Origin of the sequence: Selenomonas sp. ND2010 (assembly GCF_000702005.1) — a bacterium.
GTDB lineage: Bacteria > Bacillota > Negativicutes > Selenomonadales > Selenomonadaceae > Selenomonas_A.
The window spans coordinates 1-56,891 of the sequence record NZ_JNKI01000020.1 but is presented as its reverse complement, the minus strand read 5'-3'; the positions used below and the strand labels follow the sequence as shown (position 1 = coordinate 56,891).

The 56,891-nt window shown below is 46.3% G+C and carries 51 protein-coding genes and 1 other annotated feature; of the genes, 37 read left to right on the top strand and 14 right to left on the bottom strand.

Annotated features, from left to right (window positions below):
* Positions 1-203: 203 nt before the first annotated feature.
* Positions 204-1,424: a hypothetical protein gene (locus T504_RS0108750; protein WP_156033509.1), complete on the bottom strand. Its 1,221-nt coding sequence runs from the start codon at positions 1,422-1,424 to the stop codon at positions 204-206.
* 760 nt (positions 1,425-2,184) lie between these two features.
* On the opposite strand from T504_RS0108750, the gene T504_RS0108745 reads away from it, so the two are divergent.
* The 5 genes from T504_RS0108745 to amrA all read left to right on the top strand — a co-directional run bounded on the left by T504_RS0108745 (position 2,185) and on the right by amrA (position 7,360).
* Positions 2,185-3,111 (top strand): bile acid:sodium symporter family protein, encoded by a 927-nt coding sequence (locus tag T504_RS0108745; protein ID WP_033170702.1) that lies wholly within the window; start codon positions 2,185-2,187, stop codon positions 3,109-3,111.
* 22 nt (positions 3,112-3,133) lie between these two features.
* Positions 3,134-3,991, top strand: coding sequence for a pantoate--beta-alanine ligase (gene panC, locus T504_RS0108740; RefSeq protein ID WP_033170692.1), 858 nt, complete (start codon positions 3,134-3,136; stop codon positions 3,989-3,991).
* A 1-nt stretch (position 3,992) separates the two neighbouring features.
* Positions 3,993-4,376: an aspartate 1-decarboxylase gene (gene panD / locus T504_RS0108735; protein WP_033170691.1), complete on the top strand. Its 384-nt coding sequence runs from the start codon at positions 3,993-3,995 to the stop codon at positions 4,374-4,376.
* 353 nt (positions 4,377-4,729) lie between these two features.
* On the top strand, positions 4,730-5,920 hold the full coding sequence (locus tag T504_RS0108730; protein WP_197018701.1) for a multidrug effflux MFS transporter: 1,191 nt from the start codon (positions 4,730-4,732) through the stop codon (positions 5,918-5,920).
* A 54-nt stretch (positions 5,921-5,974) separates the two neighbouring features.
* Positions 5,975-7,360: an AmmeMemoRadiSam system protein A gene (gene amrA / locus T504_RS0108725; RefSeq protein ID WP_033170689.1), complete on the top strand. Its 1,386-nt coding sequence runs from the start codon at positions 5,975-5,977 to the stop codon at positions 7,358-7,360.
* Positions 7,361-7,453: 93 nt separating this feature from the next.
* On the opposite strand, the gene T504_RS0108720 is transcribed toward amrA, so the two are convergent.
* Entirely contained in the window at positions 7,454-8,767 is a 1,314-nt protein-coding gene (locus T504_RS0108720) for a dicarboxylate/amino acid:cation symporter (RefSeq protein WP_033170688.1), read from the bottom strand.
* Positions 8,768-9,049: 282 nt separating this feature from the next.
* On the opposite strand from T504_RS0108720, the gene T504_RS0108715 reads away from it, so the two are divergent.
* Both T504_RS0108715 and T504_RS0108710 read left to right on the top strand, forming a co-directional pair.
* The gene (locus T504_RS0108715) at positions 9,050-10,762 is read left to right on the top strand and encodes a methyl-accepting chemotaxis protein (RefSeq protein WP_051635296.1); all 1,713 of its coding nucleotides are present in this window, start codon (positions 9,050-9,052) and stop codon (positions 10,760-10,762) included.
* Positions 10,763-10,950: 188 nt separating this feature from the next.
* Positions 10,951-11,415, top strand: coding sequence for an Hsp20/alpha crystallin family protein (locus T504_RS0108710; RefSeq protein ID WP_033170687.1), 465 nt, complete (start codon positions 10,951-10,953; stop codon positions 11,413-11,415).
* Positions 11,416-11,495: 80 nt separating this feature from the next.
* Here the strand turns inward: T504_RS0108710 and cobT are convergent, their stop codons facing one another.
* Together cobT and T504_RS0108700 are read right to left on the bottom strand one after the other, a co-directional pair.
* On the bottom strand, positions 11,496-13,415 hold the full coding sequence (gene cobT / locus T504_RS0108705; protein ID WP_033170686.1) for a nicotinate-nucleotide--dimethylbenzimidazole phosphoribosyltransferase: 1,920 nt from the start codon (positions 13,413-13,415) through the stop codon (positions 11,496-11,498).
* The gene (locus T504_RS0108700; RefSeq protein WP_033170685.1) at positions 13,412-15,607 is read right to left on the bottom strand and encodes a Tex family protein; all 2,196 of its coding nucleotides are present in this window, start codon (positions 15,605-15,607) and stop codon (positions 13,412-13,414) included. Before T504_RS0108700 ends, cobT begins: the two co-directional genes overlap by 4 nt.
* A 174-nt stretch (positions 15,608-15,781) precedes the next feature.
* On the opposite strand from T504_RS0108700, the gene T504_RS0108695 reads away from it, so the two are divergent.
* The 6 genes from T504_RS0108695 to T504_RS0108670 all read left to right on the top strand — a co-directional run bounded on the left by T504_RS0108695 (position 15,782) and on the right by T504_RS0108670 (position 21,781).
* The gene (locus T504_RS0108695; protein WP_033170684.1) at positions 15,782-16,129 is read left to right on the top strand and encodes a hypothetical protein; all 348 of its coding nucleotides are present in this window, start codon (positions 15,782-15,784) and stop codon (positions 16,127-16,129) included.
* 80 nt (positions 16,130-16,209) lie between these two features.
* Positions 16,210-16,668 carry a low molecular weight protein-tyrosine-phosphatase gene (locus tag T504_RS0108690; protein ID WP_033170683.1) on the top strand — a complete coding sequence of 153 codons (459 nt, stop codon included), beginning with the start codon at positions 16,210-16,212 and terminating at the stop codon, positions 16,666-16,668.
* Between the two features lie 96 nt (positions 16,669-16,764).
* Positions 16,765-18,141: a sodium-dependent transporter gene (locus T504_RS0108685; protein ID WP_033170682.1), complete on the top strand. Its 1,377-nt coding sequence runs from the start codon at positions 16,765-16,767 to the stop codon at positions 18,139-18,141.
* A 184-nt stretch (positions 18,142-18,325) separates the two neighbouring features.
* Complete coding sequence (locus T504_RS13910; RefSeq protein WP_051635295.1) at positions 18,326-19,189, top strand: hypothetical protein; 864 nt, start codon at positions 18,326-18,328, stop codon at positions 19,187-19,189.
* Between the two features lie 12 nt (positions 19,190-19,201).
* Positions 19,202-20,344: a glycoside hydrolase family 3 protein gene (locus T504_RS0108675; RefSeq protein WP_033170681.1), complete on the top strand. Its 1,143-nt coding sequence runs from the start codon at positions 19,202-19,204 to the stop codon at positions 20,342-20,344.
* Positions 20,345-20,347: 3 nt separating this feature from the next.
* The gene (locus tag T504_RS0108670) at positions 20,348-21,781 is read left to right on the top strand and encodes a hypothetical protein (RefSeq protein WP_033170680.1); all 1,434 of its coding nucleotides are present in this window, start codon (positions 20,348-20,350) and stop codon (positions 21,779-21,781) included.
* Between the two features lie 68 nt (positions 21,782-21,849).
* Here T504_RS0108670 and T504_RS0108665 read toward each other — a convergent pair whose 3' ends face one another.
* From T504_RS0108665 to T504_RS0108655, 3 genes are read right to left on the bottom strand one after another with little or no spacing between them, the layout of a single operon-like run.
* A complete protein-coding gene (locus T504_RS0108665) occupies positions 21,850-22,692 on the bottom strand; it encodes a MetQ/NlpA family ABC transporter substrate-binding protein (protein ID WP_033170679.1) in 843 nt (280 codons plus the stop codon).
* A 28-nt stretch (positions 22,693-22,720) separates the two neighbouring features.
* The gene (locus T504_RS0108660) at positions 22,721-23,374 is read right to left on the bottom strand and encodes a methionine ABC transporter permease (protein WP_033170678.1); all 654 of its coding nucleotides are present in this window, start codon (positions 23,372-23,374) and stop codon (positions 22,721-22,723) included.
* Positions 23,343-24,404 (bottom strand): methionine ABC transporter ATP-binding protein, encoded by a 1,062-nt coding sequence (locus T504_RS0108655; RefSeq protein ID WP_033170677.1) that lies wholly within the window; start codon positions 24,402-24,404, stop codon positions 23,343-23,345. The genes T504_RS0108660 and T504_RS0108655 overlap by 32 nt, the downstream gene beginning before the upstream one ends.
* Positions 24,405-24,650: 246 nt before the next feature.
* Here T504_RS0108655 and T504_RS0108650 point away from each other — a divergent pair, with 246 nt between their 5' ends.
* From T504_RS0108650 to T504_RS14235, 5 genes are all read left to right on the top strand, one after another.
* Positions 24,651-26,705, top strand: a complete 2,055-nt coding sequence (locus T504_RS0108650) for a methyl-accepting chemotaxis protein (protein WP_033170676.1) — start codon at positions 24,651-24,653, stop codon at positions 26,703-26,705.
* A gap of 157 nt (positions 26,706-26,862) precedes the next feature.
* Positions 26,863-27,158: a binding site (T-box leader), on the top strand.
* 63 nt (positions 27,159-27,221) lie between these two features.
* Positions 27,222-28,550, top strand: a complete 1,329-nt coding sequence (locus T504_RS0108645) for an MFS transporter (RefSeq protein WP_033170675.1) — start codon at positions 27,222-27,224, stop codon at positions 28,548-28,550.
* Positions 28,551-29,026: 476 nt separating this feature from the next.
* On the top strand, positions 29,027-29,245 hold the full coding sequence (locus tag T504_RS0108640; protein ID WP_033170674.1) for a DUF1659 domain-containing protein: 219 nt from the start codon (positions 29,027-29,029) through the stop codon (positions 29,243-29,245).
* Between the two features lie 27 nt (positions 29,246-29,272).
* The gene (locus T504_RS0108635) at positions 29,273-29,488 is read left to right on the top strand and encodes a DUF2922 family protein (protein ID WP_033170673.1); all 216 of its coding nucleotides are present in this window, start codon (positions 29,273-29,275) and stop codon (positions 29,486-29,488) included.
* Positions 29,485-29,637 (top strand): YvrJ family protein, encoded by a 153-nt coding sequence (locus T504_RS14235; protein ID WP_231473885.1) that lies wholly within the window; start codon positions 29,485-29,487, stop codon positions 29,635-29,637. Before T504_RS0108635 ends, T504_RS14235 begins: the two co-directional genes overlap by 4 nt.
* A 113-nt stretch (positions 29,638-29,750) precedes the next feature.
* Here the strand turns inward: T504_RS14235 and T504_RS14590 are convergent, their stop codons facing one another.
* Entirely contained in the window at positions 29,751-30,428 is a 678-nt protein-coding gene (locus tag T504_RS14590; RefSeq protein ID WP_156033508.1) for a hypothetical protein, read from the bottom strand.
* A gap of 88 nt (positions 30,429-30,516) precedes the next feature.
* Between T504_RS14590 and T504_RS0108625 the strand changes: the two genes are divergently transcribed.
* The 14 genes from T504_RS0108625 (at position 30,517) to T504_RS0108560 (ending at position 46,823) form a co-directional block, all read left to right on the top strand.
* A complete protein-coding gene (locus T504_RS0108625) occupies positions 30,517-31,866 on the top strand; it encodes a GumC family protein (protein WP_033170671.1) in 1,350 nt (449 codons plus the stop codon).
* Between the two features lie 5 nt (positions 31,867-31,871).
* Complete coding sequence (locus T504_RS0108620) at positions 31,872-33,110, top strand: glycosyltransferase family 4 protein (RefSeq protein ID WP_051635294.1); 1,239 nt, start codon at positions 31,872-31,874, stop codon at positions 33,108-33,110.
* Positions 33,111-33,791: 681 nt separating this feature from the next.
* On the top strand, positions 33,792-34,748 hold the full coding sequence (locus tag T504_RS0108615; RefSeq protein WP_051635293.1) for a glycosyltransferase family 2 protein: 957 nt from the start codon (positions 33,792-33,794) through the stop codon (positions 34,746-34,748).
* The gene (locus T504_RS0108610) at positions 34,730-35,689 is read left to right on the top strand and encodes a DUF6625 family protein (RefSeq protein WP_033170697.1); all 960 of its coding nucleotides are present in this window, start codon (positions 34,730-34,732) and stop codon (positions 35,687-35,689) included. Before T504_RS0108615 ends, T504_RS0108610 begins: the two co-directional genes overlap by 19 nt.
* Positions 35,690-35,716: 27 nt before the next feature.
* Complete coding sequence (locus tag T504_RS0108605) at positions 35,717-36,760, top strand: EpsG family protein (RefSeq protein ID WP_033170670.1); 1,044 nt, start codon at positions 35,717-35,719, stop codon at positions 36,758-36,760.
* A gap of 11 nt (positions 36,761-36,771) precedes the next feature.
* Positions 36,772-37,518 (top strand): PIG-L deacetylase family protein, encoded by a 747-nt coding sequence (locus T504_RS0108600; protein ID WP_033170669.1) that lies wholly within the window; start codon positions 36,772-36,774, stop codon positions 37,516-37,518.
* Complete coding sequence (locus T504_RS0108595) at positions 37,505-39,025, top strand: MATE family efflux transporter (RefSeq protein WP_033170668.1); 1,521 nt, start codon at positions 37,505-37,507, stop codon at positions 39,023-39,025. The genes T504_RS0108600 and T504_RS0108595 overlap by 14 nt, the downstream gene beginning before the upstream one ends.
* Positions 39,025-40,242 carry a Coenzyme F420 hydrogenase/dehydrogenase, beta subunit C-terminal domain gene (locus T504_RS0108590; protein ID WP_051635291.1) on the top strand — a complete coding sequence of 406 codons (1,218 nt, stop codon included), beginning with the start codon at positions 39,025-39,027 and terminating at the stop codon, positions 40,240-40,242. Before T504_RS0108595 ends, T504_RS0108590 begins: the two co-directional genes overlap by 1 nt.
* Positions 40,242-41,348, top strand: coding sequence for a polysaccharide pyruvyl transferase family protein (locus T504_RS0108585; protein WP_033170667.1), 1,107 nt, complete (start codon positions 40,242-40,244; stop codon positions 41,346-41,348). Before T504_RS0108590 ends, T504_RS0108585 begins: the two co-directional genes overlap by 1 nt.
* 49 nt (positions 41,349-41,397) lie before the next feature.
* Complete coding sequence (locus T504_RS0108580; protein WP_033170666.1) at positions 41,398-42,561, top strand: glycosyltransferase; 1,164 nt, start codon at positions 41,398-41,400, stop codon at positions 42,559-42,561.
* Between the two features lie 3 nt (positions 42,562-42,564).
* Positions 42,565-43,725 (top strand): hypothetical protein, encoded by a 1,161-nt coding sequence (locus T504_RS0108575; protein ID WP_033170665.1) that lies wholly within the window; start codon positions 42,565-42,567, stop codon positions 43,723-43,725.
* A gap of 38 nt (positions 43,726-43,763) precedes the next feature.
* Positions 43,764-44,711, top strand: coding sequence for a GNAT family N-acetyltransferase (locus T504_RS0108570; protein WP_197018700.1), 948 nt, complete (start codon positions 43,764-43,766; stop codon positions 44,709-44,711).
* 13 nt (positions 44,712-44,724) lie between these two features.
* Positions 44,725-45,759, top strand: a complete 1,035-nt coding sequence (locus T504_RS0108565; RefSeq protein WP_033170663.1) for a GHMP family kinase ATP-binding protein — start codon at positions 44,725-44,727, stop codon at positions 45,757-45,759.
* A 131-nt stretch (positions 45,760-45,890) separates the two neighbouring features.
* Positions 45,891-46,823: an NAD-dependent epimerase/dehydratase family protein gene (locus tag T504_RS0108560; protein ID WP_033170662.1), complete on the top strand. Its 933-nt coding sequence runs from the start codon at positions 45,891-45,893 to the stop codon at positions 46,821-46,823.
* 722 nt (positions 46,824-47,545) lie between these two features.
* Here T504_RS0108560 and T504_RS14230 read toward each other — a convergent pair.
* The 4 genes from T504_RS14230 to T504_RS13905 all read right to left on the bottom strand — a co-directional run bounded on the left by T504_RS14230 (position 47,546) and on the right by T504_RS13905 (position 51,003).
* Positions 47,546-48,148: an RNA polymerase sigma factor gene (locus T504_RS14230; RefSeq protein WP_072022723.1), complete on the bottom strand. Its 603-nt coding sequence runs from the start codon at positions 48,146-48,148 to the stop codon at positions 47,546-47,548.
* A gap of 291 nt (positions 48,149-48,439) precedes the next feature.
* Complete coding sequence (locus T504_RS0108550) at positions 48,440-49,315, bottom strand: Rpn family recombination-promoting nuclease/putative transposase (RefSeq protein WP_051635290.1); 876 nt, start codon at positions 49,313-49,315, stop codon at positions 48,440-48,442.
* 307 nt (positions 49,316-49,622) lie between these two features.
* Positions 49,623-50,450 carry an Rpn family recombination-promoting nuclease/putative transposase gene (locus tag T504_RS0108545; protein ID WP_033170660.1) on the bottom strand — a complete coding sequence of 276 codons (828 nt, stop codon included), beginning with the start codon at positions 50,448-50,450 and terminating at the stop codon, positions 49,623-49,625.
* Positions 50,451-50,670: 220 nt separating this feature from the next.
* Complete coding sequence (locus T504_RS13905; RefSeq protein WP_051635289.1) at positions 50,671-51,003, bottom strand: helix-turn-helix domain-containing protein; 333 nt, start codon at positions 51,001-51,003, stop codon at positions 50,671-50,673.
* 149 nt (positions 51,004-51,152) lie between these two features.
* Between T504_RS13905 and T504_RS13900 the strand changes: the two genes are divergently transcribed.
* Positions 51,153-51,569 (top strand): hypothetical protein, encoded by a 417-nt coding sequence (locus T504_RS13900; protein WP_156033506.1) that lies wholly within the window; start codon positions 51,153-51,155, stop codon positions 51,567-51,569.
* A 101-nt stretch (positions 51,570-51,670) separates the two neighbouring features.
* On the opposite strand, the gene T504_RS0108530 is transcribed toward T504_RS13900, so the two are convergent.
* Positions 51,671-52,534 (bottom strand): Rpn family recombination-promoting nuclease/putative transposase, encoded by an 864-nt coding sequence (locus T504_RS0108530; protein WP_033170659.1) that lies wholly within the window; start codon positions 52,532-52,534, stop codon positions 51,671-51,673.
* 298 nt (positions 52,535-52,832) lie between these two features.
* Between T504_RS0108530 and rpiB the strand changes: the two genes are divergently transcribed.
* The 4 genes from rpiB to ychF all read left to right on the top strand — a co-directional run bounded on the left by rpiB (position 52,833) and on the right by ychF (position 56,403).
* A complete protein-coding gene (gene rpiB / locus T504_RS0108525) occupies positions 52,833-53,276 on the top strand; it encodes a ribose 5-phosphate isomerase B (RefSeq protein WP_033170658.1) in 444 nt (147 codons plus the stop codon).
* Between the two features lie 80 nt (positions 53,277-53,356).
* Entirely contained in the window at positions 53,357-54,604 is a 1,248-nt protein-coding gene (glyA, locus tag T504_RS0108520; RefSeq protein ID WP_033170657.1) for a serine hydroxymethyltransferase, read from the top strand.
* A gap of 31 nt (positions 54,605-54,635) precedes the next feature.
* Positions 54,636-55,274 carry a uracil phosphoribosyltransferase gene (gene upp, locus T504_RS0108515; protein WP_033170656.1) on the top strand — a complete coding sequence of 213 codons (639 nt, stop codon included), beginning with the start codon at positions 54,636-54,638 and terminating at the stop codon, positions 55,272-55,274.
* Between the two features lie 22 nt (positions 55,275-55,296).
* Positions 55,297-56,403, top strand: coding sequence for a redox-regulated ATPase YchF (ychF, locus tag T504_RS0108510; RefSeq protein ID WP_033170655.1), 1,107 nt, complete (start codon positions 55,297-55,299; stop codon positions 56,401-56,403).
* A gap of 228 nt (positions 56,404-56,631) precedes the next feature.
* Here the strand turns inward: ychF and T504_RS0108505 are convergent.
* Positions 56,632-56,891 (bottom strand): IS3 family transposase (locus T504_RS0108505; protein ID WP_033170654.1); only part of this gene is annotated, 260 nt, incomplete at its 5' end.

The window sequence follows — 56,891 nt, the reverse complement described above, 5'->3', positions numbered from 1 at the left end:
AAAACATCTCCCGCGTAGTGTTGGCACTGCCCCTAGCGGCGGCGAAGAGCTGCTTCGAATGAGGCTCTGCTAACCGATAAACTGTAATTTGTAAAAATTACGAGGATAAATCCGAAAACGCCTCCATAAGTTAGATTAATCAATCTAACTTATGGAGGCGTTTATATTTTATGTCAATAAAAAGCGATTTTCACAGTCCCTTTTTATTTTGCGATTAATTTTCCGCCACCAGGGAGTTTATAGGTTTTTCCGCCGAGATTTGGATTGGCTTTTTTGTCGTAATAGATTTTGTGACCGTTGCTGTTAATGTTGCTGAAGGTCGTATCGGCGTCGCTAATGGTGGTGAGGTAGGAATTGTCCGTAACATCCCAGGAGGCGTCCTTGGCAAGATTTAAATTGGCCTTATCGGCGGTGTAGTCCTCGTTGAAGGAGCCGGTCCAGTGACTGCCGCTTTGGAGGTTCAGGGTAACCTGGCTGATGCTATTGGCGAGGATTTTCCCTTTCAGTTTCTGATGCGTGGCGTTCATGGTGAAGCTGCCGCCGTTTTTCCCGTCGCTGCCCCAGCGGTCGCTGGCGGCCTGGATCAGTACATCGCCATCCTGTATGAGCTGTGTGCTGTCAAGATTAGCAGTAGCCGTTGTGTTGGTGATATAGAACATTGGCCCATCCGATTTGTTCGTGAGAATGGAATTCTTGGCCGTGAATTTGGCTTCGCCAATGCCGGCATCCCCAGAAAAACTCTGGTAGAGCATGATCCCGTGTTTTACATGCCCGGTGAGATGAGCGTTGTTGAGAGCAATCGAGTTTTTGCCTTCGACGACAGCAATTTCACTGCCCATGGCTTCACCGGTGCTATTGGTGAGCTGGATATTGCCCGTTGAGTAGATGCAGGGGCTGCCTTCGCCAGCGGTGACGATTTTCGCATTTTCGACGATGACATTGCCTTCGCCGCGGTCCGTGGCCAGAGCACCGCAATGGGCGCCTTCGGTGGTGATTTCCACATCTTTGGCATGGATGGTGCCGCCATAGGTGGCATCCAGTCCGCGGGAGGAGTTGTTTTTGGTGTGGATAACTACGTGATTTACATGGACCACACTCTTTTCGCCCGTAGAAAAGATGGCATTAGCGCCATCGGCGTTGGACTCTAGTTTGAGATTCGACAGCGTGGCGATGCTGTTACTCGATAGGAAGACGGCATTCTGTCCGGAGAAGTTGCTGGCATCTACGTCGCTGGAATCACCAGTTTTGCTAAGGGTGGAGTTCGTAAGGGTGACCGTGGCGCCATTGCGGGCCAGGAAGGCATTTTCATCGGAGGTAGATGCGGTAAGGTTCTGATTGTCATAGGTTCCCGCTTCATGATCACTGATGAGCTGGGCTGTGAGTTTGGAGGCATCTTGCTGCTCCTTGACTGGGGGTGGCGGCATTCCAGGACCTTGTGGTGGCACATCCATTGGCCTTGCTTCCGCAGGGGCATCTGGTATCGTGCCATCTAGATTGACGGAGAGGGGCTGATTGGCAATATCCTGGGCTGAGCCGATGGTGGCGATACCCACGTTGGCAGTTAGCGTGAGCGCTAGTATTGCCGCTAGTTTGCGATAGTTTTTGACATAATTCCCTTTCATGTATAATCACTCCTTCGATGCAATCCCTGCTTGATAATCTGGAGTAATTATAAAGGAAAGGAATTAAACTGTGCTGTGTCATTTATTAGAGAAAAATTAACCTTTTCCTAAGGTTATCCACAGAAAAGCGGGGATTAATCCCCGCTTTTGGTGCATAAACTAGCCGTTACTAGGGGAAAATAGCAAGGTTATCCACAATATCCACAGGATTGTGGAAATAATATGTGGATAAATGGTGATGGTACGGATTTGAGTTTTTGGGCTGGTTGTGCTAGCATAAGGAATGTGGCAAGAGATGACATCACGATGGTGAGTTATACTTTTCCCGGTTAAAATCGAATACGCTTCGGTTGTGAACTGCTTAGATCCTAAGGACTGAGACAGAGAGGACATCCGTGCGACTTCCCGATAATTTTGTTTTGATTATGGGTTTTTTGGCGCGCCTTTCAGGTCTCTCTGATAGGCGCGTTTTTGATTTTCGGGACCATTTGCTTATGCGTTCTTTTGCCTCGGAAAATTTTATATTTTTAAGGGGGTTTTTCTTTTGAAGAAAATCATCAAAATGCTGGTGGATAACTTGGCCCTGCTGGTTATCGCTGTTGGTGTGCTGGGAGTAGTGGCACCGGGGACGCTTACCTGGGTGGGGCCGTATGTCTCCTGGATGCTCGGTGTGGTCATGTTCGGGATGGGGATGACGCTTCGGGTGGAAGATTTCCGCAATGTGCTCATGCATCCTTGGCAAGTCGGCCTTGGTGTGGCGGCCCAGTTCATCATCATGCCATTGGTCGCCTATGGACTCGTGAAGGTTTTCCAGCTGCCGCCGGAATTAGCGGTAGGTGTCATTCTAGTGGGGACCTGTCCCGGTGGAACGGCATCGAATGTTATTGCCTATCTGGCGAAAGGGGATGTAGCGCTTTCGGTATCCATGACGATGACGACGACGCTGTTAGCGCCGATTGTCACGCCGGCATTGACCTGGTTTTTGGCGGATGCCTGGGTAAATGTTTCGTTTACGGCTATGATGATTTCCATTGCTGAGATGGTTTTGGCGCCGGTGCTGTTAGGTCTGGCCATCCATCACTTCGCGGAGCAGCAGGCAGCGCGCATCATGCCCGTCATGCCGTTGGTATCGGTGGTCTGCATCGTACTGCTGGTGGGCTGTGTGGTGGCACTGTCGGCGGATAAACTGATGGAAGTTGGGCTCTTAATGTTCGGGCTGGTCATCCTGCACAACAGTTTTGGCCTGCTTTTGGGGTATGTTATGGCGCATGCCTGCCATTTGGATTCGCGGAAGGCGCGGACGGTGGCCATCGAAGTCGGGATGCAGAATTCGGGGATGGCAGCCAGCTTGGCCATCTTGTACTTTAATCCGGCGGCGGCTATCCCAGGGGCTATTTTCAGTGTCTGGCATAATGTGTCGGGTTCCCTGGTGGCAAATTATTTTGTCCGCAAGGAGGAAAAGGAAGAATTAAAGGCAGTTAATGCTTAAGCGTGCAAAGAGGAGAGAAGTCATGAAAATTCTACGTACGGTCAAAGAAATTCAAGCTTATGCGAAGGAAATGAAAGCAGCAGGAAAAAAAATCGGTCTGGTGCCGACGATGGGCGCTTTGCATGAGGGGCATTTAACGCTGATGCGGAAGGCGCGGGAAACCTGCGATATTGTCATCGCCTCGGTTTTTGTCAATCCGGTCCAGTTTGGACCCAATGAGGATTATGAGGCGTATCCGCGTCGGTTCGAAGCCGATTGTGAAAAGCTGGCTTCGGTACCGGTGGATGCGGTGTTCCATCCGGAGCCAGAGGAGATGTATCCGAATGGTTTTTCCACCTATGTAACCGTGGAGGGAGAGATTACCAATAAACTCTGCGGCGCGCAGCGTCCCGGTCATTTTCGCGGGGTGGCAACTGTCGTGACGAAGCTTATAAATTTAGCGCGGGCCGATGAGGCGTTCTTTGGGCAGAAAGATGCTCAGCAGGTAGTGGTTATCCGCCGCTTTGTGGAGGATCTCAATCTCAACGTTCACATCAATATGGTTCCGATTGTCCGTGAGGCAAGCGGCCTTGCCCGCAGTTCGCGTAACCAGTATTTATCCGCCGAGGAGAAGGAAGCGGCGCTGGTGCTCTCCCGCAGTTTGAAGCGGGCGGAGGAAGCCTATGAGCATGGGGAACGCAATGTGGAGCAGTTGAAGCGGGTCGTAAAGAATACCCTCAGGGATGAACCCATGGCAGCGGTGGATTATGTCGATCTGTACTCATTCCCTGGACTTACGCCGATGAATACGGTGGCAGAACCGGCTCTCTTGGCTATTGCCGTGAAGATTGGCAAGACCCGTTTGATTGACAATACTATTCTGGGGAAGGAGAGAGCGTAATATGATGTTGAATCTGTTAAAGGGGAAAATTCACTGCGCGACGGTGACGGAGGCAAATCTCCAGTATATGGGAAGCATCACGATTGATGAAGAGCTCATGGAAAAAGCCGGCATCATTCCGAATGAACGCGTGCAGGTGGTGGACAACAACAACGGCGCGCGGCTGGAGACTTATACGATACCGGGGCCGCGCGGTTCCGGCGTCGTTTGCCTGAATGGGGCAGCAGCGCGCTGTGCGCAGGTGGGCGATGTGGTCATCATCATGGCCTATGCGCTCTTTGAGGAAGCAGAGGCCAAGGCACACAAGCCCAAGGTCGTTATGGTAAATGAAAAGAACCAAATAAAAGAGGTCCGCCGCGTGGAGTACCACGGGCAGACCGAATAAGAGAAAGAAAGCTCCACTGGTTTGATTTGATGCCAGTGGAGCTTTTTTCTCTTAATAGGTTGGTAGATTCGGCACGAAATTTTGCCGTTGCTTTAGTATCCGGTTTTCGTTATAGAGGAAGAATAGGGTGAGCAGCAGGGCGGCGAGGTCTGCTGCGGCAGTATATCAAGGAACATGGTTGTTCGATTGGTGACTTTTCCTATGAGGAAAGCATTCTGGAAAACATGAGCATGAGCGATTCGCGTGGTTTTATCACGCGGATTGCCGTGCAAAAATTAATTTGATTTTAATATAATATTTAAGAAAATCCTGTTAAAATGGCTCCATTACGCTTATCAGAAAGGGAAGAGATTATGCAAATGACAAATAAAACGCGATTGTGGCTGACGGTATTTTTAGGCATTATGTCGGCCATGGCACCTTTATCGACCGACATGTACTTGCCGGCACTGCCGACTGTGCAGCTGGATTTGGGGATTTCGGCCTCCTTGGCCCAGCTGACTTTGACGATGACGATTATCGGCATGGCGTTGGGGCAGATTTTTACGGGGCCTTTGAGTGACCGCTATGGACGCAAAGGTCCGCTGTTTCTCGGCATGCTGTTGTTCATCATATCGACTGCAGGCTGTGTTTATGCTAAGGATATCGAACTGTTTTTGTTCTTCCGCTTCCTGGCCGGTTTTGCCGGGGCCAGTGGAATCGTCATCGCACGGGCGATTGCGCGCGATGTCTGTGAGGGCGCAGAGCTTACGCGCTTCTTTGCCTTGCTCATGATGGTCAATGGTTTGGCACCCATCCTCGCCCCGGTACTCGGCGGCCAAATCCTGCTGTTTACAAGCTGGCGCGGCGTCTTTGTGGTGCTGGTATTTATCGGCATTTTGCAGGCTCTTGCGACGCTCGTTTATAAGGAAACTTTGCCGCAGGATCAGCGGCTGCAAAATCTTGGGGAATCCTTTAAAAAATATCCGCAGCTTTTGAAGGATCGTTATTTTCTGGGGCATTGCCTGTTGCAGTGCTTTATCTTCGGTGCTTTTTTTGCCTATTTGGCCGGTTCCTCCTTTGTCTTCCAGAATATCTATCAGGTATCGCCCCAGATGTTCAGCTTGATTTTTGGCTTTATCGGAATGGGGCTGATGCTGGCTGGCATGCTGCCGGCACGGCTGGCAGGAAGAGTATCGGATGTGCTCCTGCTGAAATGGTCGATTCTGATTCCGCTGGCCGGTGCGATTTTCCTGCTGGCCGGTTTCTGGTGGGAGGCACCGATTGCCTATACGGTGGCGGTGCTGTTTTTCACGGTCGTTCCGCTGTCGGTCATGGGGGCGGCGAGCTTCTCGCTGGCGCTTTCGCGGCAGGGGCATAATGCGGGCAGTGCCAGTGCCCTTGTCGGCTTCTTCTCCATGATTCTCGGTGCTTGTATGATGCCAGTGGTAGGCATCATGGGCGACCATACGGCGATTCCGATGGCAGTGATCATGGTCATCGGCTACGCGCTCGGCGTTGTTTGTTTCTACACGATGATTGCTCCGGAACATCGAGCGGAGTAAAATAGAGACGAGGAACTTGTCGACGAATGTCTCAGATGATGGGAGGAGATTCTGATGGCAATTTTGGCAGCGATGGCGGTGCCGCATCCGCCACTTATCGTTCCGGAAGTCGGTCATGGCGCGGAACAGCAAATAGCTCCAACGATTGCGGCCTATCAGCGGGTCATGGAACGGGCGGCGGCCCTGCGGCCGGATACAGTGGTGATTCTCAGCCCGCATACGGTTATGTATGCCGATTACTTTCACGTGTCACCGGGAGCTGGAGCATCCGGTTCCTTTGCGGCCTTTCGGGCACCGCAGGTTCAGGTAGCAACTGCGTACGATAGCGGTTTTTGCGAGGCCTTGGTGAAACGCTGCCGGGAGGAGGATTTTCCCGCGGGGACGCTGGGGGAAAAGAATGCGGAGTTAGACCATGGCACGATGATTCCGCTGTATTTCCTGCAACAGCATCTGCGTGGTGTTCCTGTCGTGCGAATCGGCCTTTCGGGTCTGCCGGCGCGGGCGCATTACCGTCTTGGCCAGCATATTGCCGCGGTGGCTGAGGAACTGGGGCGCCGGGTACTCATCATCGCCAGCGGCGACCTGTCGCATAAGCTAAAGGCAGATGGTCCCTATGGATTTACGTCAGAGGGCCCTGTGTTCGATGCGCGGATGCAGGCGGTTTTCCGCAGTGGGGATTTTTTGCGGCTGCTTTTGACGCCGGTGGATCTTGCAAGTGGGGCGGCGGAATGCGGCTTGCGTTCCTTTTGGATTATGGCAGGGACGCTGGATGGGCGGCAGGTAAAATCCGAATTGCTGTCGTATCAAGGAACATTTGGCGTCGGGTATGGCGTGGGCTGGTTCCTGCCAGGGGGGCTTGACGATTCACGGGATATCGGCGTACAGCTGGCACGGTGCGAAGCCGAGGCAATGCGGGCCATTAGGGATCGGGAAGACTCGCTGGTAAAACTGGCGCGGCTCAGCTTGGAAACCTTCGTGCGTACCCATCAACTGGCGGTTATTCCGGAAGATATGCGGAAGTCTTTCGCCGATAAAAGGCGGGGGGCATTCGTCTCCCTCAAGAAAGATGGCCAGTTGCGTGGCTGCATTGGCACCATCCAGCCGGTCCGTCAGGATTTGGCCGAGGAAATCCTCTACAATGCCGTTTCGGCTGGGACGAGAGACCCGCGGTTTTCGCCGGTGACGCCGGAGGAACTTGCCCAGTTGGTTTACGATGTCGATGTACTCACGGAGCCAGAACCTATCGATTCCCCGGATCAGCTGGATGTCAAACGCTATGGCGTCATCGTTCAATGCGGTGACCGCCGTGGGCTGCTGTTGCCGGATTTACCCGGCGTGGATAGCGTTGAGGAGCAGATCTCGATTGCGCGCCGCAAGGGCAGTATTGGCGAGCAGGAACCGTATCAGCTGTGGCGGTTTGAAGTCGAGCGTCATGTTTAAATAAATAACGGAATAGCTGGCAGGAAATAGCTGCTCGTAACACGAAATAAAAAGGACCTGGAATAATCCAGGTCCTTTGTTATGGAAATAGGTTTAGGAGAGCGATGTTATTGGGGTTGTTTTTTCCGCAAGCTTGCCCTTCAGGTCATGGTCGGTCATCGCGCATACCGATGCGTCAGACCAGACATTTTCGGCCGTTTCAATCATATCAATGATGGTGTAAATCGGTAGGATGATGCCCATGAGACCGATGGGAGCGCCGATGGAACTCATCAGCGACAGCGTCAGAAAGTAGCAGCCCATGGGGACACCGGCATTGCCGACAGCGGCGAGCACTGCGATGAAGAGCCAGGAAATCATCGTGCCCAGCGTCAATTCAAAGCCAGCATTCTGCATGACAAAGAGTGACGTGACAAGGATAAAGGCAGCGCAGCCGTTCATGTTGATGGTGGTGCAGATGGGCAGGACAAAGCGGGAGATGCGCGTATCTGCCTTGAGATTCTGCTCGGCCGAAGCCAGGGTGACTGGCAATGTGCCTGCGGAGCTCTTGGTAAAGAGAGCCACGGCTACGGCAGGGCTCATCTTCTTGAAGACATCAAGCGGATTAAGACCGCGCAACAGCAGGAAGAGTGGCAGGATCACAAAGAACTGGATGGCATTGCCGCCAAGGACAACGGCAACATACTTGCCCAGTGCGCCGACGATGACACCTGCCTGAATCTGGGCGGCCAGCTGGCCGGCAAAAGCCAGGATGCCAAGGGGCAGTGCCCAAAGAATGGCTTTGATAAGCGTAAACAGTAATTCCTGGACGCCGTAAAGCCCTTTGATGAGAACGGCGCGATTCTCGGTTTTGGGCATAAAGGCAAGAGCCAGGCCAACCGAAGCCGCAATCAGCATAACCGACAGTACATTGCCAGCCAGGAACGGCTGCAACAGATTGTTCGGAATGACGGAAATGATATGGTCATAGTAGGATAGGGAACCGACTTTATCCAATGGTACAGAGGCGGCACCAGCGCCGACCACCTCAGCAGGAAGATTGCCCGGGGCAATCCAGAGATAGAGCAGCAGGCCAACCGCTGCGGCCGAAAATGTCGTGAGCAGGGTATAGGTCACGGCATGAGCGAAAATCGTCTTGGTCTCTTTTTTCCCGCCCAGGGACGAAAGAGTCGTGATAACCGCGAGGGCAATGGTTGGGACGGCAATAAATTGGAAAAGCCGCGTGAATACCGTCGCGATAAAGTTGAATAGCTCATTTAGGGCGGTGATACCGAAAGAGCCGAGTATGCCACCGAGAATCAGTGCACTGAACCAGAGAAGCATCTGCTGGCGGCTGGCACCAGGATTATGCTGGCGCAAAGCTTCGTCACGTGCTGTTTTGACGCGGTCATGTTTTGAATCGGTCATAAAAATACCTTCTTTCTTGCTTGTGGGATAGTAGAGTTTATAAACAATAAATCATACATGTTTAATATGTTTACATTATAGCGGCAGAAATGAGGTGTGTCAATAGCATAATGTAAAAAAAAGAATAAGTACGACGGAAAAAAGGGTCAGAAGTCCGATTTCCATAAGAAAAACTTATGGATGATATAGGAAAAAATAATTAGTATACAATCTTGGGTAATGGTAAAATCTTAGAGGTGTGTAGATGTAATGTTAGGGATGTGTAATTAGGAGGAGTCGATTATGGGTTTTGATCAACTAAAAGTGGCCTATAAGCTAATGTTGATTGTCGCGGTAGCGGCAATAGCTATGATTGGAATCAGCGTTACCGGTTATCGCTCGCTTAGCAATGCCGATAATGAGATGAAGAGCATGTATGAACACGAGATGCAGGGCGTACAGAAACTCGGAACGGCAGTAGAGTTCAGCCGCGTCATGATGGTAAAGACGCTGCAGGCAGTGACTCTGCAAGACAATCCAGAGCGTCTTAATAAGGTATTAGGACAGAAAAAAGAAGCTGAGGACAATGTCGAGAAGTCCATCGCGGAATACAAAACAGCCGTCAAAGGCATGCCGATTGAGGATACTTCCGATATCGATGCGCAGTGGGCCAATTACAAAAAGATTATGAATCAAACGGTTGAGCTCGCGAAACAGGGGAAAAATGCCGAAGCTTTGACTTACTATGAAAAGGAAGGTTCGCCGGCAACCCGTGGTCTGCGTGATGCGTTCCACAACCAGCAGCAGAAAGTAAACGAACAGGCTGAGGCCCATGAGCAGGCCAGCCGCGATGCCAACAGCGCTGCTGCTACGCTGATTATGGTAGTTACGCTGGTAGCACTGCTGGTACAGGCAGGCGCCAGCCTTTTGACGGCGCGCAATATCACCAATGCCCTTGATGCTATGCGGGCGGTATGCGAAAAACTCCGTGATGGTGACTTCCGTGGTACGGCACTGTCCCTTAACCGTGGCGATGAGTTCGGGCATTTGTCCCGCGTGCTCGCCGATATGCAGCAGAAACTCGGTACCTATATGAAAGGAATCAGCAATGCCATCAAGGATATCAGCTCTTCGTCGGGCAATCTGAAAGAGGCGTCCATGCAGTCGGCACAGGCATCGGTCCAGTCGGCGGAGTCCGTTGGTGAAGCGGCGCATCTGGTCATCGAACAGGAAAACAAGATTAAGGAAAGCCAGGACCTCCTGATGAAGGTCAATGCTTCGATTCAGACCATGCGTGCCCATGCCAATGCGGTAACGACGAATTCCATGACGGCTGCCGATGAGGCAAAACAGGGCAATAAGGCACTGGAGACCTCCGTCCGCGAAATCCGCGATGTGGAGGCAACGGTCAGCAGCACGGCCGAAATGGTAGGCCGTTTGGGCAACCGCTCGGAAGAAATCGGTGCAATCGTTGATACGATTTCGGAGATTGCCAGCCAGACGAATCTGTTGGCGCTCAATGCCGCCATCGAGGCGGCTCGTGCCGGCGAACAGGGCCGTGGCTTCTCGGTCGTTGCGGAGGAAGTCCGCAAACTGGCAGAGCAGTCCGAGGAAGCAGCCCAGAAGATTGCCGAGCTCATCAACGCGATGCAGCAGGATACCTCTGAGGCCGTTGAATCCATGAAACAGGGCTGTGATGCTGTTGTGTCTGGGGCGAAATCCGTTGAGGAGCTTCAGGCCGTATTCAACCGCATCCATGACCTGGTACAGGATGGTGCGGAGAAGACGAAAGAAATGGATGAGGCCATCCGCATGGTAAACGAGGATGCTCAGAATATCTCCGATTCGGTCACCGAAGTCAGCAGCAAAGGTCAGGAAGTGTCCGAACATATGGAATCCGTATCGGCGGCAACCGAAGAGCAGTCTGCTTCTTCGGAGGAAATTGCCTCTGCCAGCGATACCCTTTCCCATATGGCAGCGGAGCAGGAGCAGGCACTCAAGCAGTTTAAGTTCTGATAACGTTCATATATATACCTCAATAAGGGCATGCCAAGCTGGCATGTCCTTATTATTTTTTTCTTTGACCTATTGACTTTTTGTCTATTTGATTTATAATAAGAAATGAAAAGAGGGAAACCTCCAGAGATAAATCAATACCATGAGCTGTTGAAACTTATGGCGCAGTTTTGAAAGGGGCGACAGTTATGTTTGGTTTAGTTCCGTTTGGTGCAAGAAACAATCTCGCAAAGAGCAGTGAGCGTCCACAGTCGATTTGGGATGTATTCGATGAACCATTTTTCAAAGATGATTTCTTCCCGGCTATGGACCGTTGGAATAGCGCGGGCGGCATGCGCGTCGATGTCAAAGACAACGGAAGTAGCTATGAGCTTACGGCCGACTTGCCGGGGATGACAAAGGAAGATATTCATCTGAGCTATCAGAACAGCTATCTGACCATATCGGCCCAGAAGGATGAGTCGAAGGAAGAAAAAGATGAGGCCGGAAACTATATCCGGCGGGAACGCCGTTCCGGTTCTATGAGCCGCTCGTTCTACATCGACAATATCGACGAAAATCGCGTCACAGCAGAATTCAAAGATGGAGTTTTGCATGTGAATATGCCGAAAGCGGCGGAAGTTCAGCGCTCGACTGAGATCGAGATAAAATAAGCCTTCTAAATAATTCCCTAAACATAAATTCACAGCAAAAATCCGGCTGACAGAATGTCAGCCGGATTTTTGTATTCGGGTTATGGAATTTGTTTGCTGGTTCCTGGACCATCCTGGGAGACGGATACTTTGGTATCGGCGAAGGTGCGCATGTCGTTTAGCATGTGCAGAGCGGCTTCGGTGATGTTCAGGCCGAGGGCGGCGATAATGCCACCGGGGAGAGTAATATCGGCCTGCAGTAATGCCGGCTGGACATGAAGAATATAGGGCCGGACTTCTGGACATAAAAGCTCGGTGTAGCGCGCGATGATTTCCGTGGCTTCGTCATCGAGCAGGATGAAACTGCTGTTATGGGCTGCGGCGATAATCGCCCCGATAATGGCCCCAATAGCGCCCTGGTAGGCCTCGGGGGCCTTTTGCAAGAACTCATCCGCCGGGTAGCGAAGACTGCCGTCTGGATTCAGCAGGGTGGTTTGGAACTCTATAGCCGCCGTTCCAAAGGGCGCATCTTCATCGAGTTCCGTCAGTGCCAGTCCCAAAAGTGGGTAGGTCAGTGACAGGTATTCAGCCTGTTCGCGGCCAAAGTCGAACGCGGCTGTTGGCGGCAGGCCGTCTCGCAGGTGGGCAAGCGTAACATCGGCGCCGGCATGCTGAGCAAAGGCCGCCGTAAGCTGAGCCTGCAGGGAATTGGTCTGACGGCCGGTAAAGACCAAAAGCGCCCGCTCCATGCCGCATTCAGGCTGGTCATTGCCGATGATGCCGGCGACCTCGGCGGCAATCTGTTCCAGATACCCGAGACTGTCGAGCGGCTTGGCCAGATTGTTGATGCGGTGCTGGCAGTTATGCAGGGCTTCATAATCGAGATCCTGCATCGTGTGCAGGTAGAAATCAAAGGTTTTGTCGGTAATCTTGGGGATGGTATAGCGCATGAACTCCTGATGAAAGGGCGTTTCGACAGGTTCCTGGGGGAGCTTGTCGATTACATCCCATGCGGAGAGTACCGCTTCCAGCATCGTGACGAGAAGACTGGAGCCGCAGGCTTCGCCCAGTTTTAAATCCAGATCCATCAGAGGAATCAGGCCGAGTTTATCGAGGGCGAACTGGTGGGATTTTTCGGCACTGCGGTGGGAGGCAATCACATAGTCGATGGAATTTGGGGCGATGGCCTGGGCAATCAAAGCGGCGGCGCTGGTGTTGGCACCATCGAGGATTACCGTGCCGTGACGGGCGGCAGCTCCGAGGATAATGCCGGCAATCGTGCCAAATTCGAAGCCGCCGACTTTTGTTAGAATATCGATGCCGTCGTTGCTGTCGGGCTGGTTGCGGTCAAGCGCCTGTTGGACAATTCCAATCTTCTTTTGCAGGCGTTCATCGGAAATATTGGTTCCCCGGCCCGTGGTTTCTACGGCTCGACGCCCACAGCAGGCGGCAGTGATAGCTGCGCTGACGGTGGTGTTGGCAATGCCCATTTCCCCAGGCAGGATACAGTCAAAGCCTTTGTCCATGACCTGATTGGCAATGTCGATGCCCGTTTCGAGGGCCAGGATGGCCTGCTTTCGTGTCATGGCGGGGCCTTGGGCGATATTGGCAGTGCCATTGGCGATATGGCAGTCGATGAGGCCTGGAATGTCCTGCGCATCGGCGGCGATGCCGACATCGACGACCAGCAGTTCAGAATCGCAGTATTTCGCGAAGGCATTAGCGGCTGCCCCCTGACTGATGAGGTAATTGCGAGTCATCTGCAGGGTCGTTTCGGGGGGATAGGCACTGACGCCTTCTTCGGCCACGCCGTGATCCGCGCAGCAGATGATGGTGCATTTTTCTGGGGCCTGGGGATGGCGCTTTCCGGTTATGGAAAGATAGCGTAGTAAGAGGCCGCGGAGGCCGCCGAGGCTCAGGTCATCATCTTCCATTACCTGATTGATGCGCTTGGCGGCCGCTTGAGGAATTTCCTGGTTGGGCGGTTCGATGATGGCGATGGTTTGTTCCAGCAGGCTCATCCGATTTGCGCCTCCTTTGGCACTTGTTTTAGCGACAGACCGATGCGGTTGCGCTTTTCGTCAATGCTGATGACCATGACGTTCAGGACGTCACCGATAGACAGAACATCAAGCGGATGCTTGACGCGTTTTTTGGACAGTTCGGAAATGTGGATGAGGCCGTCCTGATGCAGGCCGATGTCGACAAAGGCGCCAAAGTCCGTGATATTGCGCACGGTGCCGCGCATGATGGTGCCCGGTTTGATATCGGACAGCTTGACAATCGCTTGACGGGTCAGCGGTGCGGGCAGATCCTCACGTGGGTCGCGGCCAGGTTTAACCAGTGCATCGAGAATATCCTTGACCGTTGGTTCACCGGCATCCAGTTCTTTGGCGAGTTTGGTGATATCGACCAGTTTGCTTTTGGCGGCCAGCATAGCCAGCTGATCCTTGTCGGACAGATCCTGCAGGTCAAAGCCGAGTTTTTCGAGGATGGCTTCCGCCAGTTTATAGGATTCCGGATGGACCGGCGTGTTATCCAGCGGCGATTTTGCGCCGGCAATGCGCAGAAAACCGGCACACTGGGTAAAGGCAGCGGGGCCAAGACGAGGAACTTTGAGCAGTTGGCGGCGGCTCATAAACGTGCCGTTTTCGTTACGGTAGGCAACGATGTTATTGGCAATGGTGCTGTTGATGCCGGCGATATGCTTTAAAAGTGCGGCAGAAGCCGTGTTGAGGTCGACGCCGACATGGTTGACGGCACTTTCGATGGTAGCGTCAAGCGTCTGGGAAAGTTCCTTCTGATTGACATCGTGCTGGTACTGGCCAACGCCGATAGCCTTCGGGTCGATTTTTACGAGTTCGGCCAGCGGGTCCTGTACCCGGCGGGCAATGGAGACAGCACCGCGGATGACGACATCGTATTCCGGCAGTTCCTCCTTGGCAAGAGCCGAGGCCGAGTAAACGGAGGCACCAGCCTCGTTGGCAATGATGTAGTGCACATCGGTGAGGTCGTTTTCCCGGATGAGTTCTGCGGTGAACTGCTCCGTCTCATAAGAGGCCGTGCCGTTGCCGATAGAAATCAGCGTAACGTGATTTTTCTTGATGGATGCCAGTACTGTCTTGGCGGCTGCTTCCTTGGCGCGGTCGCTTTGGGTAACCTGCAGGACACCGTGGTCCAAAACCTGCCCGGTGGCATCGACAACGGCCATCTTGCAGCCATTGCGGTAGCCTGGGTCAAGCCCCATGACCGTATGGCCGGCCAGTGGCGCCTGCAGCAGCAGCTGGCGCAGATTTACGCCGAAAACCTTGATGGCCTGTGCTTCGGCTTCTTCGGTGAGCTGGGCGCGGATTTCGCGCTCGAGAGCCGGCAGCAGCAGGCGTTTGTAGCCGTCCTCGATGGCAGCGCGCAGGCAGTCATCAAAGATGGATGGCTGGCGGTGGATTTCGTTATAGATACGGCGGCAGTTCTCCTCGTGGTCGATTTCAAGTTTCACTTTGAGGGCGCCTTTTTTCTCGCCGCGATTAATGGCCAGGATGCGGTGAGAGGGGAGCGTGTGAACGGGCTCCCGGTATTCGGCATACATTTCGAGTACCTGTTTATCCTCTTCGGCGGCATCCTCGCAAAGGCTCGTAGTGAGGATGGCCATGTTCCAGAGGCGGTTGCGCATTTTCTTGCGCAGGGCAGCATCCTCCATGGTGGTTTCGGCCACGATATCCCTGGCACCGGCGAGGGCGTCTTCGGCGGTTTTGACGCCTTTTTCTTCATCCACAAAGGCGGCGGCTTCCGCAAGCGCCGAGCCCTTGGTCTTGGCCTGCAGCATCATGGCATTGGCAAGGGGCTCCAATCCCCGCTCCCGGGCCATCATCGCGCGGGTGCGTTTTTTCTGCTTATAGGGGAGGTAAAGGTCCTCCAGTTCCTGCAGTTTAGTGGTTTTCTCAATAGCCGTACGCAGTTCGTCGGTGAGCTTGCCCTGTTCCGCAATCTTGCCGAGGATTTCTTCCTGGCGCTTGGCCAGATTGCGCAGATAGGAAAGGCGCTCCTCTAACTGGCGCAGCTGCTCATCTTCGAGAGAGCCAGTGGCTTCCTTGCGGTAGCGGGCGATGAACGGAACCGTATTGCCATCGTCAAGCAGTTCGATAGCTGCCGCCACCTGTTTCGGGCGTACCTTGAGCTCCTTGGCGATAATTGTTTCGATATCTTTTGTAAGCATAAAATATGCACCATCTTTCTTGCAGTTTCGTTTTTCATTATACCACAGATATTCGTCTCATTACCGTTTCAGTGGTGATGCCATTTTGCGTTTTGTTTTTATAAAAAAGAGGAAAAATACGATATAATAGAAAAGAGTCTATTACCTTGGTTATTGGTAAAGGAGGAATTTCTTATGAAAAAGGTTTTAGCAGGTATCTTGTTGGGGGGCGTTTTGGCTGCGGCACCGTTGATGGCGCCGGCTCCCTTTGCAGTTTCCGTAGCAGAAGCTGGTACGGTGAAGACCTACGACGGTGCGTGGTTGGTAGAAATTGATGACTCTTCGGTCGCCATGGTAGGAACCAATCATGCGCATGTTGGAATTCGGTGCAAGAATCTGATTCCGGGCCGCAAAAACTATGACCCGTATACGGTGGTAGACGTCCGCTGGGGAAAGGGCGTGGATTGCCGCTATTTAAGCGGTGGTACGGTGAACAATAACATCGCCCTAGCAATTGCGAATTATATGAGTGAAAATTACTGATTGCCTCGCTCGTTAGGCTGTGACGGAAAAGGGAAGGCAGTGAAGCCTCATAAATCAAGGAAGGAAGAAAAGTTTTGAGTATGAAAAAAGTATTATTTGTTTGCCACGGCAATATCTGCCGGTCGACGATGGCGGAGTTTGTGATGAAGGATATGGTGGCAAAGGCTGGGCTTACGGAGGAGATTCTTGTCGAATCGAAGGCCTGCCGGACCGATGAAATCGGCAGTGATACGCATCCAGGAACGAAGCGGGTGCTGACGGCTCATGGCATTTCCTTTACGCCGCGGCAAGCACGGCAGATTCGGCGCAGTGATTACGAGGAATATGACTTGATTATCGCCATGGATGATGAAAATATGTGCGATTTATCGCGCTTGACAGGCGGCGATCCGCAGGGAAAGTGCCACTTGCTGCTGGAATATGCCGGGGAAGCCCGTGAGGTGGCCGATCCCTGGTATACGGGGAATTTTGAAGTCACCTATGCAGACGTTACGAAGGGATGTCGATTCCTGCTGGACAAAATTAAGCCGATGCGGTAATATAGATAGGTAATTGTGTATAGGAGTGTATCATTGTAAACCTAAAAGAGATACATTTCCGGCCGCAACGGAATTTTAATTAGAGAAGGTGCTTTATTGGAATCAAGAGGAAGTTTTTCGACCCGTCTGGGCTTTATCCTGGTTTCCGCTGGCTGTGCGATCGGCCTCGGCAATGTCTGGCGTTTCCCCTATATTACGGGAGAATACGGTGGCGCGGCATTCGTGCTGATTTATTTGGTGTTCTTGGCCATCCTGGGACTCCCCATCATGGTAGCGGAGTTTGCCGTTGGCCGTGCGAGTATCCGCAGCGCGGCCATGTCTTTCGATGCGCTCGAACCGAAAGGGACGAAGTGGCATCTTTATAAGTATGGAGCCATTGCGGGCAATTTGCTCTTGATGATGTTCTACACGACAGTATCGGGCTGGATGCTCTACTATCTTTATAAGATGGCTTCGGGCGGCATGGAAGGTCTGGATGCTGCTGGCGTTGGGGCTGTCTTTGGTGCTCTGCTGCAGGATCCGCTTACCATGGCTGGGTATATGATAGCCATCGTACTGCTCTGTGGCGGCGTCTGCTATCTGGGCGTACAGGCTGGTGTCGAGCGGATTACCAAATCCATGATGTCCTGTCTGCTGGTGCTTATGGTGGTCCTCGCGGTCAACAGTGTTCTGTTGCCGGGCGGCGGGGAGGGCTTGCACTACTACTTGTATCCGGATTTCGGACGGCTGATGGAATTCGGGATTAAGGAAGTCATCTTTGCGGCGATGGGCCAGGCTTTCTTTACGTTGTCCATCGGCATTGGCGCCTTAGCGATTTTCGGCAGTTACATCGGCAAGACCAAACGCCTCACCGGCGAAGCCATCTGGGTGGTCCTGCTGGATACTTTCGTCGCAATCATGGCAGGCCTCATCATTTTCCCGGCTTGCTTTGCCTATGGCGTCAATCCGGCCAGCGGCCCGAATCTGCTGTTTGTATCTTTGCCAAACGTATTCAATGCGATGCCCTTCGGCCGCCTTTGGGGAACGCTGTTCTTCCTGTTCATGACGTTTGCTTCGATGTCGACGGTCATTGCGGTTTTTGAAAACCTCATCGTCTGCTTCTTCGAGCTTTTGCATAAGAACCGCAAGACGATTATTCGTTGGGGAATTCCGGTCATCATTATCCTGTCGATGCCCTGTGTGCTTGGCTTCAATGTATGGAGCGGGTTTCAGCCGCTGGGGCCAGGGTCGGGGGTTCTCGATCTGGAGGACTTCTTTGTCAGCAATAATTTGTTGCCGTTGGGATCGCTGGTCTATCTGGCGTTCTGCACAAGCCGTTATGGTTGGGGCTGGGATAACTTCATCAAGGAGGCCAATACCGGTAAAGGCACGGCCTTCCCAACCTGTGTGCGCTTCTATGTGACCTGGATCCTGCCGCTCATCGTACTCGTTATTTTCATTAATGGGTATCATGCGCTGTTCTTCAGCAAATAAAAGTGATTTGAGAAAAAGTTTTGGGAAGATACCCCCGCTGACTTGTTTGGAGTCAGCGGGGGTTTTGTGATTGGCTGTAGGATATTTTGTTCTTGGCAAACTTTGAATAATAGCGTTATAATTATTTTTAGACTTATTAAATATACATTAAAGCCAGTAGACATTGGTGTTAGGAGGTTTATTCATGGAGAATAGGGAAACTGCGACTGCTGAATGGCGTTGCAGTTGCGGACAGTCTGGCAACAAGGGCAATTTCTGTGTGAAATGTGGAAAGCCACGTCCGGTGGTAAGTCAGCCACAAGCGCCGCAGCAGCCACAGCAGCCGCCTATGCAGCAGATTCCGCCGCAAAACCAGCAGCCTTACGGGCAGCCTTACGGGCAGCAATACGGACAGCCAAACTATCAGCAGCCGATGTATGGACAGCCGGTTTATCAGCAGCCATATCAGCAGCCGGAGGATAAGAATAAAAACCTCAAGATCGGTTTGGGGATTGCCGCCCTGATTTTGGTGCTGGGGCTGGTATTTTTTGCGATGAGGGAAGGCGTTTTTGGGAATGAGCCTGCGCCGAGCAACTACAGCACGGTCTCGAAAAACGGGGAAAAGGCAGCGCCGAATCAGACGGCGGACAAGAAGCAGGATGGCAGCCGCGAGATGAAGACGGATCTTTCGCTGGGCGGAATGGACCTGGGGATGACGGTCGCGCAGATGCACGAGACGTTGGGGCAGGAAATATCCACCAAGCAGAAGGATGGCATGGTATTTTACAAGTATCCGACGGTTGAGGTCGGTACCCGTGGCGATATGGTCACTTCACTGGTATCGGAGACCGATAGTGCCGTGACAAAACGCGGTCTTCATCAGGGCTCGTTGCTGAGCGAGGTGAAAAATACCTATGGTACGGACTACATGAAGTCGGAATATGGCGGCAAAGACCTTTACGAATACCGCTATACGGATCTTCAAGGACAGACGGGTATCTTGCGTTTTGCGGTAGTTCAGGGAACGGATACGGTCAACTACATCAGTATTCGCCGTACGACCGAGTAAAGCAGGAGAATCATGATGATCAAGAAAAAATGGGCAATCGCCCTGAGTCTTATGATGGGAGCCTTGGCACTCTGCGCTGGTTGCCTGTCGACAGCTGATACGGGGAAGGCGCTCGCGGACAAACCTGCTCAGACACTGGATGAGCAGGTCGATACCATCGTGGAATCCATGACGCTTCCGGAAAAAGTTGGGCAGATGGTCATGATTGGTATCTATGGTACGGATGTAAATGATGATAGTTTATTTATGTTGCATCAGTATCATATCGGCAATATCATTTTGTTTGACCGCAATCTCGAATCGGCGGAGCAGACAAAGGCGCTTACGGACCATCTTCGTGAGCAGGCCGAGCAGAAAGTACCGCTATTCATTGGGATTGATGAAGAGGGCGGTGCCGTGGTTCGTGGCAAAGCATTCATCACGCCACCACCGTCCCAGCAGGAAATCGGTGCATCGGGCGATGTCACCAAGGCTGAGGGCTGGGCGGATAGAACCGCGCAGCAGTTAAAAAACTTGGGGATTAATGTAAATTTTGCGCCCGTGGCTGATTTGGGCGGCACGCGCGGCCGCTCCTATGGACAGGACCCCGAATCGGTAACCAAATTCTTAGCGGCTGCGGCCCAAGGGTATGAAAAGAACCGCGTGATGTATGCGCTCAAACATTTCCCGGGGATTGGCCGAGGAACAGTGGACACGCATCTCGATGTTTCCACGGTCATGGCCAGCCGGGAAGAACTCATGCAGAACGATGTAGTGCCATTTAAGGGAATAATCAGCAGCCGCTCGGAGGAAGATTACTTCATTTTGGTGGGACATCTGAAATATCTGGCCTTTGACCCTGAGCGGCCGGCCAGCCAATCCCCCGCGATTGTGACAGATCTTTTGCGCAAAGAACTCGGCTATGATGGTATCATCATTACCGATGACTTGAACATGGGGGCTGTGGCGAAATACAGCAGCCCACGTGAGCGCGGCATTCAGTCGGTCAAGGCTGGAGTGGATATGATTATGATGTGTCATGAATATTCCTATGCAACGGACGCTTATCTGGGCATCCTGGAGGCCGTGGAAAACGGTGAGATATCCCAGCAGCGAATCGATGAATCAGTAAAAAGGATTGTAAAGGCAAAATTATTGCACCAAGGGAAGGAGTAACCAATGGAAGAAAAGCAAGAATGGACCTGTGCCTGTGGCCAGAAGAATTCCGGCAATTTTTGTGAGATGTGCGGAAAGCCCCGGCCGGAAGCGCAGCCCGCTGACGGATCGAATCATGAGGCGATGGAGAATACCCAGCCGCAGCCGCCAGTTACCACGGCGATGGAGACACAAGCACAGCCGACGGCGCAGCCCGCTGATTCGGTAGTGACTCCCGAACAGGCCGCTGAGGCCGAGAAGGCTGCGCAGGCCGCCATGGAGCTGCAGCAGCAGGCACAGCAAATGCCGCCACTTGATGCCACGCAGAGCATGCCGCCTGTGCGGGAACTTGCTCCTATGCCACAGCAGCAGCCTTGGCAGCAGGGGATGCCGCAGCAGCCGATGGTACAGCCCCAGCAGCCACCATACATGGCACCGCCGCCACCGCCGGGTTACGGCTATGGACCAATGCCGCCGAAAAAGAAACATACGACGCAGATTCTTATCGGCATCGTAGTAGCGCTCCTCATCGTTGCCGTAGGTGCCTTTGCCTATGTCCGCGGAGCGGAAGACCGCTATGTAGCCAAATGTGTCAAGGGCGAGGAAGTCGTCACCGAGGTGCAGAATCTCCTGAAGGAGACGAAAGACCTCAATGGCGATCCCGATGCGGATGCGACCAAGGACTTTGTTGTCCGCTTGGATAAAGCGGGCGAGAACCTGGATAAACTGGCCCGCGACCTCAAGTCTTCGCGTACTGGCAGCAAGTACAAGGATGCCAATCAGAAACTGGTTGAGGCCGTTCAGCTGGAGCGAAGCCTCATCGATGACACCAAAACAGTCGTCAATCAGCCTCTCGATAAGGGGACAGACGAGGTGGTAAAACGCGTTCAGGCCAACACCAAAGATTTGGCTGAACGTGCAGGCGAGATTCAGATTCCCAAGACGGATTTTGCCACGGCGATGCAGCTTAGTGCGCTGCCCGATGATCTCAAGGCCTATATTAACAAGAAAAAGGCCATCGAGGAACAAAAACGTATCGAGGCCGAACGCCGTGCGGCTGAAGCCGAAGCCGCGCGTAAACAGGCCATCCGTGACCGCCAGGCTGCACGCAACCAGCGGATTATCGATGCTTCCAATGGCGTAGAATTCCTGGCCACCAGTGTTCGCCGTACCAGCGCAAATCGACTGGATATCGACGGCTATTTCTACAACGGTTCGTATAATTCCATCCAGAAAGTAAGCAGCATGACGCTGAATATCACGCTCTATAATAACGGTGCGCAGGTATATTCGGATCACTTCTATTTTTACAACGACATGTACCTCGGCTCGCTGAGTCCGAAAGGACGTCAGAACCAGAGCCTCTGGGTAACGACAAACGGTCAGTCGATTCCAGAGTTTGATGAGTTTGAAGTAAATTCTACGAACGTACATTGGACGTATTGGCGAAACTTCTAAAACGCAACAAAAAAGCATGTGGGCGATTCCACATGCTTTTTTGTTGCATTTAAAATTTAGCGATAAGATTAGAAGGCTGCGACGACAGCACCTTTGTATTTATCGTTGATGAAGGCCTTTACTTCCGGGCTCTGCAGAGCTTTGATGAGGGCCTGGATTTCCGGGCGGTCTTTATCGCCTTCGCGGACAGCAAGGATGTTGACATAGGGGGACGTGCTGTCCTCCATGAACAGAGCATCTTTCGTCGGAACGAGGTTAATCTGCATAGCATAGTTGGTGTTGATCACAGCGGCATCAACATCTTCCAGGGTACGCGGCACCTGAGCTGCCTCTACTTCCTGGAATTTGAAATTGTGCGGGTTTTCGGCGATGTCCTGGACGGTAGCCTTTTCGCCAGCGCCCTCTTTAAGCTTCAAAAGACCTGCTTTTTCCAGCAGCAGCAGCGCACGGCCGCCGTTAGTCGGGTCATTCGGGAGGGAAATCACAGCGCCGTCTTTGAGGTCCTTGAGGTCTTTGACCTTCTGGGAATACACGCCCATCGGCTCGATGTGGATGCCGGCTGCATTTACGAGTTTGACTTCCTTATGTTCTTCCATGAAGTTCGTAAGGTACGGTTCATGCTGGAAGAAGTTCGCATCGAGCTCCTTGTCGTTCAAGGCAAGGTTCGGCTGGACGTAGTCGGTGAATTCGACAATGTCCAGTTTGATGCCGTCCTTTTCGAGCAGCGGTTTTACCACTTCGAGAATTTCGGCATGGGGAACAGCCGTGGCGCCGACTTTCAGCGTTTTCATACCCGAGGAATTCTGGGCTACGGCACTGGTGCCGGAGCTGCTCGAGTCACTGCCACCGCATCCGGCGAGGGCAAGGGTAGCGACTGCAAGAGCCGCGATAAGTGCAAGAATCTTTTTCATAGGTAAGCCTCCTTAAATTGTAATCGGATTACTTTTTATCTAGTTTTTTCGCCAGGGTATTACCCACAAGCTGGACTAGCTGGACTAGGATTATGAGGATGACCACGGTGGCAACCATTACCTCCGGGCGGAAGCGCTGGTAGCCGTAGCGGATTGCCAGATCACCGAGTCCGCCGCCGCCGATAGCACCGGCCATAGCGGATTCGCCGACCAGACTGATGATAACGGTAGTGAGCTGAGCGGTGATGCTGGCCCGTGATTCCGGCAGCAGAACCTTCCAGATAATCTGGAACGGCGTAGCGCCCATGGACTGTGCCGCCTCAATAAGACCGTAGGGAACCTCCTTGAGGCTGGTCTCGACCTGACGGCCGATAAAGGGAATCGAGGCGATGACCAGTGGGACCATAGCGGCTGAGGTGCCGATAGCGGTACCGACAATCATGCGGGTCAGCGGAATGATAGCGACCATCAGGATGATAAACGGGATGGATCGGATGACGTTGACAATGGTGCCCAGGCATTTGTTAAAGCCTGTGGACTCCAAAATCTGCCCCTTCCCTGTGGTATGCAGCAGTACGCCGAGCGGGATGCCGACGATTGAGGCGATGACCATGGATACCACCACCATATAGACGGTTTCACCCAAAGCCTTAGTGAGCAGTGGAATCATGTCGGTGAACATAGCCAATCACCTCCTCTTTGAGATCTTTTGCCTGCAGATAGGCGAGAGCCTCCTGGACGCGTTCATGAGGACCGGTGAGCCCTATAATCATGCGGCCAAATGGCGTTGACCGAATCTGGTCGAGGTTGCCGAAGAGCATGGTGGTCTCGACCTCCGGGAAATTCCGGATCATGCCGGCGATGACGGGATCATCGGCGCGTTCGCCGATAAATGTCAACCGAACTAAAAGATAAGCATCAGGTGCCGGCTCCTGCGAGACGATGCTGCCGCGGAAGGCCGCCGGTAAATCATTCGAGAGCAGTACACTGATGAATTCCTTCGTGATGGGCTGCTGCGGATTCGTAAAGATATCAATGACTGAACCTTGCTCAGCGATGATGCCTTTATCGATGACGGCGACCTTATCGCAGATATCCTTGACGACCTGCATCTCATGCGTGATGACAACTACCGTCAGCTGCAACTTGCGGTTGATGTCCCGGATAAGTTCCAGGATAGCCTTGGTGGTCTGCGGGTCAAGGGCGCTCGTGGCCTCGTCGCACAGCAGTACCTTTGGCTCGCTGGCGAGTGCCCGGGCGATGCCGACACGCTGCTTTTGGCCACCGGATAGCTGGGAAGGATATTGGTCAGCCTTAGCCTCCAAACCGACAAGCTTCAATAGTGGCCGTACCTTCTCTTCGATTTTAGCGGCAGAAACTCCTGCCAGTTTCAACGGGAAAGCAATATTCTCATAGACCGTTGCCGAAGAAAGCAGATTAAAGTGCTGGAAAATCATACCGATATCCTTGCGGGCTTCCCGCAGCTCGCTGGCAGACATTTTCGTCAGCTCCTTGCCATCGACGAAGACCTGTCCGGATGTAGGCCGTTCCAGCATGTTTATGCAGCGTACCAGCGTTGATTTGCCGGCACCGGATAGTCCGATAATGCCGTAGATCTCACCGCGCGCAATCTCAAGATCGATTCCCTTGAGTGCTTTGACCGGGCCACTGGGACTATCATAAGTCTTCTCTATATGAGAGAGCTTAATCATAAGCACGTTTCCTCCAATTCCTAGTAGTATTATATGTTTTGCATAATAACACATGGTTGACAGATTGTCAATGATAAAGTGTATATTAGGAAGGAGTATACACTCCCGATACACATTATACCACGAAGACATGTGTTGCATAAATTATTTTTGCAGGCAGGATATGGCTGGTCGAGTAAAGAAGTATACGGGTAATAGACATGTAAGGAAAGCATTCGTAAAGAATAGCAAACAGGAGGGATAAACATGTCAGACAAACACAGAAAATCGGAACAAACAGGTAAAGTCCGCACAGTCAAAACCGAAATATTGATGTATGTATTACCGGTTGTCATCATTGGCCTGGTCGTGATGGCTGGGGTTATTTTCAAATACGTCGGTTCGACCTTTGAAGAGCAGCTCACGACAACTTCACTGCGGAATGCACAGGAGGTATCCGATGGAGTATCGAGCTGGCTGGACGCACGTATGCTTGAGACGCAGACCGCGGCCAGCAACCCGGCGGCAAAAGCACTCAAGGATTCGCCGGAAGGGATGAACGAGAACAACAAATATCGTCTGGCACTCATGAACAAAATCTATCCGGGTGTCTACGATAGTGTCAGCTGGGGCCCGTTTGACGGCTCGGGGGTACTCTATGGCGAGACCAAGAACGGCTTCAAAGAAATGCACAATGCGGATAAGGCATGGTACAAGGAGACCATGACGGGGGCGAAGGATTCGTTCATGGCTTCGCCGGTTATCTCGCAGGCAACAGGCAAGATCATCGTCAACTCCATTGCGCTGGCCAAAGATGAAAAGGGAGAGAATGTCGGCATGGTCCTGGCGGCTATCTACGTGGATGCCGTCATGGAAAAGGTAGGCAATTTCAAACTCGGTGAGGATGGTTACAGCCTGCTTGTTTCGAAAGAGGGTACTTATATCGTCAATCCGGATGAGAATGCCGTCATGAAAAAGAAAATCTCGGAAGAAGACGATCCAGCGCTTCGCGCGCTCGGAGAGAAAATGTTATCGGGCGAGGCTGGTGTCTATAAATATACCAATAAAGACGGCAGGGATATGATTGCCTTCTACAATCCTATCAAAGCAACGGGCTGGGGCATGGCTACGATTGCCTATCAGGATGAACTCTTTGCGCCGGTGGGCAATGTCCTGAAAATCATGGTGGGCATCAGCGTGCTGCTGATCCTCTTGATTTCTTTAGGGGTTGTCTTCACAGTGAACCGCACGATGCGCCCGCTTTCCCTTATGATGGAGGAAATGCGGCTGCTGGCAGATGGCGATTTCCGCAATCGTCCGAGCCGTATAACGGTCAGCAACGAACTGGGCCAACTGGCTGGTGCTGTCCGGTCTATGCGGCAGGAAGTCCGTGGGGTACTGGATCGTGCGAACTGCTCCTCGGAGAGCCTTTCCTCTTCGGCGCAGCAGCTGAGCTCTACGACCGAGCAGTCGGCACAGGCATCCAATCAAGTTGCAGACTCTATCGTTAAAGTCGCGCAGGGGACAGCAGAACAGCTGGATGCCGTAAACTCTACAAGTGGCGCTATCGAAACGCTTAACGAAACCATCCAGAGTATCGCCGGCCAGGCCGATCAGGCAGCCAGCCACGGCCGTGAGGCTGCTGAGGTAGCCCGCGAGGGGGGCAAGACGCTCGAGCAGGCCATCGGTCAGATAAAGCGCATCGAACAGAGCACGAACGAGTCAACTGGTGTCGTTACTGCATTGGGAGAGCGTTCGGCTGAGATTGGCCAGATAGTCGATACGATTTCGTCTATCTCGGAGCAGACTAACCTGTTGGCCCTCAATGCAGCGATAGAGGCTGCCCGGGCTGGTGAGCATGGCCGCGGCTTTGCTGTCGTTGCCGATGAAGTCCGGAAACTGGCTGAGTCTTCGCAGACAGCCGCACAGCAGATTGCCGAACTGATCCAGCAGACGCGCAAGGATACGGAAAATGCCGTTGCTGGCATGCAGGCTGGCAGTGAAGAGGTTCGTGTCGGTACGCAGAACATCATCAGCATGGGGGAGAGTTTCCGTCGTATCATCGAGATCGTCGAGGCTGTATCCGATCAGGTTCAGCAGATATCGGCTGCAATCTCGGGAATGGCAGCGAACGGCGAGGAAATCGTCAGCCACATCCGTACCATTGGCACCGCCAGCCGTGCTGCCGCTGAGGAGGCAGAAACCGTTTCGGCTGCTACGGAGGAACAGAGTGCCAGCGTGCAGGAAATCTCCAACGCCAGCGAAAGCCTGGCCAAGATGGCGCACGAACTCCGTCAGGAGATTACGAAATTCAAATTATAACGCGGAATAAGTGCGCGAAATGAGAAACAAAAGTCCCGTTGAACAGTTTAGGTGCTGTTTAACGGGATTTTTGTAGTTTTATGAAATAATAGTTGACAACTTTACATATGGGTGCTATTATCGTATGTAAAGTTGTAAATGCTAAAACACATATAACACACAGTTGATGACGAGAAAGAGTATGTTCACGGTGAGACGCATAGCGAGCCGGGTATGGTGAAAGCCGGTAGTACAGCGGGAGCAGAAAATCATCTCCGAGACATGGCGCTGAACGGCAGCAGATCGCTGTCAGTAAGTGGCCACGGCAGCTCCCCGTTATAGGAGCCGCGTATGATGGTACGTTGATTGCAGGAAGAAACTATATCGATGCCGCCAGAGTACGTAGTAGAGCGCCATAGCGGACAAAAGCTATGGAATCTGGGTGGTAACGCGGATATATCGTCCGTCCCTTTATCGGGACGGACTTTTTTATTACGCAAATTTATTTTTGCTATTATTTTTTAGGAGGAATCATCTATGGAAAATCTGGACCTTGACCGACTCAAACGCAAACGGGACTGGCGTATCATCCTGCCGGTATTCCTGGTATCCATTATTGCCTGCATCGATCGCGTCAACGTGGCCTATGCCAAACTCACCATGACGCAGGACCTCCCCTGGATTACCCCGGAGGTATTCGGTGCCGGCGCAGGCATCTTCTTTGTCGGTTATCTCATTTTCGAGATTCCTGGATCGCTGGTGGCCGCAAAATTCTCTGCGACGAAGTGGATCGCCCGCATCATGTTCACCTGGGGATTAGTCTGCGTGGCCATGGCCTTTATGACGACTCAATTCCATTTCTATCTCTGCCGTTTCCTGCTCGGGGCTTCGGAGGCAAGCCTCTATCCGGTTATCTACTCCATCCTGTTCCCGCGCTGGTTCACGGCGGCGGAACGCTCCCGGGCTACGAGCCTGATGCTCACGAGCCTTTTGCTCTCGAACATCATCGGTGCGCCAATGGCTGGTGTCCTCTTAGAGACTTCGTTTTTTGGCATGCATGGCTGGCAGGAACTCTTCATTCTGGAGGCCGTTCCGGCCCTGGCTTTTGCCGTATTCTTCTTCTTCTGTGTCAAAGACCGTCCGGATCAGGTTCATTGGCTCACGGCGGCTGAGAAAAAATACCTCACGGAAAACTACGAAGCCGAGCAGGCCGCTATGCAGGGCCGCAAGAAATACACGGTCCTCAAAGCCTTTAAAGATCCGAAAGTCCTCAAACTCTGCCTCATTTACTTCCTTTGGGTCGTTGGCTTCTGGGGCTTCTATTTCTGGATGCCGACGGTGCTCAAAGAACTCTCTGGTCTTTCGACCTCGCTCCTGGGCGGTGCTATCGCCATCCCGATGACGGCAGCTCTGGTCGTGCAGGTCATCATCGGCTATACCTCCACGCGTACGGGGGATAAAGTCTGGCATGTAGCTGGCGCTCTCTTCGTCGGCGCTGTCGGTCTGGCCTGCTCGCCCCACGCGGGCAGCCTCGGCATGGCCCTCTTCCTCGTCTGCCTCTCTGCTATCGGTATCCATGCCGCTATGGGCGTGTGGTGGACGATCCCGACAACCTTTCTGACTGGCCCTGCCGCTGCGGCATCCGTAGCCCTCATAAACAGCTGCGGCAACATCGGCGGCTGGGTAGGCCCGAACATGATGGCATGGGTCAAAACCACCACGGGCAATTTCGACCTCGGCTATTACGTCATGGGTGCCTTCATGTTCCTCTCCGGACTGCTGGTTCTTTCTATTAAATATAAAGCCAACGGTCAGGTTCGCGAAGATGCCGACCCCGTAGCCAAAGTGGCGACGGTTGACGCGTAATAGATAAGTGGGATATTGTAAGTAGTTTCATAAATAATACAAAAGCGCCCGTCGTTTTAGACGGACGCTTGCCTATGGGTGAACGGTCCATAGGCGGAGGATCTTCATACAGTTGCGGATTACCATCTGTCGATCCATCTGACAACGTAACAGCCGATTACGCTAGCCAGTACAGATAGCAAGAAATTGATGAGATTTTGTTCCACAGAAAATCACCTCCAATCGGCGGTGATTCCGCAACGAGTTCTATCTTAGCAGAATATTGAATTTCCCGCAATAGTATGCTATACTGATTTTAAGCTAAGGAATTGATGAGATTTCCATAGAGCGCAGGACTGTGGCTTGAACAACCGCAGTTCTTTTTTTTTGCAGCCGAAAGGCTGCTTTTTTTCTTTTCGCGTCATGTATAAAAGTGAGAGGGGCAAGGAACCACTCCTCGAGAAACTACTATCCCATATAGAAAGGAAGTAATCCAAATGGCAAAACGCAAAGACAACACCACCAAACTCATCTTCAAAGTCGTCATTGGCCAGACGGCCGATGGCAAAGAAAAGCTGGCCCAGCGCACCTATAGCAACATCAACGCCGAGCTCACGGACGATCAGTTCTATGCGGTAGCCCGTGCACTGGCCGAGTTCCAGACGGGCACGGTCAGTGCCTACATCCGTCAGGATGCCAGCAGCATCGTAGCGTAACCGTAGATAGCGAAAGGAGAATGCATTATGAAATCCACACTCAAAATCCTCATGAATCTGGCCAACGGCAAAACGACAACGATTACGGTCCCGAATCCCCGTGCGGACATCACGAAGGCAGATATCGACGCCTTCGTCGAGGCCATCACCTCCACGAAAGCACTGATTGTCGCCGGCTATCCGGCCGTGGGCCTCAAAAAGGCTTACATCCAGAACGTGGACGATCAGGAAATCGTCGCATGACCATGGAAAACACCATCCTGACGGCAATATCCACCGTTGGCTTCCCCATCGTAGTCACCTTCTACCTGCTAACCCGTTTCCAGCGCTCGATGGATAACTTCACCGAGCAGCTGGCAAACCTGGTAAAAGAACTTCAACGCCGCCCTTGAGATAGAGAAAGGCTCCCTGCAGATTGCGGGGAGTCTTTCGTGTGAAAAACAATGCAAAAACAATTGTAATTTATATTTAATCAATTTATAATAATAACAAGGCGTCTAATGTTTCACACCTGTACTAAATAATGGAAAAGAGGAATCCATCCATGATTTATCCGCATCCACATGAAGTAAACGCCATCGTTCCTTTTACCACCGCGGATGGTGGAGAGGGAACCAAGATCCTGACGAGCAGCGGAGAGTGCATCATACAGGAGCACCGGACAGCCAGCTATGTCGTCAGGCACTATGCTGAGGACGAGGACAAGACGTTGCGGCTGATAGGCCACCACTACGCGCCGAGCCTGGGCGCACGTCATGCCTTCCTGCTCCCGATATCGCTCGATATGCTGCTCGTGGGACTCAAATACCGTACCCCGGGCTACAGCACCCAGCATCGGACATGGGCCTACATCAACATCAGTCATGTCGAAGGCCTCCGTGCAGATCCCGAAACCAAGCGGCACAGCTACATCGAACTCACGGGAGGAAAGATCCTGCATCTGCTGTGGTCCGTAGCTACCGTACGGCAGAAACTCATCGAAGCCCAGTACATCCATTTTCGTCAGCTCCATCAGACCAGACTCATCCTGCAGCGCATCGACAATCACATGATGCGCAAAGGCACGGTACCCGGCTGGATGGGAGAAAAGTCCTAATGATATAACAAAACAGCAAAACAACACGCCCAGATAATTGGAAATAATCGAATTATCTGGGCGTTTTTGCGTGTGTAAAATTGACATAAAAACACACGAATTATATAATTGCAATAGATGTGTATAGATAATGGTGCATATTAAAATATAAGAAGAAATAGGGGAGAAAAATCACATGGAAAAAGAAGAAAGCATTGACCTCGGCAGACTCCTGCAGATCATGCTCGAGCGGAAGACAGTCGTGGGCGGCATCATCGCCGCCTGCACCATCCTCGCCGTTATCGTAGCCTTTATGCTGCCAAAACAGTACGAGTCCACGACACTCGTCCAGACCCGCAGCGCCGGCAAAGACATCGGCGGAGCTGCTGCCATGGCAGCAGCAATGGGGATAAACGTCGGCAGCCTCGGCGGCGGCAGCTCGAATGCCTCACCAACCAACTACATCGAACTGATGAAAAGCCGCCGCGTCCTCGAACCGATTATCGACGAGATGGAATGGCCCGATGGCAAAAAGCCACAGGCCAAAGATTTCGCCAAGCAGAAACTCGACATCAAGAATACTAAGCAGACAAACCTCATCGAAGTAACCGCCAAAGGCCGTACGCCAGAAGAGGCCCAGATGATCTCGCAGGGAGTCGTGGATAACTTCCTGACCATGCAGACCGAAAACAGCCAGCAGACGCAGAGCCTATTGGTGCGATTCCTCAACGAGCGCATCGAAAATGCGAAGCAAGAAGCCGACGATGCGGCAGCAAAACTGGCTGCTTTCCAGAAAGAGCACAAACTCTATAGCCCCAATGACCAGGCCAAGCTCGCTATCGAGCAGCTCAATGCCTACGACAAAACCATCGGTGAGATGCAGGTAGCACAGAAATCGGCCCAGGCCCAGTACGATGTAGCTACCCAGAAACTCGGCGAACAGAAAGCTGGAGCCGCTAGCTACAACATCAACGATAACAGCACCGTCCAGAGCATCCGTGCGCAGATTGTCGCCAAGGAGGTAGAACTCGTCGGCCTGCGCCAGAAATATACCGACAATCATCCGTCTGTCATCGCGGCACAGCGTCAGCTGAATCAGCTCAGCCAGTCGTTATCCGATGAAGTCGGTGCCGTCGTAAACTCCAACGCCGCCAGCCTCAACAGCGCCCAGATGGAACTATTAAAGAACCAGGCGGTAGCCCAGGCACAGGCCAGCGCCGCCAGCGCTAGTGAAGCGGCTATCAAGGAGAAAAAAGCCGAGAAAGAAACAGAAATCTCGCAGCTCCCAGAAGCCGTCATGGACTACATTAAACTCGAAAGCGACGCGAAAATCAAACAGCAAATCTACACCAGCCTCGTCCAGCAGTGCGAACAGGACAAAATCCAGGAAGCCATGGAAAGCATGGATATCCAGATCATCGATTCAGCCAATTTACCTAAAAATCCTTCAGGCCCTAGAATGATGTTAGTGGTAGTTGTTGGTTTTATCATAGGAGGATTAATTAGCACGGGATATTCATTAATTTTATACAAAAAGGGAGAATAATTGCTGTGGCTCAAAGTGTTTATCTGAAAGTAAGGGCAGAAAATGAAAACAATGTAGAAAAGAAGAGAGCTTTGTTTGTAACAACTACAGCATCTATGATTGACCAATTTAATCGTGGTAATATCGACACATTGCAAAAGCTAGGTTATGAGGTGCATGTGGCTTGTAATTTGAATACTGGAAATACAACATCGGCAATGTCAACACAGAAGTTTATTGAAGATATGCAGGCACTTGGTGTGCGTATTTTCGATTATCATTTTACCCGTACACCGTTCGCTTATGGCAAAAATATGCTTTTAAGTTTAAAGCTTAGAAAGCAAATAAAAAAATATCGCTATATGATAATTCATTGCCATACTCCGGTAGGTGGAGTCGTGGCCAGAATTGCAGCGGCCTTTAATGTGCAGAAATGGGGAGGGAAGGTAATATACACTGCGCATGGTTTTCATTTTTTTAGAGGTGCTCCTCGAAAGAATTGGGTACTATTTTACCCAATAGAACGAGAATTATCATGGGTTACCGATACCTTGATAACTATCAATAGAGAAGATTATAGTCGCGTGAAAAACTGTTTTCATGCCACCAATATTGTTTATGTTCCTGGCGTGGGAGTTGATACAGATATTTACACAAATGAGGGCCTTTCTTTAAAGAAGAAGAGAGAGCTACGAGAGAAAAAATTGCCAATATGCTGTTCTTTGAATGATATTATATTGTTTTCGGTCGGTGAATTAAATAATAATAAAAATCATCGTGTGATAATTAAAGCATTAGGGAAAATAAGAAATCCAAATATTTTTTATTTTATAGCTGGTATTGGCGGTCAAAAAGAGCGATTGAAGAAATATATAGAAGAATTGGGATTATCTAAACAAGTTTATTTATTAGGGTATCGTGATGATATTGATGATTTGATGCGTTTGAGTGATATATTTGTTCTACCCTCTAGACGAGAAGGTCTGAATGTTTCTCTTATGGAAGCTATGTCTTCGGGGCTGCCTTGTGTAGTTAGTAAAATTAGAGGAAATTGTGATTTGATTGAATATGATAAAGGGGGGTATTTAGTAGATGTTGATGATGATGATGGGTGGAAAGAATCAATCGTAAAAATATGTAGTAGAGAAGCTGAAAGAGAACGGTTCGGAAAATATAATAAACTACGAATAAAAGATTTTTCACAGGAGAAAGTTCAAGGAATAATGGCAGCTATTTATAGTGGGAGATATTTTCAAAATAAGTGAAATGAATCATCTAAATAGGTGTTATATTTCGTTTTGTATTTAAGCGGCTTGTAGGATGTAAGATCATAATAAACGCATTATTCTTCATATAGTCGGTGAGGATAGTAGCTATGGCTTTGATTTTTGGAAATATTCTCTTAGTAAGCCGCTCGGATTTTCGTTAGAGTTCCTTTGCTATGGTTGGCGCAGTTATAGGAAATAGAAGGGAAGGAAATTCTAGTGATTTAGAACGCCTGTATGGCAGGACTCTGTCAAGCATTGCAAACATAGCCTTCGCACACATACCATGTAAACTGTAGTGTCATGAATGATAGGGATTCTACACTTTTTCTAAGGAACAATTTAATGGCTTCGTGTTGCTTAACGGGAACCTTTGGGGGTCAAGTAGCCTGCTTTTATATGTTTCTTAATATTTTATAACTTTATTATTCTCCTGGTAGTGCCATTGAGGAATGTAAAATGGGTTGTGTGTAATGATTTACGCACAAACTGATTTATAACCCATGCAGAGGCAATTACATATAGATGCGGAAGGCAACAATAGCCAAACGTAAAGATATATTGAAGCGATATATAAGTAGATGCTGGAAAAGAATGAAGGAAAAATTGGGAAATGGTAGAAAAGTGTTTTAAATATTTCATCTAGGATATATCAAGATATATGAGCAAAAAGGTGATTATATGATGTTTAGCATTATCGTTCCAGTATATAATGTAGCTGGATATCTGCAGCAATGCGTTAGCAGTATTGAACAACAGGAATATAAAAATTATGAAATAATACTTGTTGATGATGGGTCGACGGATAATTCTTCCGGCATATGTGATATGTTGAAAGAAAAAAATAGTGCTATAAAAGTGATACATAAAAAAAATGGTGGTTTGTCAGATGCGAGAAATATTGGAACTAAGCAGGCTGTGGGAGAATATGTAATATACCTTGATTCAGACGATTATTGGAATGATAATACATTTTTAAAAAAAATATATTCCTTACTTTGTAAACATCGTTCAGATTTGGTTGTGTTTGGATATAAGAAGGTACTAGGAAACAAAGATGTACTAAAATATGTTCCACATTCCAAAAGCGAGACTGTTGAAGAACTTGTAGTGGCAGGAGAATTTAATATTTGTGCGTGGGATAAAGTGGTAAAAAGAGAGGTGTTAGAAAAAAATAATATTTATTTTAGGAAAGATGTATATAGCGAAGATATGGAGTGGTGTGCACTTCTTTTTAAGGCTGTCAAAAAAGTTAGTGTTTTATCAGAGACGCCATATTCGTATCGGCAAAGGAATGGTAGTATAACTAAGAATATATCGGAAAAAAATATTATTGATATAAGAGAAAATTTTAAAAAGTGTTTGCAAATAAAAAGGGAAATGCCAAAGGAAAAAAGCTCAGTGTTTGAATATTACTTGGCAAAAAATATATCAATGTTTATGATTGCTTTATCACAGTTGGAAAAAGAAAAATGGTCGAATTATTTCGAATTTGTGGCACATAATATTAAGTTTTTAAAAAAATTCACGAGAAAAAGAGAATTAATTATGTATATAGCAACAAAAACAATTGGTATAACAGTTACGGAAAAGTTGCTTTCATGTATGGCGAGGAAAAAATGGCAAATAAAACAATAAATATTATTATTCCTTATTTTGGTAATTTTCCTAATTACTATCAATTGTTTCTCGATTCGTGTGCTTGTAATAGTACTATTGATTGGACAATAATTAGTGATAATGATGCGGAGTATGATTTTCCGCCAAATGTGAAAAGAGTAAAGATGTCTTTTGCAGATGTCAAGCGTTTAATAGATAATAAATTTAATTTCAAGGCAACTGTAAATTCTGTACACAAACTTTGTGAATATAAGCCTGCTTATGGATATATTTTTAATGACATAGTTAGAGGATATGATTACTGGGGATATGGTGATTTGGATTTAATATATGGTGATATGAGGTCGTTTTTAACAGATGATATTTTATCTTATGATAAGGTGTTCACATTGGGACACCTTAGTTTGATTCGCAACACGGATGAATTAAATAGATTGTTCATGAAAAATATTAATGATAAGCAATTGTACAAAGAAGCTTTTTTGAGTGATTCAAACTTTAATTTTGATGAGGAATTTATGGGAAAAGATAACATAAATACTATTTTTAGAAAGTATGGATATAGTGTTTGGGATAAAAGTTTTGCAGCAGATATATATACTAAATCAAATGGTTTTAAACTGGATTTAGGTGATGGGAAAATAGAAAATATAAAGGATTCTTTATTCATATGGAATAATGGACAACTTGTGAGATTCTTTGCGAAAGGGAAAGAAATAAAAAGAGAATATTTTTTATATATTCATCTTCAAAAAAGGAAGATGAATGTTAGAGTAAATCATAGTAAAACAGTATATAAAATCATACCAAATGTGTTTGATGATTTAGAAGTTGACTTTGATTCAGTAGAAGAGGATTTTAGCAATATAAAAAAGAAGAAGTTCAATAATCAATATATCAGCATTCGTTACAGAAATCTTAAGGACAAGGTTAAGAATTATATAAAAGTAAAGAGATGAGATCTTGTTAGGTTGGGAGAAAAGTAAATGCAGTTATTGTTTTTGATAACTTTGTTTGGATTTCTATTCGCTAAATGTAAGATAGTCGCGTGGGTAGAAATAGTAGCGATGTCACTGCTTTATGGAGGATATAATGGCACGACGGATTTACCTAATTATATATGGCAATATGAAAACGAGTGGATGATAGATATTTCATTACAAAAACTATATTCATTTATGAGTATATGCTTTCATAATTTTGGAATAAGCTTTGAGTTGTATCATGTGACGATTACAGCAATTTCGCTGATGTTGATATGCTATATATCGTCAAAGCTGACAGACCAAATAGCGTATGTCTTGAGCATGATATCTGTATTTGTATATATAGAGAATGGCTGGCAACTTAAAACGATGATGGCAACATGCGTTATTGTTGTGGCATTGTACTGGTTTTATAAAAGAATATATAATTGTAAGAAAAATACTATAAAAAAATACATAAATATAATAATTTTTTTAGTGCTGATTATTGTAGCGGCGCAGTTTCATTTTTTATCAGTGTTTTTTGTGTTGTTTTTATTTATTACTTTTATAAAAGGACATTTTATAAGAGTAATAATGATAGATGTTTGTATGTTTGTGTTTTCTGGAATGCTACTATTTAAAGTATCTAGTTACATTCCGATGGTTAGTACTTACGAATCGCCGATAAATTTATCTGTATTTATAGTGACTGGATTATGGCAAATATTGGGATATTTTATATTGTTCTATAGCAAAGATGATGTTGAGACAAGGGGGGGGACGTATGAATTTTTTGTAAAGGATGGGACTTTGGTTCTTATGCTCCTTATTCCATTTTATTTCTATACAAATGTTGCAACTAGGATATATAAGATATGGCTTATTTTTATGATTATATATGCAACTAAGCTTTATAGAAAGCAGTTGATTTTGGGGCAAAGAAGATTGTTGTTTGATATGTATATACTTGGTTCAAGTATATTTTGGTACTATATTGTACCTTTGATGCAGGGGAGAGAATCATTGATTATTGATTTAATGAACAATAATTGCTTTTTTTGAGGATAGAGAAAATGATCTTTAATAATGATTTTTATAATAAATGTTTGTTGGTCATAATACCACATCCTGATGATGATTTGTTAGGAACGGGTGGTTTGTTAGTAAAGTACGGAGAGAATGTAGACACGATTTGCGTAAGTTCGTCAGGAATACCATCTATAGATGGTAGAGTGTCTGCAGAAGAACGTAATAGAATGAGAATTAATGAATGGTATGAAGTTATGAAACTGCTGAAAGTGAACAATACCTATATTAATTCCACATATGGAGATGATTTTCCATTTATTGCTCAGTTGAATGAGTCTATGGAAAAAATAATTGATAAAATAGATTTAAGTAAATATGACTATATTTTCATTCCAGGTTTTTTAGAAAATCATGAAGAGCATAGGTGGGTGACTTATACGTTTACTAATGCTCTGTTAAAAAAGAAACATAAAAAGTCTCTTAAAATTGCACTGTATGAAGTGTGGGCCTTATTGCCAAGAGTTACGGATTATCTTGATATAAGTTCAGAAATGGATAAAATATTGGATTTGTTTAAAATCTATAAAAGTCAGCTTGATTACGTAGATTATGACAAAAGATTGGAAGGATTGGCAAGATATAGGGGGTTAATGGCATCTAGAGTTGCATATGCAGAAGCATATGTCGTGATATCTATATTTAAATACCGATTAATTAGACTGGTGTTCGGAATTGCAATTAAGTTTAAGAAATTGATAAGGATAATAAGGGGGAAAAGTGGAAAATACTGACTCCTCAAAAAAAATAGCTAAAAATACGATTTTGCTATATACACGGCAGGTTGTAGTGCTGTTCTTAAATTTATATATAGTGAGACAGGTGCTTTATGTGCTTGGTGAAACTGATTATGGCGTATATACAGTGGTTGCAGGTATTGTAACAATGTTTAGCATATTTAGTGGAGCACTTTCTGGGGCCTGTCAAAGATTTTTTAGTTATGACCTAGGTAAAAAAGAATATGCGAGTTTAAGTTGTAATTTTTCGGCAGTAATAATAATTCACTTAATCGCTTGTGTTATTATTTTTTTATTAACTGAGTCAGTTGGATTATGGTATGTATTAAATGAACTTAGCATTCCAGATGGTCGATATAATGCGGCAATATTGGTGTATCAAAGTTCAATTATCGTTCTTGTTATGACAATCGCAATTACACCGTATATTGCGATTGTTCTTGCGAACGAAGATATGCATATTTTTGCAATCATTTCAGTTATTGAAGCTGGATTTAAATTTTTATCTATAACTATTGTTTCGTTTTGTCCTGGCGATCGATTGATTATGTATAGCGCATCATTTGTTATTGTAGAATTATTTGTTGTTGCAGCTTACTATTATACACGAAAGAAGAAATACAAGAGAATTAAATTTGTTAGAAATTACAATGGAAATAATTTTAGGGAAATATTATCATTTGTCGGATGGAATATGTTTGGGGCATCGATTTATCCTTTGAAAAATCAGGGGATAAATGTCATTTATAATCAGATTTTTGGCACGGGGATTATTCCAGGAAGAGGGGTTGCTGCATCAGTTAATTCAGCGGTGACTAGTTTTTACACTAACTTTAGCAATGCAATAAAACCACAAATAGTTAAAAGATATGCTGCTGATGGTATCGATGGAGTAAAAAATATTGTATATGCTAGTTCTAAAGTGACCTATTTTCTGATGTTTGCAATTATGTTTCCTTTTATAGCAGAGATGGATACAATTTTGTGGTTATGGTTAGGCTATGTACCACAGTATGCAATTGTTTTTTCCCAATTGTCGTTGGTCGAAACATTGATTTATTCTATTTCCGATTCGTTATCTTCATTGATAGATGCAACAGGCAAAATAAAAAAGTATCAGTTGGCTGTAGGCGGGGTTCAATTATGTAATTTGCCTCTTACAACTATTTTGGTACATTATGTTGACAATCCTATATTAGCGTATGTTATAGCAATTTTTCTAGCTATAATAAGTACACTAGTAGGGGTTACTATCGTATCGGAGCTTACTGGACTTCAAACAAAGGAGTTTATTTTTAGAGTAATTATTAGATTAGTTTCTGCAAGCATTATACCAATAGTATTAATAATTATCATTAAGTATTTATGGATAATAAAAGGATGGATGATAATTCCTACATATCTTGTGCTAGAGGTTATATTGGTGATTGTTTTCTATGTTGTGTGTTTTAATAGAAGGGAAAAAGATTTTTTAAGAGGTTTTCTTAGGTTTAATAGAGGGTAATGATGAAAACAGTAATAAGCGATATGGATCTTTGTACCGGGTGTGGATGCTGTGAAAACAGTTGCCCGTGTGACGCAATAAAACTATCTACCAATAGAGAGGGGTTTCTTTACCCTTCGATAGATTTAGGTCTGTGTGTAGATTGTGGGATTTGCACTATTAAATGCCCCAATACTATTGATGATAATAAGAGTAACAACAAAAATGATTTTATTAAACTTTATTCAGCGTATTTAGAAAATGATACTATTCGATTAAAGTCATCTAGTGGGGGGGTATTTTATTCGATAGCAGAATACGTAATCGAGAAAGGCGGTGTTGTATTTGGCGCTGAATTTGATAGTAATTTTAATGTTCGACACGGCTATACAGATAAAATAGATGATATTAAAAGATTCCAGACAAGTAAATATGTTCAAAGCTATGTTGGGGATAATTATAAAAGATGTAAATCTTTTCTAGAAGAAGGGAAAATTGTTTTCTTCACAGGTACCACCTGTCAAATTGAAGGGTTATATTCTTTTCTAGGAAAAAAATATTCTAATCTAGTAACAGCGGATTTGATTTGTTCTGGCAACACATCTAGTGGATTATGGAAGTTGTATGTAAAATATGTGGAGAAAAAGTATAATTCAAGTGTTCAATCAGTAAACTTTAGAGACAAAAAATATGGATGGGATAGATTTTCGTTAAAAATATCTTTTGACACTGGTGCGATTTATCGAAGAATTTTTCCAAATGATTCATGGGCATATTTCTTTTTGAATCATTATGCTATGAGAAAATGCTGTTATAAGTGTAGATATAAAGGTATAGAACATAAAGCTGATTTTACTTTGGGGGATTTTTGGGGCGTTAGAGAAAGATTTTTTGAATTGTACGGTAAAAGATATGATGATAAAGGTTTATCTTTTGTTTTGGTAAATACTGAAAAAGCTTCTAGAATTTTTGGGAGACTAAATAAATTGAATTATTGTATTTTGCCGATAAATACGGTTAAGGAATATAATACTACGATTGATAATTCAGCAAAAGAACCTATTGATAGAGCAGAATTTTACGAAGACTTTTCAAAAGGGGACTTTAGTTTATTAGAGAAAAAATATGTCAGAATATCAACTTGGAAGAAATGTAATTTTTTATATGATTTTTATTGGAGAAATCGTATTTATTTTGGCGATTTATATAGGAAGATAATGAAAAAGGTGAGATGTTAATGAAAATTGGTATTTTGACATTATGGAAGACTGAGTTTAATTATGGTGCGACTTTGCAATGCTATGCTTTACAAGAATATTTAAGAAAGAAAGGACATGAACCATATTTAATTCGATATAGCAATAAGAAAACTAAACGAAGTTTAAAAAGATTTTCTGTGGGTAAGGCAATTAATTTAATTCGTGCTTACTATGCTGCGTTTAAGAAAAGGAAAATTGTTGATTTACCACGAAATTTTGAACAGTTTCGTTGTAAGTATATTGATATGTCTGAAGATGAATATGTGGGATATGAAAGCTTGAAAACAAAACCTCCTGAAGCTGATATGTATATAGTGGGGTCTGATCAAGTATGGAATTTTTATAAAACTCCTATTGAATGTAGTAAAGATCCTATACATGCATATTTTTTGGATTTTGGAAATAAAGAAATAAAAAGAGTTTCATATGCTGCGAGTTGGGATAAAAAATATCTTTTAGAATGTCATATAGCCGAAATAAAGCCTTTGCTAAAAAAATTTGATTACGTATCAGTCAGAGAAAAAAGTGGCATTGAAGCATGCGAGATATGTGGATGTAAAAATGCAGAGTGGGTAGTTGATCCAACACTCTTGTTGTCAGCAGATGAATATAGAAAAATATATAATGAGAATCCGATAAGGAATGTTTCTGAAAAATATGTTTTGCTATATATGGTTTTGACTCAAAAAAAAGTATTTGATATAGACTATATATATGAGTTTGCTAAAAAAAGAAATTTAAAGGTGATATATGTAGCTGAAGATAAAACAGATGATAAATATAAAAAATATTATCCAACAATTCCTGAATGGTTGTATTTAATAGATAATGCAGAATATGTTGTAACCAATTCATTTCATGGAACAGTGTTTTCTTTGATTTTTAATAAAAAATATGTAACAATACCACTAGAGGGGTATTCGAAGGCGACGAATAAAAGAATAGAAAGTTTATGTGAAATATTCAAAACAAAACCGAGGTTCGTAAATGATAAAAAACTTGAAATTTTAGATTTAAGTTATGAAGCTGAGTATGAATATAGTGGGAGTGGCTTTGATAAATTTGTTGATAGTTGTGTAAAATAACGAGGTAGCGATTATAATGGTATAGTGTTTAGGGGAGAAGGCATTAGTAGTGAAAATATTATATTTATTACGATATTGGCCGGTGTTTGGTGGAGGCGAAACAGTAACAAGGACGCTTGCAAATGAACTATGCATAAGAGGATATGAAGTTGGTGTAGTATATTTGTGGGACAGGACTAATGATAATGAAATATACTTGAAAGATACTATAAAAAATATAAAAATTAATAATATAAATAATGTTAAAGATGGAACGATTCCTAAGAGTGAATACAAAAGATTAACGATAGGATTGAAAGAAGCAATTTTATCGTTCTCTCCAGATATTATTATTAATCAGTGGCTACCAAGTGAATTGGTATGGAAGGCTACGAAAGGTATGGAGGTAAAGGTGATAAAATGTCATCATAGTATTATTAAATATGTGCCTCATATTACTACCATTAAACAAAAAATTTTCTATTTTTTGTTTGGGAGCAAGGCTGGTTGGTTGAGAGTATATCCAGAATTGAGAAGAGACTATATTTATTCGGATAAATGGATTTTTTTGAGTGAGTCGTCTAAAGAAGAGGCAAAGTGTTTGATAAAAACAGCAAAGGAAAACAAACTAGGTGTAATTACTAATCCTTTGCCATATTGCGTTGATGAAAAAATAATTGATGTTTCGAAAAAAAATAAAGAAGTTGTCTTCGTCGGACGAGTTGTTCAGTTGAAGCGATTAGGATACTTGTTAGAGGCATGGAAGTTAATTGAAGATAAAATACCAGATTGGACCTTTAAGATAATTGGTGATGGCGATTATCTTGAACAGGAGAAAATAAAGGCAGCGAATTTAAAAGTTAAAAATGTTAAATTCTTGGGATATCAAGACCCAAAGCAATATTTAATTGATGGCTCTTTTCTTTTGATGGCATCAAATCAAGAAGGTTTTGGGATGGTGATTATTGAAGCCCAGCACTGTGGTTGCGTTCCAATAGTAGTGGATAGTTATTCTACAGTACATGATATTATCGATGATGGAATTAATGGTATTTTGGTGGAAAATAATAATGTACAGCGATATGCTGATGTGTTGCTTAACGCAATTGCAGATGATTCAGCAAGACAGAAGATGGCTTTGAAGGCTATAGAAGATAGTGGCAAATATTCAGTTGTAGAGATATGTAATCAGTGGGAAGAATTGTTTAAATCAATTAAGACAAAACGGAGATAAAGAATGGCTTTTTCGGATAAGATATTATTCATTTCATTATATGAGCCTAATAAATATGGTGGTAGAGTTGGTGGAACCGTTATACTTATCAATGATATTTTAAGTGCAGTGGATTCCAATTATGACGTTGATTTAATTGTCTATAAGAAAGATGATATTGAATCGGATTTACCTCAAAATGTGAAATTTAGGCCTTGGAGTTCAATTGCTCGGAAAGATGCAAAATGGAGTCTTAAATCAAAGTTACCTAAAGGATTATATAAGGATTATTCGTCGTATTTTATTGATGCAGAAGGCTATTCAAAAATTGTTTTTTACCCTTATTTTTGTTCGCTGTTTAACTTGGAAAATGCGAAGGGTACAATTTACACTATAGGGATGGATAGTGGCCCTATGCTTTATTTAAGAGGTTACTTAAACCATAAAAATGTTAAGAATAAACTTTTTTGCTTATATGAGTACTTTCAAGCGCTTTCTATAGATAAAAAGGCAGCTTCTGTTTCTCAGAAAGTTTTTTGCGTTGGTGAAACGGATGCTGCTTATTATAGATGCGCATATTCTTCGGATGCAAGGTTCGTACATCATCCAGTAACATCGTTGATTGATAGCTATACTCCGATTAAATGGGAATATAATCAAAAGTTAAAGTTGTGTTTTCCTGGAGGAATGACTGAGTTTTATACAAAGGGCCTTGCTGAAAAGATAATTGATTTAATAGGTAATGAATCAAATTATTTTAAGGACAAAATAGAAATATCTTTTTTGGGTCAGGTTAAGTATTCGGCACTTAAAAACAGTTTGGCAAAGGTAACGCGTTTAGGAATATCGGTTAATTATACTGAATTTGCTAAAAACTTCGAGGAATATTTATCGAATCAACATTTAATATTGTTACCTTTGGTTGTTGGCGTTGGAACAAAGAATAAAACATTGTCATCCCTTGGAATGGGACTGGATATGATAGGAACGCCGATTGCGATGGAGAACGTGTATGGAGTAAGGGATATACACGTTGCAAAAGATGCTTTTGAATTTTTATGGAAAATAAAAAAACGTATTGAACAAAGGAAACTATTCGGTTTGTCAAGTGATGAAATAGATGAATTTAAAAAATATCATTCGGTAAGCAATTGGAGAACATCGTTTTGGGGTGAACTAAATTGATTATGCACTTGTGTAAAAATATCTACAATGGGGTGACAATGCATGAAAGGCGGGAGAATTTTGACAAAAAACAAGTAATAGTATGTAAAGACGGGTTTGATGAGGTAGAACCTAATTTTATTTACAATCGATGTGATTTAATGAATGATTGTAAGGTACAATTATTAAAATATTTTCCGAATCAATTATATATTACATTAAAAATAAAAAAGAATATCGGAACCTTATGCGTATGGGGGATGAAGTTGTCATATTCGGATGTTAAATTTTTGATTGACTATGTGCTAAAGAATTATGCGGGCATAGATAAAGTTGAAGTTATGCGAGTGTGTGCAGATGAAACATATCCTTCAAAGTATTTTAAGAATGATTTCCATATTGATTTGCCAAATAAAATCGAGGATTTAGAACGTCGATTATCAAAAAAAGGACGATATAATATAAGACGCGAAAAAAGAATTGTGATGGATGATTTTGGGACATATTCTTTTCGACATATTAAATCTAATGATAGACAAGCATCTGCTATTACGGAAAAGTTTTTCGAGTTAAAACAGAAAAATATGGGTTCTGATTATAGAATGGATGCTGAATCATATTTAAGGAATTGGTATGTTACAGATATTTATTGTCTGTCTTTTGGTGGTAGAATAGCAGCAATTATTATGTCGTGTGAACAATGTGATAGTGTTTATTTAGAGAATCTCACCTATGATGATGTTTTTGCAAATTATTCACCAGGGCAAATTGCTTATGATTTGTATTTGAAGGAATTAATAAAAAGGGGGAAAAAACAAATTTTTTTACTCGGTGGTAATTATGAATACAAAAAACGTTATGGATCTATAGAAAAAACGGTTGCGGAGTTTTCAGTGATAAGAAATAGTGTGAAAAGTTATGTGAAAATTTATGAAAAGGAACTATTGATTAGATGCTTTAATGTGATCCCTAAAAGTGTACAAGCTTATATATCGCACAAATTATAAGAGGTGAGCTATAATGATTATTACAAAAACTCCTTTTCGGATGTCTTTTTTCGGTGGTGGAACAGATATAGAAAGTTTTTTTAGGGAGCACGGGGGAGCTGTTTTATCAACAACTTTTGACAAGTATTGCTATGTTAATGTCCGCCATCTTCCTCGGTTCTTTGATTATTCAACAGAATTAGCATACTCGAAGATGGAACGTGTAACGGATGTTAAAGAAATCAACCATCCAGCAATTCGTAATGCAATGAAAATGCTGGATATGCACGAAATCCGATTAACTTATGAAGCCGATCTACCAGCGAGATCTGGTCTTGGTACTAGCTCTTCTTTTGCCGTGGGAATGCTCAATGCTTTTCACTGCCTTAAAGGCAAGTATACATGTAAAAAGAAGCTGGCAGATGAGGCAATATATCTTGAACGTGAACTGTGTCAAGAAGCTGGTGGATGGCAGGATCAAATTGCAGCTAGTTTTGGCGGAATGAATCGTATTGAGTTCAATAGAAATGGGACGTATGATGTAAAACCTATCATCATTCATCCTGATAGAAAACGAAAATTGAATGAAAATCTTTTAATGTTTTTTACGGGATTTACTCGTTTTAGCTCAGAAATGCAGAAGGCTAATGCTGATGGATATGCTGATAAAATTAAGCAGTTACAACAGATGTATGATCTTGTGGATGAAGCGGAAAAGGTGCTTGAGGATAAACATTGTAATCTAGATGATTTTGGAAGGCTTCTTGATAATACGTGGAGACTTAAAAGGCAGACTGGTGGGGCGATTACAACAGATTGCATAGATGGTTTATATGAAAGAGGGAAAAAGGCTGGTGCGTTAGGAGGTAAACTGCTCGGTGCAGGTGGAGGCGGATTCCTAGTATTCTATGTGCAGCCGGAGAAGAAAGCGGCTGTTATGGAGGCTATGAGAGATTTGTTGTACGTTCCATTTACTTTTGAAGATAGTGGAACCCAAGTAATTCATTATGCGCCGGAAATGTATGAGCCAAAAAAAATGGCTGGTAGTTTTGTGGCTAAAGCTATATGACAGGTAACGACTTTTTTAATATAAGACATAATTATGAATCTTTGCTAGAATTGTTATTGTGTTGCGCGTATGAAATCATTTCGCTATATTTTGAATGGATAAGATGTTTTGTTTGATGAGGAAGATCACGTATGAAAGTATTTCTGACTGGTGGAGCAGGTTTTATTGGCTCACATTTAGTGCGTCAGTTATTGCAAGTGGATCATCGAGTATTTGTGATGGATAATGTTAGTTCTGGGGCATGGCGGCATTTGCCTGCAAGGGGAAATGCTTGTACTTGCTGGCAGATGGATATCCGAGAGGCATCAGTAAAGGCGAAAATCTGTAAGGAAAAATTTGATGTCATTGTACATTTAGCAGCACAGACTATGGTAGATGCCTCGATAAAGGATCCGATTTTTGATGCATCGGAAAATATTATGGGGACGCTTAATGTGTTAGAGGTAGCGCGGCAATGTGGTGCACGGGTGATTTTTGCATCGACAGCGGCTGCGTATGGTGATGTGGTGGATACGGATTTACCAGTGCTCGAGACACATGAGTTGCGGCCACAGTCCTTTTATGGACTTACAAAAGTCGGCGTGGAGAAATATCTTGATTTGTATCACGAATTGTATGGACTGGATTATGTCGTTTGTCGTTTTGCCAATGTTTACGGTGAGCGTCAGGGCGACAGCGGTGAAGGTGGCGTTATTAGCATTTTTGCGAAACGCATCGTAAATGGTCAGGATATCACGATTTATGGTGATGGTAAGCAGACGCGTGATTTTGTGTATGCGGGAGATATTGCTCGCGGTATTTGTAAGGCGATGACTACGGAAAATGTGAATACCGTATATAATCTTAGTACTCAAACAGAGACGACTTTATTGGATTTGGTGAAGGTCATGCGTGAAGTTTCAGGCCGCGATATTGTCACGCATTTTGGACCGCAACGTGAGGGCGATATTTACCGCTCAATGCTTTCAAATCAAAAAGCAATTAACGGACTTGGATGGATGCCGGAAATAACGTTGCGGGAAGGTTTGAAGCGAACGTTGGAATATTTTGAGCAAAATAAATGATGAAGAAAATGTGCTTTAAAAGTAATATGAGGGTAACCGCAAAATAATACAGTGTATTTAAAATGAGTCTCACTTATGAGATACTTGACTAAAATGACTTGCATGAAAAAGCCAGAAAAGTCATTTTAGCCATATTTCACACAGGGAGGCCTTATTTTTGATAAAAATTCAACAGATCAAACATCACAAGTCCATGGAATATTGGAAGAAGGTTGTCATGGCTCAGCAACAAATGCTCTGCCCCAAGGCCTCAGCCAGGAAGAGGCAGATGCGTCCATCAGTGGACAGGCCATAAAGAGAATCAATGAATTGTTTGCTCTGGAGAAAGAGCTGACAGATAATGCAAATAAAACTTTGAGGATAATCGCTGATGCGATTATCCTCGTTTTCATTCTGGGACATACTGGATGGTTTTGCGGTTACCGTGGAGATGCAGTGCCCACGACTCTTTGGGGTGTATGATCCGTTTATATTTGTGGTAATAGTGTCTTCTTTGTTTCCTCAGGAAGGTTGAGGATATCCATGGCTTCTTGGACACTGAGGTTTTGTGCGGCCATTAGGTTGCGAATGGCTAAGAGCAATCCCACGGTGTGGTCTTCACTGCGGCCTCCAGTCCGGCCATCGTCGTGAACTTCTTATATTTTCATTTCATTGTGCTGTTATATCATATGGCAAACATAATTCTATAGGGCGGCGTGTATACATATATTGGTAGGAGCTTTTTATTCGATTGCAAGTTTTGGCTGGCAGATGGCTTGGCGGAGGTGTTTCAGGAGGCGCTGTTTTGCTTTGGTTATGCTTTGGTGGGTGATGTGGAGGAGGCTGGCGATTTGCTTTTGAGGGATTTCGTAGAGATAGATTAGGGAGAGGAGTCGTTTTTCGGCGGGGGTTAGCAGGTGGATGGCTTGGCGGAGGAGTTCACGGTGGCAGATTTTCTCTTCGTGGCTTTGGCTGCTTTCGGTGTCTTCGTAGACATCCCAGAAGTTTATATCTTCGGTGGCGGTTTGGTCTGGGTGAATGGTGCGGGATAGGTAGCGGCGCTGGCGTTTGAATTCGGTGTAGAGGGTGCCGCGGACTTGGCGCTGGAGATAGGCGGCGAAGTGGATGCCGCGGGTGGCGTCATAGCTTTTGATGGCTTCGTAGAAGGCAAGCCGAGCGATGCCGGGGGCTTCGTCACTGAGGTTCATGGCAGCAAGGTGGCGCTGACGGGATTCTTTGATGAGGAGGCCTTCGTAGTGATGGTAGAGGATGGCGGTGGCTTTTTCGTCTCCGGATGCGGCTTGGGCGATGAGGTTGTCTTCGTCGGTTTTGTTCATGTTGTTCATAGGAACATCTCCTTTCGTTTGCTTTTAGTATAGGTTAGAGATGCATTTTGGTCGAAAGTATGTTTGATGGTAAAAGCAAAGTGTGTGGGAATGTTTCCTGTGCGCGTACATATTCTGTGAGAGGTTTCTGATGGGTTTGGCGAAGGATCGCTAAAAGCCTTATGGCGTGTGAATATCCAAATGGATTGTGAGATTGCTGTTGATGAAGCAAATAAAAACCAGGTCTGTGCAATCGGTAAAAGCCGATGGCACGAACCTGGTTTTGTGTGTAGTTATTGCGGTAAGTTGATTTTAAAGCGTTTTAGCGAGCTCGGCGATACGTTCAGCGGAAAGATGTGTGTATTTCATGATTAATTGGATGTCCATGTTGTCGCGCAACATATCAAGAGCAGTTTGTTCCTGATTTTTGCGTTCGCCCTCGGCGCGTGCTTTTTCCTGGTCGGAGTTGTAGTCCATGATGGCCATTTCACGATTGATGTAGCGGCGGCGTTCTTCGGTATTGTTTAGGAAAATACGAGCGGCTTGCATGGCGCTTTTGATAGCAGTATCACTCATGGATAACTCCTCCTTTTCTTTATCGTCTAGTTGGTTGGCAAAGTATGCCAGCCAGCGTTCCATTTTGGTCATTTCGGCGATAGGTTTTTTGGCGTATTTGGGAATTTCAAGAAAATGAAATGTCAAATCCTTGTTGAGCCGATCGCCGGTTTCTGGGTTGTAGATGCTCCACATAGAGTAGGGATTGTCTTGTGGAAGCAGCTTAAACTTTAAGATATTAATTGTAATCGATGGCTTGAGGTCGCGGTAGTGTTTGCCTGCGGGCAGTGTCATTAGGTACAGCTGTGCCCAATAGTAGAGTGTTCGCCGTTCCATGTCTTTATGATTTACGACTTGGACTTCGACGTCAACTTGTTCTGACGTGTCAAGAACGCAAGTTACATCGAGGCGGGTTAGCTTGTCCGTTTCGTTTTCAGGGGACATCTCGGTTTGGGTAAAGGAGATATCCTGAATAGGATGCTGTAAATCCTGCTCAAGAATAGCATTTAGGAAATTGATGGTGATTTGTTTGCGTTCTTCTTTACCAAAGATGAACTTGAACAGAACGTCGTTCATTGGATTGTAGTTCCGTTCACTGAGGTCAGAGAAGAGCTGTTCGTGCTGTTCCGTCATTATAGACACCCTCTTTCTTTATTATAACGCCGTTATTTCGGTTTTGCCAACGGCAAAAACTTTCTTGTTTTTGTTAGAGTGGTGATATAGACTGGTTTTGGACTAACGACCAAGAACTGGTGTTTCTAAAAGTATTATATCATAAACAGAACATAAATTCTATAAAATAGGATGTATACATAGCACTGCGGGGGAAATGGATTGTGAGATTGCTGTTGATGAAGCAAATAAAAACCAGGTCCGTGCAATCGGTAAAAGCCGATGGCACGAACCTGGTTTTGTGTGTAGTTATTGCGGTAAGTTGATTTTAAAGCGTCTTAGCGAGCTCGGCGATACGTTCGGCAGAAAGATGGGTGTATTTCATAATCAACTGAATATCCATATTGTCGCGTAGCATATCAAGGGCGGTTTGTTCCTGATTTTTGCGTTCGCCTTCAGCTCGGCCTTCAGCTCGGCCCTCAGCTCGGCCATCGTCGTGAGCTTCCTGCATTTTCATTTCGTAGGTCATGTAACTCACCCTTTCTTCGTGGTTGGTTTTCGTTTCATTAATATAGGAGTCGATTTCTTTGATGAAGTCATCGGCTATGGGCAGGCCGTTCATGTAGTCTAGAAAGGCTTTTACATCTGGGGCTACGTCATTGGCGGTGCCCTGACTGCTGAGGAAGATTTTGGTAGCGCCGTCGTTTAGTTCGAGGCTCGTATCTTCACAGCATAGATTGCGGAATGTGTAGATATGGCGGTCTTTGTCAAAAAGCGGGAATGGACAGAGAAAGATGATTATGGATGAACGCAGTTCCTTATAGAGTGCGCCTCTGGCCAGTGAATCTATGTCAATCATAGATTGGTAGTAGCGGCTGCGGGATGCTAGTTTCTGGTCGCCGTAGTCGCGAACCTGCATTTCGATGTCGTAGATGGTATCATCACCTTCGACATAAACATCGAGCCGTATGCCTTTGCTGTCGTACTTGAATTTGAAGGATTTCTCTTCCTCGAGGTATTTGATCTCCTTGATTTTGATGTTGAGGATTCGTTCGATTAGACGTTTACAAAATCGCTTGTGCCGCATGACCAATTTGAACATGTAGTCATCGGTGATGGTGAGCTCTTCCCAAGGTTTGATTTTGTAACCGGACATAATGGAGCACTCCTTTCTTATATTATAACATGAAGAATGTAGGTGGGGTATTAGTATTACACACGAACTTATGTTCTTAATGTTATTATATCACATGGAGAACGTAAATTCTATAAAAGAAGATGTATACATATCGTATCTGTTGTGATTGCGTGAAGAAGCAAGAAGGAGGCTCTACTGTGGTTAGTAGAGCCTCCTTCTTGCTTCGATAAATGATTATTTACTCGCCATCTTTGCTGTATGGTTCAAGTAGTTTGTTAATCGCAACGGTGATATTATCTGGGGCACGGCGATAGGCCTTTATAAGTTCTTGCTCCTCAGGGCGCAACTTAATTGAAGAGATGGGGCCTTCGCGCCCTAGCAGGTATTCTATGGACACACCAAAAAAGTTTGCAAAATCTGCTAGAGAATGGGTCTCGGGGATCCGTTTGTTGTTTTCGAATTGAGAGATTGCTGCAGGAGTATATTTTTTGCCATAGTTTAAATTGAATTGCTCAATCAGTTCTTCTTGTGTAAGGCCGATTTTTTTGCGAAGTTCTTTAAAACGGGACATGGTAATCACTCCTTGTGTAAATAAGTATATATGGATAGAAATGGAAAAAAAATGTTGTTTTAGCTAAGAATGATGCTTGATAAATTAACTGATACGGTATAAAATAATCTGGTGAAATATTAACTTAAACGAAAAGAGGTAGTTTTATTATGAGTTGTCATGATATTGGTCGAGGAGTCGATGCTATAATGGCTAAGGTGCTTGAAATGTATGATGATGGAAAGATTTCCCAAGAGGCAGCATTGGAAATGGTAGCAGTCTTTCCGAGGGCGGTGCATTGGTGCGATGGAAATGAATATGAGGCACAGGATACTTTAACGAACACACATTGTGCGGCTTGTCTGCATAAATACAAGGATGGGGAAAAGTTTGTATGCTACGATGAAGTGGACATAAGAAGTGAAGATTTTGTGAATGGAAAAAGGAATACCTGGGATTGGTGGGAATCAATTATGGAGAAGAATGGATATAATGGCAGGTCGGTATGCCAAGTTTGCTTCAAAAAATATTTTTCTGAGGCAATTACGGAAGATGGAATGAAGCATGTTTTGGATAGTATAGGATAAAAATAGCGCGTTGCTAGCCTGTTGGCTAGTGACGTTATGTAAAAGAAAAAGCCGTGGGGATATAGCGCCCCACGGCTTTGTTGATTTTGTCGGTATTTTATTTAGAGTTTTTTTGCAAGCTCGGCAATGCGGTCGGCAGAAAGATGCGTGTATTTCATGATTAATTGAATGTCCATGTTGTCGCGCAACATATCACGGGCGGTTTGTTCCTGATTTTTGCGTTCGCCTTCCGCACGGCCTTCCGCGCGGCCTTCCGCACGTCCCTCGGCGCGTCCCTCGGCGCGTCCCTCAGCACGGCCGTCGTCGTGAGCTTCTTGCATTTTCATTTCGTATGTCATGTAACTCACCCTTTCTTCGTGGTTGGTTTTGGTTTCCGTGATGCAATCGTCGATTTCTTTGATGAAGTCATCGGCTACAGGGAGGCCATTCATGTAGTCAAGAAAGGCTTTTACCTCTGGAGCTATATCGCTGGCGGTGCCTTGACTGCTGAGGAAGATTTTGGTAGCGCCGTCGTTTAGCTCAAGGGTCGTATCTTCGCAGCACAGATTACGGAATGTATAGATGTGACGATCTTTGTGGAAAAGTGGGAATGGACAGAGGAAGATGATTATTGATGAACGCAGTTCTTTGTAGAGTGCGCCTCTGGCCAGTGAATCCATATCAATCATGGACTGGTAGTAGCGGCTGCGGGAGGCGAGCTCTTGGTCGCCGTAGTCGCGGACCTGCATTTCGATGTCGTAGATTGTATCATCGCCTTCGACATAAACGTCGAGCCGGATGCCTTTGCTGTCGTATTTGAACTTGAAGGATTTTTCCTCTTCGAGGTAGTTGATTTCCCTGATTTTGATGTTGAGGATTCGTTCAATCAGACGTTTACAAAATCGCTTGTGCCGCATGACCAATTTGAACATGTAGTCATCCGTAATGGTAAGTTCTTCCCAAGGTTTGATTTTGTAACCAGACATATCGGGCACTCCTTTCTTATATTATAACATGAATGATATTGAGAGGATATTGGCATTATGCACAAACTAATGTTCCTGACTTTATTATATCACAAAGAGAACATGAATTCTATATAAGGGGATGTATACACATTGTGCGTTGTGCCTTAGAAAATATTTTTTCGATAAGTAATAATAGGCGTCTTTTTTGTATGGGTAAAGGCGCTTATTTCGCCACGGAAAAATTCTTGGACTTCTATTTTTTTCGTTTGGCTTATGATACAATAAAGATTAGTATGTATGAAAGGTGGAATGGAGCATGAAAATCACCATTGGCAGCGATCATGGTGCTGTCCAGCTGAAAGAAGAGGTCAAAATGGTGCTCAAGGAATACGGCGATATCGAAGTTACGGATGTCGGTACGTTTGGCACGGAATCGGTTGACTATCCGGATATTGCAGAGAAGATCTGTGCCGATGTCGTTTCGGGCAAGGCTGACCGCGGTATTGCGCTCTGTGGTACGGGTATCGGCATTTCTATTGCCTGCAACAAGGTGAAGGGAATCCGCTGTGCGCTTTGTAATGATGTTTATTCGGCTAAGATGTCCCGTCAGCATAACAATGCCAATGTGTTGGCTATGGGCGGCCGTGTTGTTGGCTTCGGCCCGGCTGGCGAAATCGTTCGCGCCTGGGTGGAAGGCGAGTTCGAGGGCGGCCGTCATGAGCGCCGGGTAAATAAAATCATGGCAATCGAGCAGAAGTAATCCTGTATTTGCCGCTATACTGTAAAATTTAATGAAGCAAGTGTCCGCATTCATCATCTGTTTTGTAGGAGGTTCTCCCTATGAGTCTTATGGAAACACTGAAGAAGTCTGACCCCGAAATCGCTGCACAGCTCGATCGTGAGCTGAACCGCCAGCGTACGAAGCTGGAGCTTATCGCATCGGAAAATATCGTGAGCAAGGCCGTTCTGGAAGCCCAGGGCAGTGTGCTGACGAATAAGTATGCGGAAGGGTATCCTGGTAAACGTTACTATGGCGGCTGCGAATTCGTGGATGAGGTGGAAACGCTGGCCATTGAACGTGCGAAAAAGCTCTTTGGGGCGGCTTATGCCAATGTGCAGCCGCATTCGGGGGCGCAGGCCAATATGGCGGTGTTCTTTGCTCTGCTGCAGCCAGGGGATACGGTCATGGGAATGAATCTGACGGATGGCGGCCATTTGACGCATGGCAGTCCGGTCAATATGTCTGGCAAGTATTTCAACATTGTTCCGTATGGTGTTACGAAGGAGACCGAGACGATTGATTATGATGCCTTGGAGAAACAGGCAGAGGAATGCAAGCCAAAGCTGATTGTGGCAGGTGCTTCTGCCTATGCGCGCGTCATTGATTTCCCGCGTCTTTCCGAGATCGCAAAGAAGGTCGGCGCCTATCTGATGGTGGATATTGCGCATATTGCTGGACTCGTCGCTGCTGGGGAGCATCCAAATCCGGTTCCCTATGCTGATGTGGTTACGACGACAACCCATAAGACTTTGCGAGGCCCGCGCGGAGGGATGATCCTTTGCCGCGATGCCGAGTTTGGCAAGCAGTTCAATAAGGCGGTGTTCCCTGGTATCCAGGGCGGCCCGCTGATGCATGTCATCGCTGCCAAGGCTGTCGCACTGGGCGAGGCCCTGCGTCCGGAGTTCAAGGAGTATGCAAAGCAGCTCAAGAAGAATGCCAAGGCACTGGCCGATAGTTTGATGAAGAATGGTTTTCGTATTGTCTCGGGCGGTACGGACAACCACCTGATGCTTGTTGACCTTACGAGCAAGGGCATTACGGGCAAAGAGGCCCAGTTTGTGCTCGACGAGGTCAATATCACCGCCAACCGCAACACGATACCTTTCGAGCCGCTCTCCCCGTTCGTCACGAGTGGTATCCGTTTGGGCTCGCCGGCCCTTACGACCCGTGGATTTAAAGAGGATGATATGATAGAAGTAGGCAACATCATAGCAATGGTCCTTTCGAATCCGCAGGATGAAGCCACGAAAGAGGAGGCACGCAAGCGCGTAGCTGCCCTCTGCGAAAAATACCCGCTTTATGAGTAAAGCTTTATGAGTAAAAAGGAGAAGAAAGAAAATGTCTGAAGATATGAAAGTCACCGTAATCGACCACCCGCTGATTCAGCACAAGCTGACGCTGATGCGCCAGAAGGACACGGGAACGAAGGATTTCCGTGAGCTTTTGGAAGAGATTGCTATGCTCATGGCGTACGAGATTACCCGCGATTTCCCGCTGAAGGAAATCGAGATTGAGACGCCGGTCGCAAAATGCAAGGCCAAGGTTCTCGAGGGCAAGAAGGTGGGCGTAGTTCCCATCCTGCGTGCAGGTCTGGGCATGTTAAATGGTGTGGTCAACATGATTCCGGCAGCTCGTGTCGGTCATGTCGGCATGTATCGCGATCCGAAGACGCTCAAACCGGTAGAGTATTATTGTAAACTGCCGAATGATGTCGAGGAGCGTACGCTTATCGTCGTTGACCCGATGCTCGCAACGGGCGGCAGTGCGTCGGCAGCCCTTTCCCTGCTCAAGGAAAAAGGTGCGAAGTCTTTGATTCTCATGTGCCTCGTAGCTGCACCGGAAGGCATCAAGGTCATCAACGAAGATCATCCGGATGTACCGCTCTACGTTGCGGCCATCGACGAGAAGCTCAACGAAAAGGGCTATATCGTACCGGGGCTGGGCGATGCTGGCGACCGTATCTTCGGCACGCTTTGATTGATTTAAAGGAGTAAGTATTTTGAGTAATTTAGAAGTAGGTATTGTCGGCCTGCCAAATGTCGGCAAGAGTACGCTTTTTAATGCGATTACGAAGGCTGGCGCTGAGGCGGCCAACTTTCCGTTTTGCACGATTGAGCCGAATGTCGGCGTTGTAGCGGTTCCGGATGAGCGCCTCAAGGTGCTCCACGAGCTCTATGATTCCAAGAAAACGACGCCGGCATCGGTTCGTTTTGTGGATATTGCCGGTCTCGTAAAAGGCGCATCGAAAGGTGAGGGCCTCGGCAATAAATTCTTGGAGCACATCCGTCAGGTCGATGCAGTCGCTCATGTTGTCCGTTGCTTTGAAGACCCGAATATCACGCATGTTGAGGGGGGAATCGACCCGTTGCGCGATATCGACATCATCCAGACGGAGCTTTGCCTCGCTGACCTTGAGGTCGTGGAGAAGCGCATCATGAAGGTGGCGAAATTGGCGAAATCCGGTGCCAAGGAAGCCCGCGTCGAGGATGAAATCCTGCGTCGTATCAAGGAAGCTCTGGATGAGGCGAAACCGGCCCGTCAGGTTGATTTGAGCGACGATGACCTCGAGGTCATTAAGGATATGAATCTCATCACGCTGAAACCGACGCTTTATGTCACGAATGTGGCTGAAGATGAAGTGGCAACGGCTTTCGAGGAAAATGCGTATGTGCAGAAGGTTAAGGAATTCGCGGCTCAGGAGGGCGCAGAGGTAGTTGCTATCTCGGCGAAAGTTGAGTCGGAAATTGCTGAACTCGACGAAGAAGAGGCGAAAGCATTCCTCGAAGATCTCGGCGAGACGGAGAGTGGTCTTGACCGTTTGATTAAGGCGGCCTTTGACCTTTTGGGACTGCAGACGTTCCTGACGGCTGGCCCGGATGAATGCCGTGCTTGGACGATCGTCAAAGGAACGACGGCACCGAAAGCCGCTGGCAAAATCCACACGGATTTCGAGCGTGGCTTTATCCGTGCCGAGATTGTCAACTACGACGATCTCGTAGCGAACGGCAGCGTCGCCGCAGCCCGTGAAAAAGGACAGGTACGTGTTGAGGGTAAGGATTACGTCATGCAGGATGGCGATGTCGTAAACTTCCGCTTTAATGTATAAAATTTAATCATAGTCAAGGGGCTGGTGCATGTTTTGAGCATGTGAACCAGCCTCTTTGGGTTAGCTTGTGTTTTCGTAGTAGGGAAGTTATTATATAACAAAGGAACGTGGATTTCTTAGTTTTGCAGGAGTGAAGCTAATTTATGTAGGAAAAAAGCGCTGTTTTTTGTAGTGACCCCATAAAGTTAGACCTTACCGGTAGTAGCAATTATTTGCGGCTACCGGTTTTTATGCTGCGGCATGACGTAAACGATAATCTACTGGGCTGAGCCACCCCAGCTTGGCTTTGATTCTGTGCTTATTGTAGTATGTGATGTAATGCCGTATAGCTCGTTCAAGTTCTTCGAAGCTGTGATAGGTATGCCCATAATAGATTTCCTGTTTTAGCAGGCCAAAGAAATTTTCCATCACGCTATTATCCAGACAGGTGCCTTTGCGAGACATACTTTGAAAAATTCGTTCTTCCTTTAATCGGCCTACATAGCTGC

Excerpts from the sequence above, each read along its gene's own strand:
- T504_RS0108675 (WP_033170681.1), top strand. The coding sequence starts at position 19,202 with ATGATGATCAAGAAAAAATGGGCAATCGCCCTGAGTCTTATGATGGGA.
- T504_RS0108750 (WP_156033509.1), bottom strand. The coding sequence starts at position 1,424 with ATGCCGCCACCCCCAGTCAAGGAGCAGCAAGATGCCTCCAAACTCACA.
- upp (WP_033170656.1), top strand. The coding sequence starts at position 54,636 with ATGTCTGAAGATATGAAAGTCACCGTAATCGACCACCCGCTGATTCAG.
- T504_RS0108565 (WP_033170663.1), top strand. The coding sequence starts at position 44,725 with ATGATTATTACAAAAACTCCTTTTCGGATGTCTTTTTTCGGTGGTGGA.
- T504_RS0108575 (WP_033170665.1), top strand. The coding sequence starts at position 42,565 with ATGGCTTTTTCGGATAAGATATTATTCATTTCATTATATGAGCCTAAT.
- T504_RS0108640 (WP_033170674.1), top strand. The coding sequence starts at position 29,027 with ATGGCAAAACGCAAAGACAACACCACCAAACTCATCTTCAAAGTCGTC.
- T504_RS0108635 (WP_033170673.1), top strand. The coding sequence starts at position 29,273 with ATGAAATCCACACTCAAAATCCTCATGAATCTGGCCAACGGCAAAACG.
- T504_RS14230 (WP_072022723.1), bottom strand. The coding sequence starts at position 48,148 with ATGAACAACATGAACAAAACCGACGAAGACAACCTCATCGCCCAAGCC.
- T504_RS0108670 (WP_033170680.1), top strand. The coding sequence starts at position 20,348 with ATGGAAGAAAAGCAAGAATGGACCTGTGCCTGTGGCCAGAAGAATTCC.
- T504_RS0108695 (WP_033170684.1), top strand. The coding sequence starts at position 15,782 with ATGAAAAAGGTTTTAGCAGGTATCTTGTTGGGGGGCGTTTTGGCTGCG.
- T504_RS0108690 (WP_033170683.1), top strand. The coding sequence starts at position 16,210 with ATGAAAAAAGTATTATTTGTTTGCCACGGCAATATCTGCCGGTCGACG.
- T504_RS0108600 (WP_033170669.1), top strand. The coding sequence starts at position 36,772 with ATGATCTTTAATAATGATTTTTATAATAAATGTTTGTTGGTCATAATA.
- T504_RS13910 (WP_051635295.1), top strand. The coding sequence starts at position 18,326 with ATGGAGAATAGGGAAACTGCGACTGCTGAATGGCGTTGCAGTTGCGGA.
- T504_RS0108615 (WP_051635293.1), top strand. The coding sequence starts at position 33,792 with ATGATGTTTAGCATTATCGTTCCAGTATATAATGTAGCTGGATATCTG.
- T504_RS0108585 (WP_033170667.1), top strand. The coding sequence starts at position 40,242 with ATGAAAATTGGTATTTTGACATTATGGAAGACTGAGTTTAATTATGGT.
- T504_RS0108665 (WP_033170679.1), bottom strand. The coding sequence starts at position 22,692 with ATGAAAAAGATTCTTGCACTTATCGCGGCTCTTGCAGTCGCTACCCTT.
- T504_RS0108700 (WP_033170685.1), bottom strand. The coding sequence starts at position 15,607 with ATGCTTACAAAAGATATCGAAACAATTATCGCCAAGGAGCTCAAGGTA.
- T504_RS0108570 (WP_197018700.1), top strand. The coding sequence starts at position 43,764 with ATGCATGAAAGGCGGGAGAATTTTGACAAAAAACAAGTAATAGTATGT.
- panC (WP_033170692.1), top strand. The coding sequence starts at position 3,134 with ATGAAAATTCTACGTACGGTCAAAGAAATTCAAGCTTATGCGAAGGAA.
- T504_RS0108745 (WP_033170702.1), top strand. The coding sequence starts at position 2,185 with ATGCTGGTGGATAACTTGGCCCTGCTGGTTATCGCTGTTGGTGTGCTG.
- T504_RS0108660 (WP_033170678.1), bottom strand. The coding sequence starts at position 23,374 with ATGTTCACCGACATGATTCCACTGCTCACTAAGGCTTTGGGTGAAACC.
- T504_RS13905 (WP_051635289.1), bottom strand. The coding sequence starts at position 51,003 with ATGTCCCGTTTTAAAGAACTTCGCAAAAAAATCGGCCTTACACAAGAA.
- T504_RS0108530 (WP_033170659.1), bottom strand. The coding sequence starts at position 52,534 with ATGTCTGGTTACAAAATCAAACCTTGGGAAGAACTTACCATTACGGAT.
- T504_RS0108710 (WP_033170687.1), top strand. The coding sequence starts at position 10,951 with ATGTTTGGTTTAGTTCCGTTTGGTGCAAGAAACAATCTCGCAAAGAGC.
- T504_RS0108550 (WP_051635290.1), bottom strand. The coding sequence starts at position 49,315 with ATGACGGAACAGCACGAACAGCTCTTCTCTGACCTCAGTGAACGGAAC.
- T504_RS14590 (WP_156033508.1), bottom strand. The coding sequence starts at position 30,428 with ATGTCAATTTTACACACGCAAAAACGCCCAGATAATTCGATTATTTCC.
- T504_RS0108655 (WP_033170677.1), bottom strand. The coding sequence starts at position 24,404 with ATGATTAAGCTCTCTCATATAGAGAAGACTTATGATAGTCCCAGTGGC.
- T504_RS0108625 (WP_033170671.1), top strand. The coding sequence starts at position 30,517 with ATGGAAAAAGAAGAAAGCATTGACCTCGGCAGACTCCTGCAGATCATG.
- T504_RS0108610 (WP_033170697.1), top strand. The coding sequence starts at position 34,730 with ATGGCAAATAAAACAATAAATATTATTATTCCTTATTTTGGTAATTTT.
- T504_RS0108560 (WP_033170662.1), top strand. The coding sequence starts at position 45,891 with ATGAAAGTATTTCTGACTGGTGGAGCAGGTTTTATTGGCTCACATTTA.
- amrA (WP_033170689.1), top strand. The coding sequence starts at position 5,975 with ATGGCAATTTTGGCAGCGATGGCGGTGCCGCATCCGCCACTTATCGTT.
- T504_RS13900 (WP_156033506.1), top strand. The coding sequence starts at position 51,153 with ATGAGTTGTCATGATATTGGTCGAGGAGTCGATGCTATAATGGCTAAG.
- T504_RS0108645 (WP_033170675.1), top strand. The coding sequence starts at position 27,222 with ATGGAAAATCTGGACCTTGACCGACTCAAACGCAAACGGGACTGGCGT.
- T504_RS0108720 (WP_033170688.1), bottom strand. The coding sequence starts at position 8,767 with ATGACCGATTCAAAACATGACCGCGTCAAAACAGCACGTGACGAAGCT.
- T504_RS14235 (WP_231473885.1), top strand. The coding sequence starts at position 29,485 with ATGACCATGGAAAACACCATCCTGACGGCAATATCCACCGTTGGCTTC.
- T504_RS0108590 (WP_051635291.1), top strand. The coding sequence starts at position 39,025 with ATGATGAAAACAGTAATAAGCGATATGGATCTTTGTACCGGGTGTGGA.
- panD (WP_033170691.1), top strand. The coding sequence starts at position 3,993 with ATGATGTTGAATCTGTTAAAGGGGAAAATTCACTGCGCGACGGTGACG.
- glyA (WP_033170657.1), top strand. The coding sequence starts at position 53,357 with ATGAGTCTTATGGAAACACTGAAGAAGTCTGACCCCGAAATCGCTGCA.
- rpiB (WP_033170658.1), top strand. The coding sequence starts at position 52,833 with ATGAAAATCACCATTGGCAGCGATCATGGTGCTGTCCAGCTGAAAGAA.
- T504_RS0108650 (WP_033170676.1), top strand. The coding sequence starts at position 24,651 with ATGTCAGACAAACACAGAAAATCGGAACAAACAGGTAAAGTCCGCACA.
- cobT (WP_033170686.1), bottom strand. The coding sequence starts at position 13,415 with ATGAGCCTGCTGGAACAAACCATCGCCATCATCGAACCGCCCAACCAG.
- T504_RS0108715 (WP_051635296.1), top strand. The coding sequence starts at position 9,050 with ATGGGTTTTGATCAACTAAAAGTGGCCTATAAGCTAATGTTGATTGTC.
- T504_RS0108605 (WP_033170670.1), top strand. The coding sequence starts at position 35,717 with ATGCAGTTATTGTTTTTGATAACTTTGTTTGGATTTCTATTCGCTAAA.
- T504_RS0108730 (WP_197018701.1), top strand. The coding sequence starts at position 4,730 with ATGCAAATGACAAATAAAACGCGATTGTGGCTGACGGTATTTTTAGGC.
- T504_RS0108545 (WP_033170660.1), bottom strand. The coding sequence starts at position 50,450 with ATGTCCGGTTACAAAATCAAACCTTGGGAAGAGCTCACCATCACCGAT.